General features: G+C 55.0%; 46 protein-coding genes, 2 tRNA genes and 3 pseudogenes (2 of these 51 running past the window's edge). 23 read left to right on the top strand and 28 right to left on the bottom strand.

Features of this window, described 5'->3' with window-relative positions:
* Nucleotides 1-1,301, top strand: partial view of a DUF5666 domain-containing protein gene (locus ABIA48_RS26755; protein WP_429492552.1) — the 3' portion only. The gene continues 253 nt to the left of window position 1, outside the view; only the last 1,301 of its 1,554 coding nucleotides appear in the window; its start codon lies beyond the left edge, outside the window; its stop codon occupies nt 1,299-1,301.
* 102 nt (nt 1,302-1,403) lie between these two features.
* Complete coding sequence (locus ABIA48_RS26760) at nt 1,404-2,153, top strand: hypothetical protein (RefSeq protein ID WP_429492554.1); 750 nt, start codon at nt 1,404-1,406, stop codon at nt 2,151-2,153.
* 320 nt (nt 2,154-2,473) lie between these two features.
* On the opposite strand, the gene ABIA48_RS26765 is transcribed toward ABIA48_RS26760, so the two are convergent.
* Entirely contained in the window at nt 2,474-2,761 is a 288-nt protein-coding gene (locus ABIA48_RS26765) for a hypothetical protein (RefSeq protein WP_429492555.1), read from the bottom strand.
* 92 nt (nt 2,762-2,853) lie between these two features.
* On the opposite strand from ABIA48_RS26765, the pseudogene ABIA48_RS26770 reads away from it, so the two are divergent.
* From ABIA48_RS26770 to ABIA48_RS26780, 3 genes and pseudogenes are all read left to right on the top strand, one after another.
* Nucleotides 2,854-2,940 (top strand): annotated as a pseudogene (locus ABIA48_RS26770) (tautomerase family protein); the annotation flags it as partial.
* A gap of 616 nt (nt 2,941-3,556) precedes the next feature.
* Nucleotides 3,557-4,201, top strand: a complete 645-nt coding sequence (locus tag ABIA48_RS26775) for a hypothetical protein (RefSeq protein ID WP_429492556.1) — start codon at nt 3,557-3,559, stop codon at nt 4,199-4,201.
* 507 nt (nt 4,202-4,708) lie between these two features.
* Nucleotides 4,709-4,782 (top strand) — tRNA-Cys (locus ABIA48_RS26780).
* Nucleotides 4,783-5,469: 687 nt separating this feature from the next.
* Here the strand turns inward: ABIA48_RS26780 and ABIA48_RS26785 are convergent.
* A complete protein-coding gene (locus ABIA48_RS26785) occupies nt 5,470-6,273 on the bottom strand; it encodes a 2OG-Fe(II) oxygenase (RefSeq protein ID WP_310063139.1) in 804 nt (267 codons plus the stop codon).
* 83 nt (nt 6,274-6,356) lie between these two features.
* A complete protein-coding gene (locus ABIA48_RS26790) occupies nt 6,357-7,166 on the bottom strand; it encodes a glycosyltransferase (protein WP_429492558.1) in 810 nt (269 codons plus the stop codon).
* Nucleotides 7,167-8,442: 1,276 nt separating this feature from the next.
* Between ABIA48_RS26790 and ABIA48_RS26795 the strand changes: the two genes are divergently transcribed.
* The 7 genes from ABIA48_RS26795 to ABIA48_RS26825 all read left to right on the top strand — a co-directional run bounded on the left by ABIA48_RS26795 (nt 8,443) and on the right by ABIA48_RS26825 (nt 14,454).
* Nucleotides 8,443-8,529: transfer RNA gene (locus tag ABIA48_RS26795), tRNA-Leu, on the top strand.
* A gap of 164 nt (nt 8,530-8,693) precedes the next feature.
* Nucleotides 8,694-10,013 (top strand): tyrosine-type recombinase/integrase, encoded by a 1,320-nt coding sequence (locus tag ABIA48_RS26800; protein WP_429492560.1) that lies wholly within the window; start codon nt 8,694-8,696, stop codon nt 10,011-10,013.
* Nucleotides 10,004-10,663, top strand: coding sequence for a hypothetical protein (locus ABIA48_RS26805; RefSeq protein WP_429492562.1), 660 nt, complete (start codon nt 10,004-10,006; stop codon nt 10,661-10,663). The genes ABIA48_RS26800 and ABIA48_RS26805 overlap by 10 nt, the downstream gene beginning before the upstream one ends.
* 76 nt (nt 10,664-10,739) lie before the next feature.
* Nucleotides 10,740-10,961 (top strand): helix-turn-helix transcriptional regulator, encoded by a 222-nt coding sequence (locus ABIA48_RS26810; protein WP_007899974.1) that lies wholly within the window; start codon nt 10,740-10,742, stop codon nt 10,959-10,961.
* 122 nt (nt 10,962-11,083) lie between these two features.
* Nucleotides 11,084-13,549: a toprim domain-containing protein gene (locus ABIA48_RS26815; RefSeq protein WP_429492565.1), complete on the top strand. Its 2,466-nt coding sequence runs from the start codon at nt 11,084-11,086 to the stop codon at nt 13,547-13,549.
* On the top strand, nt 13,549-13,839 hold the full coding sequence (locus ABIA48_RS26820) for a hypothetical protein (RefSeq protein ID WP_429492567.1): 291 nt from the start codon (nt 13,549-13,551) through the stop codon (nt 13,837-13,839). Before ABIA48_RS26815 ends, ABIA48_RS26820 begins: the two co-directional genes overlap by 1 nt.
* A 261-nt stretch (nt 13,840-14,100) precedes the next feature.
* On the top strand, nt 14,101-14,454 hold the full coding sequence (locus tag ABIA48_RS26825) for an HNH endonuclease (protein ID WP_429492568.1): 354 nt from the start codon (nt 14,101-14,103) through the stop codon (nt 14,452-14,454).
* A gap of 115 nt (nt 14,455-14,569) precedes the next feature.
* Here ABIA48_RS26825 and ABIA48_RS26830 read toward each other — a convergent pair whose 3' ends face one another.
* Entirely contained in the window at nt 14,570-14,977 is a 408-nt protein-coding gene (locus tag ABIA48_RS26830) for a hypothetical protein (RefSeq protein WP_429492570.1), read from the bottom strand.
* Nucleotides 14,978-15,073: 96 nt separating this feature from the next.
* Nucleotides 15,074-15,973, bottom strand: coding sequence for an SMEK domain-containing protein (locus tag ABIA48_RS26835; RefSeq protein WP_429492572.1), 900 nt, complete (start codon nt 15,971-15,973; stop codon nt 15,074-15,076).
* Nucleotides 15,974-17,105: 1,132 nt separating this feature from the next.
* On the opposite strand from ABIA48_RS26835, the gene ABIA48_RS26840 reads away from it, so the two are divergent.
* Together ABIA48_RS26840 and ABIA48_RS26845 are read left to right on the top strand one after the other, a co-directional pair.
* Nucleotides 17,106-19,253: a UvrD-helicase domain-containing protein gene (locus ABIA48_RS26840; RefSeq protein ID WP_429492574.1), complete on the top strand. Its 2,148-nt coding sequence runs from the start codon at nt 17,106-17,108 to the stop codon at nt 19,251-19,253.
* Between the two features lie 182 nt (nt 19,254-19,435).
* Nucleotides 19,436-20,164: a hypothetical protein gene (locus tag ABIA48_RS26845; RefSeq protein ID WP_429492576.1), complete on the top strand. Its 729-nt coding sequence runs from the start codon at nt 19,436-19,438 to the stop codon at nt 20,162-20,164.
* A gap of 362 nt (nt 20,165-20,526) precedes the next feature.
* Here the strand turns inward: ABIA48_RS26845 and ABIA48_RS26850 are convergent, their stop codons facing one another.
* Together ABIA48_RS26850 and ABIA48_RS26855 are read right to left on the bottom strand one after the other, a co-directional pair.
* The gene (locus ABIA48_RS26850; protein WP_429492578.1) at nt 20,527-21,693 is read right to left on the bottom strand and encodes an HNH endonuclease family protein; all 1,167 of its coding nucleotides are present in this window, start codon (nt 21,691-21,693) and stop codon (nt 20,527-20,529) included.
* Nucleotides 21,690-22,973, bottom strand: coding sequence for an adenine-specific methyltransferase EcoRI family protein (locus ABIA48_RS26855; protein WP_429492580.1), 1,284 nt, complete (start codon nt 22,971-22,973; stop codon nt 21,690-21,692). The genes ABIA48_RS26850 and ABIA48_RS26855 overlap by 4 nt, the downstream gene beginning before the upstream one ends.
* A 563-nt stretch (nt 22,974-23,536) precedes the next feature.
* Between ABIA48_RS26855 and ABIA48_RS26860 the strand changes: the two genes are divergently transcribed.
* Complete coding sequence (locus tag ABIA48_RS26860) at nt 23,537-25,975, top strand: AAA family ATPase (protein WP_429492582.1); 2,439 nt, start codon at nt 23,537-23,539, stop codon at nt 25,973-25,975.
* 934 nt (nt 25,976-26,909) lie between these two features.
* On the opposite strand, the pseudogene ABIA48_RS26865 reads toward ABIA48_RS26860, so the two are convergent.
* Together ABIA48_RS26865 and ABIA48_RS26870 are read right to left on the bottom strand one after the other, a co-directional pair.
* Nucleotides 26,910-27,053, bottom strand: a pseudogene (locus ABIA48_RS26865) (integrase); the annotation flags it as partial.
* 420 nt (nt 27,054-27,473) lie between these two features.
* The gene (locus tag ABIA48_RS26870; RefSeq protein ID WP_046043128.1) at nt 27,474-27,704 is read right to left on the bottom strand and encodes a hypothetical protein; all 231 of its coding nucleotides are present in this window, start codon (nt 27,702-27,704) and stop codon (nt 27,474-27,476) included.
* A 175-nt stretch (nt 27,705-27,879) separates the two neighbouring features.
* On the opposite strand from ABIA48_RS26870, the gene ABIA48_RS26875 reads away from it, so the two are divergent.
* Complete coding sequence (locus tag ABIA48_RS26875; RefSeq protein WP_429492584.1) at nt 27,880-29,541, top strand: SulP family inorganic anion transporter; 1,662 nt, start codon at nt 27,880-27,882, stop codon at nt 29,539-29,541.
* Nucleotides 29,542-29,562: 21 nt separating this feature from the next.
* On the opposite strand, the gene ABIA48_RS26880 is transcribed toward ABIA48_RS26875, so the two are convergent.
* From ABIA48_RS26880 to ABIA48_RS26915, 8 genes are all read right to left on the bottom strand, one after another.
* A complete protein-coding gene (locus ABIA48_RS26880) occupies nt 29,563-29,751 on the bottom strand; it encodes a CopG family transcriptional regulator (protein WP_429492585.1) in 189 nt (62 codons plus the stop codon).
* Nucleotides 29,752-30,133: 382 nt separating this feature from the next.
* Nucleotides 30,134-30,340: a co-regulatory protein PtrA N-terminal domain-containing protein gene (locus ABIA48_RS26885; RefSeq protein ID WP_429492587.1), complete on the bottom strand. Its 207-nt coding sequence runs from the start codon at nt 30,338-30,340 to the stop codon at nt 30,134-30,136.
* An 89-nt stretch (nt 30,341-30,429) separates the two neighbouring features.
* Nucleotides 30,430-31,077 (bottom strand): hypothetical protein, encoded by a 648-nt coding sequence (locus tag ABIA48_RS26890; RefSeq protein ID WP_429492589.1) that lies wholly within the window; start codon nt 31,075-31,077, stop codon nt 30,430-30,432.
* 276 nt (nt 31,078-31,353) lie between these two features.
* Nucleotides 31,354-31,632: a DUF2790 domain-containing protein gene (locus ABIA48_RS26895; RefSeq protein WP_008047217.1), complete on the bottom strand. Its 279-nt coding sequence runs from the start codon at nt 31,630-31,632 to the stop codon at nt 31,354-31,356.
* Nucleotides 31,633-32,296: 664 nt separating this feature from the next.
* Entirely contained in the window at nt 32,297-32,596 is a 300-nt protein-coding gene (locus ABIA48_RS26900) for a hypothetical protein (RefSeq protein WP_429492960.1), read from the bottom strand.
* 131 nt (nt 32,597-32,727) lie between these two features.
* The gene (locus tag ABIA48_RS26905; protein WP_429492591.1) at nt 32,728-33,648 is read right to left on the bottom strand and encodes a hypothetical protein; all 921 of its coding nucleotides are present in this window, start codon (nt 33,646-33,648) and stop codon (nt 32,728-32,730) included.
* The gene (locus ABIA48_RS26910; RefSeq protein ID WP_429492593.1) at nt 33,615-34,124 is read right to left on the bottom strand and encodes a response regulator; all 510 of its coding nucleotides are present in this window, start codon (nt 34,122-34,124) and stop codon (nt 33,615-33,617) included. Before ABIA48_RS26910 ends, ABIA48_RS26905 begins: the two co-directional genes overlap by 34 nt.
* 449 nt (nt 34,125-34,573) lie before the next feature.
* Nucleotides 34,574-37,627: an Ig-like domain-containing protein gene (locus tag ABIA48_RS26915; protein WP_429492595.1), complete on the bottom strand. Its 3,054-nt coding sequence runs from the start codon at nt 37,625-37,627 to the stop codon at nt 34,574-34,576.
* Between the two features lie 528 nt (nt 37,628-38,155).
* Between ABIA48_RS26915 and ABIA48_RS26920 the strand changes: the two genes are divergently transcribed.
* Nucleotides 38,156-38,410 carry a DUF1652 domain-containing protein gene (locus tag ABIA48_RS26920; RefSeq protein ID WP_429492597.1) on the top strand — a complete coding sequence of 85 codons (255 nt, stop codon included), beginning with the start codon at nt 38,156-38,158 and terminating at the stop codon, nt 38,408-38,410.
* Nucleotides 38,411-38,757: 347 nt separating this feature from the next.
* Here ABIA48_RS26920 and dapF read toward each other — a convergent pair whose 3' ends face one another.
* Nucleotides 38,758-39,582 (bottom strand): diaminopimelate epimerase, encoded by an 825-nt coding sequence (gene dapF, locus ABIA48_RS26925; RefSeq protein WP_429492599.1) that lies wholly within the window; start codon nt 39,580-39,582, stop codon nt 38,758-38,760.
* A 181-nt stretch (nt 39,583-39,763) separates the two neighbouring features.
* Nucleotides 39,764-39,973: a hypothetical protein gene (locus tag ABIA48_RS26930; RefSeq protein ID WP_429492601.1), complete on the bottom strand. Its 210-nt coding sequence runs from the start codon at nt 39,971-39,973 to the stop codon at nt 39,764-39,766.
* 487 nt (nt 39,974-40,460) lie between these two features.
* On the opposite strand from ABIA48_RS26930, the pseudogene ABIA48_RS26935 reads away from it, so the two are divergent.
* Nucleotides 40,461-40,649: pseudogene (locus tag ABIA48_RS26935) on the top strand (transposase); the annotation flags it as partial.
* A gap of 27 nt (nt 40,650-40,676) precedes the next feature.
* Here ABIA48_RS26935 and fabI read toward each other — a convergent pair.
* The 8 genes from fabI to gloB form a co-directional block, all read right to left on the bottom strand.
* On the bottom strand, nt 40,677-41,471 hold the full coding sequence (fabI, locus tag ABIA48_RS26940; protein WP_008016108.1) for an enoyl-ACP reductase FabI: 795 nt from the start codon (nt 41,469-41,471) through the stop codon (nt 40,677-40,679).
* A gap of 19 nt (nt 41,472-41,490) precedes the next feature.
* A complete protein-coding gene (locus ABIA48_RS26945) occupies nt 41,491-43,101 on the bottom strand; it encodes an ABC transporter ATP-binding protein (protein ID WP_429492603.1) in 1,611 nt (536 codons plus the stop codon).
* Between the two features lies 1 nt (nt 43,102).
* Entirely contained in the window at nt 43,103-44,122 is a 1,020-nt protein-coding gene (locus ABIA48_RS26950; RefSeq protein WP_429492604.1) for an ABC transporter permease, read from the bottom strand.
* Between the two features lies 1 nt (nt 44,123).
* Nucleotides 44,124-45,197, bottom strand: a complete 1,074-nt coding sequence (locus ABIA48_RS26955) for a microcin C ABC transporter permease YejB (RefSeq protein ID WP_204929060.1) — start codon at nt 45,195-45,197, stop codon at nt 44,124-44,126.
* 4 nt (nt 45,198-45,201) lie between these two features.
* A complete protein-coding gene (locus ABIA48_RS26960) occupies nt 45,202-47,043 on the bottom strand; it encodes an extracellular solute-binding protein (protein WP_429492607.1) in 1,842 nt (613 codons plus the stop codon).
* The gene (locus ABIA48_RS26965) at nt 47,040-48,860 is read right to left on the bottom strand and encodes an extracellular solute-binding protein (RefSeq protein WP_429492962.1); all 1,821 of its coding nucleotides are present in this window, start codon (nt 48,858-48,860) and stop codon (nt 47,040-47,042) included. Before ABIA48_RS26965 ends, ABIA48_RS26960 begins: the two co-directional genes overlap by 4 nt.
* Nucleotides 48,861-49,138: 278 nt before the next feature.
* Complete coding sequence (locus ABIA48_RS26970; RefSeq protein ID WP_429492609.1) at nt 49,139-50,569, bottom strand: transglycosylase SLT domain-containing protein; 1,431 nt, start codon at nt 50,567-50,569, stop codon at nt 49,139-49,141.
* A 99-nt stretch (nt 50,570-50,668) separates the two neighbouring features.
* The gene (gene gloB / locus ABIA48_RS26975; protein ID WP_429492963.1) at nt 50,669-51,436 is read right to left on the bottom strand and encodes a hydroxyacylglutathione hydrolase; all 768 of its coding nucleotides are present in this window, start codon (nt 51,434-51,436) and stop codon (nt 50,669-50,671) included.
* Between the two features lie 65 nt (nt 51,437-51,501).
* Between gloB and ABIA48_RS26980 the strand changes: the two genes are divergently transcribed.
* From ABIA48_RS26980 to ABIA48_RS27000, 5 genes are all read left to right on the top strand, one after another.
* Nucleotides 51,502-52,260 carry a class I SAM-dependent methyltransferase gene (locus tag ABIA48_RS26980; protein WP_007988453.1) on the top strand — a complete coding sequence of 253 codons (759 nt, stop codon included), beginning with the start codon at nt 51,502-51,504 and terminating at the stop codon, nt 52,258-52,260.
* Nucleotides 52,261-52,353: 93 nt separating this feature from the next.
* On the top strand, nt 52,354-52,806 hold the full coding sequence (rnhA, locus tag ABIA48_RS26985; protein WP_007988455.1) for a ribonuclease HI: 453 nt from the start codon (nt 52,354-52,356) through the stop codon (nt 52,804-52,806).
* Nucleotides 52,807-53,000: 194 nt separating this feature from the next.
* Complete coding sequence (gene dnaQ / locus ABIA48_RS26990) at nt 53,001-53,759, top strand: DNA polymerase III subunit epsilon (RefSeq protein ID WP_310063161.1); 759 nt, start codon at nt 53,001-53,003, stop codon at nt 53,757-53,759.
* 237 nt (nt 53,760-53,996) lie between these two features.
* Complete coding sequence (locus ABIA48_RS26995) at nt 53,997-56,252, top strand: Orn/Lys/Arg decarboxylase N-terminal domain-containing protein (RefSeq protein WP_429492611.1); 2,256 nt, start codon at nt 53,997-53,999, stop codon at nt 56,250-56,252.
* Between the two features lie 14 nt (nt 56,253-56,266).
* Nucleotides 56,267-56,869, top strand: a complete 603-nt coding sequence (locus tag ABIA48_RS27000; RefSeq protein ID WP_429492613.1) for a GNAT family N-acetyltransferase — start codon at nt 56,267-56,269, stop codon at nt 56,867-56,869.
* Here the strand turns inward: ABIA48_RS27000 and ABIA48_RS27005 are convergent.
* Nucleotides 56,835-57,671, bottom strand: the 3' portion of a protein-coding gene (locus ABIA48_RS27005) for a LysR substrate-binding domain-containing protein (RefSeq protein ID WP_429492615.1). The gene runs 57 nt beyond the window's last position; 837 of the gene's 894 nt are visible here — the last part of the coding sequence; its start codon lies beyond the right edge, outside the window; the stop codon is at nt 56,835-56,837. The two genes, ABIA48_RS27000 and ABIA48_RS27005, sit on opposite strands and share 35 nt — an antisense overlap.

Genomic DNA, 57,671 nt, shown 5'->3' on the forward strand with positions numbered 1-57,671 from the left:
GTGGCGGTATCGGCGGCACTGGTGCCGTTGCAGGCGGAGTGGGTGGTACAGGCATCAGCAACGACAACGGCGGGATCGGTGGCACCGGCATTGTCGGCACTATCACCGGGTTCGCCTCGATCTGCGTCAATGGCGTGGAAGTGCACTTCAGCAATAACGTTCCGGTCAGCGAGAACGGCATTGCTAGCACCAGTACCCAGCTGGCGGTAGGCCAGGTGGTTGCTGTGGAAGCGTTCAATTCCAAGCGGGGTCTGGAGGCCGGGCGTATTTCTATCCTGCATGTTTACGAAGGCCCTTTGACAGCCCTGCCTAGAGACGCCATGCCCATGCGTGTCATGGGGCAACCGGTACGCCTGGCCATCGGTGCTCAGGTCGCTACCGGTTTGCGCCCGGGTGATCCCGTACGGGTCAGCGGGCTGCGCGATGCCCGTGGTGAAGTGTTGGCCAGCCGCATCGACCGGGCACCCGGCCTCAAGGAGGCCAGTGCCATCGGTCCGGTGGATCGCAGCGGCTATCTCCATGGGCTCAAACTCAGCAATCATCCAGGGCCGGCCCAGGAAATGCTGGTGCGCGGTCAGTGGTCCGGCCGTGAGCTGGACGTAACCCAAAGCCGCCCCGACCCGAGCCTGCCCTTCATTGGCCGGGTACACAATGCGGTGATCGAGGGCCTGGTACAGAGCCGGCACGACCGCCATCTGGTGGTGGGCGGCTTTAATGTTACGTTGGCGCACGACACCGTGTTTGTCGGTGTGCAGCCATCGGAGCTGGCACTGGATCGACGTCTGCGGGTCAGTGGCGTGTTCAGCGGCGCACGGGACGTGCAGGCGACGCGTATCGAGTTGCCCCGCGAGCGTTCCGATGCGCCAGCCAGCAACCAGCATGGACGACTCCGAACCAGCGAGCAAAACACGGACGACTCAAGTGGGGCGAGCAACTCGAGCGGCTCGAATAGCTCCGGCAACTCTGGCAGTTCGGGGAACTCGGGCAGTGACAGGAGCGGCCGCTCCGAGAGCGACGGCAGTGTCATCGACGATACTCGCCAAGGGGGCAATGACAGTCATAGCGGTGGCGGCAAGCAGGAAAGCGTGGATAAGTCCGGCAAGTCAGAGCGTGTCGAGAGGGTTGAGCAACCCGACAAAGTCGAGAAAGTGGAGAGGGTAGAGAAAGTCGAACGTCTGGAGAAAGTTGAACGACCAGAAAAAGTCGAGAAAGTAGAACAAGTCGAGAAGGTAGAGAAAGTTGAAAAGGGCGAGAGGGTCGAGCAGGTTGAAAAAGTCGATCATTCTGGCAAGTCGGGTTAAACAGTGCAGTCATCATGCACTATCGTCATAAGTAACTAGGCTGGATAAGTCACGCAACAAAGCATGCGTGTGAACTTCGATGACGGAACACACGAGGTGATCATGGGCCCCAAGCGCATCCTGCTCGTCTGTTTGTTTGCCAGCCTGGCCTTGCCAGCCCCGGCCGATACCTTCACGACCTCGATCGGCACCGACTACTCTCGGGGCGACTATGGCACCGGTACGACTTCCGAAACCTGGTACGTCCCGCTGGTAGGCAAATACGAGACCGGTCCCATGACCTACAAGCTCACAGTGCCCTGGCTGCGCATTACCAATCCTTCGGTCGGCCCCGACGGCGAGCCGTTGCCCGGTGGTTGCGGCAAAGTGGAAAGCGGTTTGGGCGACACTGTCGCCGGTGCCGACTATGCCGTGCTTGACGGCAGCGTTGACGGGTTGTTCGTGGACCTGATTGGCAAGGTCAAGTTGCCCACTGCCGACGAAGACAAGTGCCTGGGCACCGGAAAAACCGACTATTCCGCCCAGGTCGATGTCGCCAAAGCCTTGGGCCCTGTGACCGGGTTCGCTACCTTGGGCTGGAAAAAGTTCGGCGACCCGTCAGGCTCCGATTTCAACAACCCGATATTCGCCGGTCTGGGCTTCGCCATACCCGTGTTCGCGCGCACCACGGCGGGCGCGTCCTACGACTGGCGGCAGAAGGTCGTTTCTACAGGCGACCAGATCAAGGAACTCACTCTCTTCCTCACGCACAAGCTCAACCAGAACTGGAAGTTTCAGTTGTATGCCGTCAAGGGGTTTTCCGACGCTAGTCCGGATGGCGAGGCTGGACTGCTGTTCAGTCACACCTTCTAATACCCACCCCTTGAAACAGCATGTCGAGGCTCAATGCGATTTCATGCAGCGAGCGGCTCCAAGTGTATTGCAAAATACTCTGTGGGCAGACGACCAAAAAGGGCCAGGGAGCGAAATAGCAGGTAAACAGCATTACGCAAAAACGTATTGGGTACGGTGGTGACCCCTACATTGGGGGGATTTACATAAAATCGGTCGGATTGACGGGGGGGAGAGCCGACTGAGAGACTGTTTTTGTACTGAGTAGAATGCCTTTTCAGGGTGAAACCTTGATTGAATCGAGCTCAAGACCCGATGCCCATCATCTCTCGACATATCTTCTATAACGTGGCAAAGATCAACATCAGGTTTATGTCCAACATAAACTCGGTTGTCGACGCCAGACTCCCTGCCTGCAAGATAATCACAATGATTACTGGCGTTGGTGTTGATGCCAAAACCGCTAGCAAAGGGGCATCCGGAGGCACGCCCTCTGCGATGCCTAAAGCACGGATTGTCACCAGGGCGACCAATGCTCCCGCGGCAAGCGCCGTCATAATCACTACTGTCGCTGCCAATGTAACCATAAACAGTGCCACCGCTGCTTCGACCACGTTGAATACCTCCAATACCGGCTCTGCCATCACGGCGTATTGCAAGTAGGGCTAAAGCAAGGCGTGGGCCAACAGTCAGCACGTTTGGGAGGAGGGATGAAAAGCCTCCCGACTACCTGGGCGGGCCGCGTAGCCATGACTTTGTGCTGATCGCGATCACGGCTGGCCGCCCTCGAAACGTCGAGACGAAACAGCTGCAATTGCGTTTGGTTGCCGTTGGTGTCGACGATCAAAATCAAAACTGAGATTGAGTGTTTTTTAATATAAATAGTATGATTATTTTAGTTTGGTTGATTCCAGATGAGAGTCGCTCTCTATTATGTATGTTGCGAGCTGGATAACGATTGGTGGATCCAATGATGACAACTAATGGATCCAATAATAAATACTGAAGTTTATCTAGTGAAGCAGCCCGGTTGTCATGGGCGTTAGCGGCGGAGTTGGCTCGTTAGTGTCGCTTCAGGCGTTCTCGCTCTATCCGCCGTTTGTCGGGCGCGTGTTCAAAAAATGAACATTTTCGCTACTTTGGCCTCTGATCCTTCAGCATGTCATCGATGACCTGTCCCAGCAGTCGCAGAAAAGAAGATGGAATTGAACTTCATGCGCATCTAATGCAAATGAGTTTTTTACCTGAGATCCGGGAGGCAACAACCAAACCGATCATTGATTTGCCAGGCAAATCAATTGGGTTAATAGTGCCAAGTCTATGATTTGGCTTATCTTGTATAAGTAGGGTTGGACAGGTTTTTTGATAGATAAACAACCTGTTAGTAGTCGGCCTGTACTGTCAAATAAGGTGGAGAGTATACCGTGGCAATAAATATAATTATGAGCCTGCTCGAAAATAAAGAAGTAATGGAATTTGTGCGCTTGGGCGTTATTTACGCTCATTTGGTGGCGTGCTGTGTAGCCATTGGTTTGGTGTTGACCAGTGATGTCGCGATGGTTAGAGACCTGTTAAAGCGAAAAGTGTTAACTGAGCATGATAATGCTCATATGGAAAGTCTTCAAAAATCAGTCGTCGTTGCACTGATAGCTCTGTGGATAACGGGTATCGCAGTCATAGGCATTGACTACATGGAGAAAGGTGTCGATTACTTTATGAATCCCAAGCTCCAGGCCAAAGTGATTATTGTCGCGCTACTGAGTTACAACGGCGTTCTATTGCATCGCCTGGTACTGCCAGCACTGCAGAAGGCAGGCTCCTTGCTCGATCTCGGATTCAGCGCGCGGATGCTGGCGTTGGCCTGCGGTTCGCTGTCGGCAGTGTCCTGGATGTATGCCGCCATGTTGGGTGTAGGGCGCCCTCTGGCTTGGAAATACTCCCTTTCAGAACTGTTGATGGCCTATCCGGTACTGATTGTGCTCGGTTTCCTGGCGATGCTGGCGTTGACTCAGCGAGCGAAGCAACAGGGTAACTCTGGTGCGCCTCAGCGGACACTAGCAAGCGCCTAAGTCAGTTCTGCGTGTAAACCTGCGGGCTCGTCAAGAGTCCGCCAGGCGGCGACCTATTTGTGCCGGTGACAACACACACCTGCACAGGGAGGTCGCCTTTGTTTTTAAGGCGTAATTTTCGGGAGGCGCCGCACAGAAGCACCTCCAATCGAGGAGGCGGTTGTGGCGTACATGATGCGTGCCGCGGAGAATCCCTGAGTCCAGGGTTCGGAGTGCGGCGTACTGTTTCAAACCCGCCTAAGCTTCATTCGAGCTTCGAATTGGGTTGAACACACAGATGCGGAGGGGATCGCACCCCCATGGAGTAATGAAACCTGGCGGCAGAATTTTTTTTGAAATCAAGGGGTTGCCAGTCTCAAGAAATGAGTACATAATTCACGCCATCGAAAGCACTGACAGCCTAAAAAGCTCAATGTTTTCAAGGAGATAGAGGGCGAGCAAGATCTCGTTTCTCACTTCAAGTTTGTACACATCTGGTGTTGACGCTACAAGACACCCGATGTTTGAGGCCGAGTAGCAAAATGGTTATGCAGCGGATTGCAAATCCGCCTACGCCGGTTCGATTCCGACCTCGGCCTCCACTATAAAAAGCCCTGCAGGTTTACGCTTGCAGGGCTTTTCTCGTTTTCGGCCGGAGGATCTCTCATGAGCACGATGACTCTTCCCGGTATCGACAATCTGCATGGGCGGAATGCCAAACGCCATCAGGTATAGCGTAAGAAAGCCAGCCGCAGCCAGTTGCTTGGCGCATTGATGCGCGGTGGTGATGGAGGCCGACGGTGTCCACTGGCTGGCTCGACGGGGCGGCGCGCTGGCCGCAAGGTGAGGCTGATCGCCCCGCAATACTCAACAGTCGGGAGCTGCTACTCATCGAGGACTGAGCGTTGTTGGGGCAGCGTTCAAAACGCGCCGGGATACATTAGCGCAAGCCAGCTTTACCGAAAACAGCCCGTGAGGTTGCAGAGGATGGGCTGACCATGCAGTTTATTTTCTTCGGAAAACTGAAGTGTCCCGCAATTTTTTGATCGCGTTCCGCAGCTCACTTGTGACGTAGTTCGATAGCCTCTTGGCAACAGGTTTCGCCGGCGCCTCTACCTTAAATTTGGCTCCGGCGAACTCTTCCATACTCACCTTTGAACTAGTCCCTCGATTCTGAGAGGGTGAAGAGTTCAAAAAACTATTTCATAGATGCGACTGAGTATGGGTGCACATCCAGCTTGGCAAGATAACGCTTGAAAAGTACGAACTCGATCGTCTGGCGATATAGTTTAGTTTTTCTTCTTGATTAGTTTATTGATGTAGTATTTGAGGCTTAAACGATCTTTTGGTCTAGGTTTGTAGTGGGTTTTGTTCCTTTGCGCGGGATCGATCGCCATGGTTCCGGCGGTGTAGTAATAAAGCGCTATAGACCTGCGTGTGATGTGCTCTGGCGTCGTTAATGGTTCGGGGTGCCCATGATTGCTGTCTTTGTCGGTGTTGAAAATGACACAGCGGTTGTAAATGGGCAGGACCTTTTTAAGGCAGGTCTTCATGTCGACATCCCAAAGCTCCAGGTTGCCGCCGTATTCCTCTTGCCAGTCTTCATTCAAATAAATTATGACGTTCAGTCTGCGCTCAATCTTAAGCTTTTTGTTGAGCCTGAAGTCTGAGTGCACCCCCAGGAAACCACCATTTTTCGTCTCATGCAGCCCGCCGCCGGTAAAGTAGGGGTCGGGTATCAAACCTTCGATGCCTGTAAGCTTTTCGAGAAATTGCAACATGGGGGCTGAGTTAAAGGCGTTGAAGATACTCTTCAAAAAGGGAGTGCATTCGTTGGGGCTGATTTGACGTTTGCGTTGACCTTTGTAGCCGCGCTCGTAGAGCATTTCGTTGTTGGTTGGCTCGACTGGAAAGTGCGAGCAGATACTCGAAATCAGGTCTTCGTGCAGGAAGTTATCGATGACTATGTGTGGAAAAGGCGTCGCTTGAACATAGCGACTGGCCAATGAGTGACCATAGGCGCTGGCGGCGTTCTGGTCGAAATCAAGCTCCGGGGAGAGAGTGATAGGTAACGCTTGAGTGATGGGTGTCATTATCGCTCCAATAACTTAACTTAAAAACCGAAAGGTGACTTCAAACAGACCAAGGTGCACTACTTGCTGCATGTCTTTGAAGCTTAATTTTTGCTGTCACTTTTGTTCAGGCGCTTAAGGATGTTGTTGTACATTTTGGTTCGTCTATGGGTGGTTTCATAGCCGCCAGCCGCTGCGACAGTCCCGGCCTGGATGTGATCTAAATAACTGAAAATTTTACGCGGTGATAGCATTTCAACGAAATAGCCAAGCTCGGTCATGCGGTCTTGGAGGGTATAGCCTGGAACACGGTCATCCATCGAAAAATGCAGGTTGTGTTGCTTGATGAGTTTGCAGTTCCACAAAGTGCAGAAACTTTTCAAGTAGACTTCTTTGTACGGTTTTGGTTCTCTGGAACGTAATCCCATGGAGATTTTCAGGCGTCTGAAATGGTGTTTGAAGAGTCGTGAGCTAAAGCGCCAAATAGTTCTGGTAGTGCCGCGATTTAATTGCTCTACACAACCGACGGCTACGATTTTAGGGTTGTTCAGGCATTTATTTAGCATCATCGGAAAAACATTTTTATCGAAAATAAATGTATCAGTGTGCATTAGGAATAAATAATCGGTTTCAACTCGCTCCAAAACCATGTCAAGTGCTTTGCCGTGCGCGATATGGCCCGCTTCTGGCTCAGAAACAGAGCGTTCGATTAAATTGATCCAGTCAAGCGTTCGTAAATACTCGGTGCTTTCATCGGCAGAATAGTTATCAACTACCCATATTGGGGTGCTCTTGGTGTCCAAATGCTGGTGTAATAGGTCCAGGCATATCTTGGTGATTTCTGGTGTCTTGTAATTTACAATAACTATGCTGAAATTTTTAGGGGTTTCAGCTGAAGTGCCAGTGTTATTCATCTTTCAGGTGCTCAAGATTTTTATATATAAGTGTAAGGAATTATTGGGACTATGTGCGGCTTTCGCTTGTTTGTTTTCGCGAAGTATTGCGTGACCATAGCCCACAGTTTTCTAAGTCGATTTGTCTTGCACAGGACAACCATAGTTTGCTCGGGTCTAGTGGAGGGCAGTAGATGTGGGCTTCATCGTATAAGGATCTGCTCTATAGGTAAACATCCGTGAATTAATTCGTTACATCAGGGGGCTGGTTAGGCAAGCTTCATGGGGGTTGAGGTTGGCATACGGGTGCTTTGGTTCGTCATGCGGTGTGTCAGCACCTACTGAGCTTTTCCAGGTGCCGCGCACATGTGCCTATTGAGCGAGTGTGGATGTATGCGATTCATTTTTAGTGTACGACCACATCAGTATGGAGCTTTGCTTATAGGCGCAAGCAGGGTCGGCTCTTGGCCGGTTTCTGTCCTTCACAAGTGACTGCTCATAGCCATTACTGCTGTCTGATGCAGATGCAGTTCGCCATAGCGAAATGGTGGGTTGAGACGGCTTGGCGGCACAGAATTGGTGCGAGCGGAATAGAAAGCTGGTGTGACCCTTTGCCTTAAAGGGTTTTAGGAATGGTTGTTCCAATCCATCGTCAATATTAATAACCAAAGCATTTGGGCATGCTCAACATGCATCAGATTGAAGATCTCCTCTCGGACTTTGCGCCGTTGCAGTGTCATTTCCTGGTCGTCGTACCTGTGATTGGATAAAAAGAAGTGGCAGGTTTCAAGTTTAGTCGGGGAGCCGAGGAATTCGCTGGCGTTTGAAATTTCGTATGGCTCATGAGCGCACTTTGGTGATGCTGTTTTTATGTACAGTGGTTGAGGTGTGTTCGTCTGGAGAGCTTGAGCTGACGAACCGTGGGCTTTGCTTTCCAAAATGCTTTCGCAACTCAAAGAGTGGCCCTTGGAAGCAGCGGGTTTGAGTCCCTTGCAAATCAGTAGCTTGCGGAACGCACATCGTGCTAAGCTACTGATCTGCTTAGCTTTGTTAGTGGATTGCAAATCAGTCTACGCCGGTTCGATTCCGACGTCGGCCGCCACTAATAAAAAAGCTCCGTAGATCTATGATTTACGGAGCTTTTTTATTTGCAGTAGCCTGCAAGATTTAGTCTTGAAAAGGGTATTTGCGAACTTGCTTCAGCGGGTGGGTATGTATATATTTCCACCTCTGCTGCACAAGCGTCAGATCTGCCAGATCGTTATTTGACAGAACCTGGACGGCTCACCGCGCTACCGCCCGAATGGCGAAACTGGTAGACGCATGGGACTTAAAATCCCCCGCTCGTAAGGGCGTGCCGGTTCGATTCCGGCTTCGGGCACCAATAGTATGATTTCAGATGTTCCCGTAAACACCTGAAACCTAGAGAAACCGGCCTTATAGCCGGTTTTTTTTTTTGTGTCTGAATATCCCCGTATGTTCCTGTACAGCCCCACGATTTAGGTATACGTTTAGGTATATATCGGTTCGATATCGAGGTGTATACCTATGGCGCGCACCGTAACTCCTCTGACAGACCCCAAATGTGAAGCTGCCAAGTCCCGCGAAAAGGATTACACCCTGTTCGACGGGCAGGGGCTTTTTTTGCTTGTAAAGGCTACCGGCACCAAGGTCTGGCGCTTCAAGTATAAAAAGCCAAGCGGTAAGCCCGGTCTGGCTACGTTCGGCAACTACCCGGCTCTCGGTCTGAAAGCCGCCCGCGCACGTCGAGCCGATGCACTCGAGTTGTTGGCGCATGGCCAAGACCCCATCGAGAGCGCTAAGCAAGCAAAGATCGAGGCGGCCAGTGAGGCGGGGAACACCTTTGAGGTGCTGGCCCTGGAATGGCACGCCAGCATGTCCGGAAAATGGTCGAAGGATCACGCGGTCAGGGTGTTGAAAGAGATCGAGGTCGATCTTTTCCCCATGCTGGGCAAACGCCCCGTATCCGACCTGAAAACCCGCGACCTGCTGGCCTGTCTGAAGGCGGTAGAGAAGCGCGGCGCGCTTGATGTGGTTGGGCGACTGCGCCAGCGCATCGCCGGAATCATGCGAATCGCCGTTCAGCGCGATTTCATCGAATACAACCCGGCGCTTGATCTGGTGGGGGGGACTGCCACCCGCAAGACCAAACACCGCCCGGCCTTGCCCCTTGAGCGGTTGCCGGAGTTGTTGCAACGCTGCGAGGCTGACACCGGACGACCGCTTACCTGTCTTGCTGTAAGCCTCGCTCTACTGGTGTTCATTCGTTCTAGTGAGCTGCGCTTTGCCCGCTGGTCTGAGTTCGACTTTACCCGGAGCATGTGGACGATTCCCGGCGAACGGGCACCAATCGAGGGCGTCAAGAGGTCGCACCGAGGAGCCAAGATGGGGACTGCGCACCTTGTCCCGTTGTCACGCCAGACGCTTGAAGTACTAGAGCAGATACGCCGGCTAAGCGGGCGTTTTGATCTGGTGTTGCCGGGCGATCACTACCACTGGCGGCCAATGTCGGAGAACACCGTAAACAAGTCACTGCGCCGTATGGGGTACGACACCAAGATAGAGGTTTGCGGGCACGGTTTCCGCACTATGGCCTGTTCCGCGTTGGTCGAGTCCGGCCTATGGTCGCGTGACGCGGTCGAACGGCAAATGAGCCACCAAGAGCGCAACGGCGTGCGCGCGGCCTATATCCACAAGGCTGAGCACCTGGAAGAGCGCCGACTGATGATGACGTGGTGGGCTGACTACCTTGATGCCAACCGGGAAAAGCACATCACGCCCTATGATTTTGCAAACCGGAACACTGATGTGGTGAGCGTGGAGAGGGGGCTACAAGCATGGCAGTAATAAGGGGCAAGCGATCAAAGGCACTTCCAGTATTCGACAATCAACCCGAGTGGGGTACAGGTGATTTGGTCGATGAAAGTCTGTCTGATGCTGCGCAGGCAATTATCGCTGACTTGGCCGGACATCACGACGGCGATCTTCAGGAATGGTTCAAGGAAAGGCTTGGGTCCTACAGAGCGGTTATCCGCGAAACGGAAAAAGGACCCGCGCGCCACGAAGAAATTCGCCATGTACAGCAGACGCAAATTTATCTTCAGGAAACGGTCCGGTGGCTAAACAATCTCCCTCCTTTCGCCGAGGGTTACATCAACGATGTCTGCTGGCGTAATCAGGGGTGTTTTTTCAGCGGTGGCTTGCTTTCTGACTTTATGACGAAGGCCGCCGCGATATCCGATGCTCTTTGCATTACCGAGCAAAAGCTGGAGGCGGTTCCAACTATTCGTGGCGTGAAGCCGAAGTATCCGCGAGATGATTTGTTGGCTGATACCGCGGACAAGTTGCGGCAGTCGTCCTTAGCGAAGATGACCAAGCGCAGAGCTGCAGCGCTCGCCCGAGAGCTTCTCGTTGCCGCAGGAGTCGATGTGCCAGAGGACAATGTCGAATATGAAAAATTGATCCGACATGCAAAAAGGGGGAAAAAAAGCCTCTAACTAATCTCTTTTGAGCACTGCGACAGCAATCGGGGGTTCAACAAAAATGGCTCCGTACCGATACGGAGGCGCTCAAATGCAACCAGTAACAATTCCCCCGAAAGCTCTCATCCGCCAGCCAGCGCTCTGTCAATGGCTGGACCTGTCCCGCTCCGGCCTAGACAAACTCCGCAAGAAAGACCCGACCTTCCCGAAGCCGATCAAAGACGGCGACACCCGCCAGGCTGCTGCGTATTACGTCGTGGCTGAGGTGGATGCATGGCTGCGCGCCAAGATCGAAGCGAGGGATGCAGTATGAGCCATTCATCACCGCTTACAGCGTCCTGGAAGTTTCGCGTAATGGCCGCCCTGCACGCTGATTCCTCCCAGTCTTCTTCTCTCTGGTCCTGGCGCAAAGCCAAGCAGCTCGGGGTGTAACCCATGAAAAGTCAAAACGGCGCCAATGCGCCGGCGGGATCGGCTTGGCTGAAATCCATGATTGGGCCCGTAGCGCTCTACCTTCTTGGTGAGCCAAATGCCGCAATGAGCAAGCCGACCGAGTTTCGATTCGGAGCGCATGGCTCTTTATCCGTCGATCTGGAAAAGGGGGTATGGCACTCGCACGAAGACGGGTGCGGTGGCGGCGTATTGGATTTGATTGCCTGGAAAACCGGCATCACAAGTCGGGCCGAGCAAATGGGCTGGCTTGAGCAGGAAGGCTTAAAAGAAAAGCAGCCGGCGCCATGCCCTGATGTCCTACCGGCCAGCCGTCGCATGGCGGCTTGTTATGACTACACCGACGAGGACGGCAACGTTCTGTTTCAAGTTGTCCGCTACGAGCCAAAGGACTTTCGCCAGCGCAGCCCGGACGGCAAAGGCGGCTGGGTGTGGTCGGTGAAAGGCGTGCGTCAGGTTCCCTACCGTCTGCCGCAGTTGCTGCACGCACCGTGGGATACGCCAGTGTTTGTCGTGGAGGGCGAGAAGGACGTACTGCGCTTGGAGTCGCTGGGGTTGGTCGCAACTTGCAACGCCGGCGGCGCTGGCAAGTGGCCTGATGCGCTCAACAAACCTTTCGCGCGCCGTCGGGTAGTGATTCTGGCGGATAACGACGAGCCGGGATATCAGCACGCCGACAAGGTTTATCGGGCACTGAGTTTGGCAGAGGCGGAAGTTCGCGTGCTCCGCCTTCCAGGGCTGCTGCCGAAGGACGACGTATCCGACTGGCTGGACGCGGGCGGTACCGTCGAGCAACTTCTGCAAATGGTGGACGCTCTGGGTAAACAGCAGTTCGAAGACGACGATCAGCAGTCAGTCGAGGAACACTTCGAGCCCGGTGATGATGCTGACGAAAAGCAGAGCCAAGCTTCGCTGCTGGTCAAGTTCGTGGAGCAACGCTTCGAGCTGTTCCACGATGAAAACAAGGACGTCTTCGCCCGGGATCGCACGACGGGCGAAGTGCGTGATCTAGCCGCGCGCCAGTTCCGAGATGCACTGGTCGCCAGCTTTTACTCCGACAGCGGCAAGGCGCCCCGAGATCAATCGGTCCGGGAGGCGCTGGGTACCTTGGCCGGCCTCGGTCGATTCCATGGAGACTGTCAGGAGGTAAACCGGCGCACTGCTGGTGCCGCTGGAGATTATTTTCTCGACCTGGCTGTATCAGGCAGTAGCCGAGCGGTTCGCATCCGGCCAGGTAAGTGGGAGATCGTCGAGTCACCCGAGGTCATGTTCGTGCGACCTGAATCCATGCAGCCGATTCCGGCTCCAGTTCCAGGTGGATCGATCGAGCAACTTTGGCACGTGGCGAACATCCCGCGCGGCTCCCGTCTGCTGGCCCTGGCTTGGCTGATCGAATGCCTGCGTCCTGATACGCCTTATCCAGTGCTGGAGCTGCTGGGCGAGCAGGGTAGTGCGAAGAGCACGACACAAACAGCACTGCGTCAGCTCATTGATCCGAATTCCTGCCCATTGCGCAGTGCACCGAAGTCGGCGGAGGACCTATTCGTTTCTGCTGGTGTGTGTGCGGTAGTGAGCCTGGAGAACGTCTCGCACTTGCCCGCAACAACTCAGGATGCCATGTGCGTATTGGCAACCGGAGGCGGCTTTGCCAAGCGCAAGCTGTACTCGGATGCCGACGAAAGTGTTATCAGCGTGAAGCGCCCCGTCGTACTGAATGGCATATCTGCGGCAGTCACGGCGCAAGATCTGGTGGACAGAACGATCACTATCGAGACGCCGGTTATCAGCGAGCGGCTGGAAGTGACAGACCTTTGGCGGGAGTACGAAGCCGAGCGTCCATGTTTGCTGGGGGCGCTGCTGGATATTTTCGCCAAAGCGTTGGAGTTAGCGCCGCAGATGCACATCCCCGCTGACGAGCGTCCGCGGCTGGTTGAATTCGCTCGCCTAGGTATGGCTGTCGCCGCCGCAGCGGGACATGCGCCCGAGGATTTCCTGCACGAGTTCAATTCCAGTCGGCAGGAAAGTCTGGCTCGCACCATTGACGCTAGCCCGGTAGCTGCCGCCGTAGTGGAACTTGTCGAGGCGCGCCCGCACGGAGTGACCGCATCAGTAAAAGAGATTCTGCTTATCCTGGAGCAGTACCGTCCAACTGGCTGCGATTCGTGGCCGCGTTCCGCGAAGGGGCTAGGGGACGCCCTGCGACGTGCCGCTCCCGCTCTTCGGCAGATAGGCATCGAGTGCAAGCCCCAGGGTAAAACAGGGGGGACGGTGAAGTGGGGCATCGGGAGAAAGTTATCGAAGCAATGTCCTGCAAGTCCTGATGTCCTGCCAGACGATCACCCCGAGCAGGACATTGGGACTTGCAGGACTTCGAGTCAGCAACTATCCCCCGACACCGCCAGTACCTCTGCAGACATGGTCTTCGATGAGTCCGACGCGGAGGCCTTCTGATGGGAGTTATCGACTATCTCCAGTATCGCGGGTTCAGTGCCAAGGTGGTGGGTACCCGCTTATTCGTTTCGCCATCCAGCAGGTTGACACAGGAGGAGCGTCGCTACATCAAGTTGCACCGTTTGGAGCTGATGGTCGAAGTGGCGGCCAGCGATGGTGAAGCCCGCCGCAGTCACTGGACAGTGTCCGTGACAGGATATGGTCCCTTCACAATGATCGGTGAGCCGATGACTCATGCCGAAGCCTTGGTTGAAGCCCGAATACTGTGGCCTGGCGCGCAGGTCATGTAGTGCTGAGCCCGGGGACAACTACCGGGCTTTATACTTTTACGCAGTTGATTGGTGTGATGATTTCGCCTGCGTGGGTGTCCGGGAATACTTGACCAGTTCAGGTTGCCTCCAGACTACTTGATCACTGCTTCTGTTTTGGCATAGATTTGCTCTTGTCGTTCCCTTAAGGGGGCGATGTTGGGCCGGTTCGAGTGACTCGACTGGTACCGTTTCTTGCCTTATTAGGCGCAGCGGACCTCCATTTTCATACAGGAGGCCGCCATGGCCCATAAATCTGTTATCAAACATCGTTTCGCTGCGTTCGATCGCCAAGGTGGCCGCTGCTATTATTGCGGCTTCCAGATGTGGCGCGATACTCCTGAGGCCTTCGCCCGCCGCCATGGCCTTTCCCTTCGGCAGGCTAGGCACTTCCAGTGCACAGCCGAGCATCTAGTCGCCAGGCAGGATGGCGGAAGAGATACTCAGTCCAATATTGCTGCCGCCTGCCAGCGATGCAATCAGCGCCGTCATAAGCGCAAGGACGCGCCTGAGCCGCATGAGTACAAGGCTCTAGTGGAGAAGCGGCTGAGCAAAGGTGGCTGGCACCCACTCCCAGCAGGTCCCCATTTGTTCTGATCACCATGGAACAGCTCTATCGGGAGGCGATCAGTACCGGCTGGAGCCGACCCAGAGCGGAGACTAGCGTTGGACTTAAGGCGGCGACTTAAAGACGTCCGCCTTGAATGCATTGTTATACACCGCTTGCAAAAAGTTTTTTAGTTTGTGCGTCGAGTTTGTATCGCTTTGCGGGTTGAATATCAAAGCAAAATACACCTTCTGTGCTCCATACAGTTACACCGCCTGGAATATCTGGAGTCAAGGAAAGGCTTGGTATAGGCTTTTTCCAGTGCATAGTGATTTTTACATTGTTTTTGGCTATGACTTGGCCAATGCCTTTTGCTATGCCAATCTCCGAGGTGCGATCAAAATTGGCGAGCAGAATGAAGTCACCGATCTTGATGTCTTCAAAAATCTTTTCGAAAGAGTTGTTTTTTGCGGTTGGCCATTTGCTCAAACCAGGGAAAGGTAGTTCGTCTGACCTAAGTATGGAGGTGAGTTCATTATCTTCGTAAGCGAATCGCCAGAATTTTGTCCGCATAATACCTCCGAAGGTGCATGGCGTAGAGTTAACCGGCGCTGCGAGAATTTATCGCGCAGCGTCCAGCAACCGACGGGAGCGAGGTTGAGCGCCATGTTAGAAATTTATTGGATTGATCTCGATTTTGATATTGTTTGATTTTGCCATTGCGGACGAATTATTGGCAATCATTGTTTTTAATTTGTCAATTTCTCCCATTCCGTCGTAATCTATTGCAACAAAGTCGCCTTGATCAACTTTCGATTTGTTTACTATGGCTTGAATAGTAGAGATGCTATCCATTATCCCGCGAAGAAATAGGACCATGCTTTGATCTCTGAAATCAGATATCGACTTTGCCCGATCTCTTCCGCGTATGGTTCCTTTTGTAATCAGCTCGGATATTTCATTGAGCCCTTTTGTCATTTCAGAGATGCTGCCTTCGCAGGACATCATGTGCTTGATTGCATTCCGGTTAATGGTATTTAGGATGATTTCAAGAGAGTCTTTGTCCTCCCATGGATGTAATGAAGAGTAATTTTGGTGTCGGCGAACGGCGTTAAGCACATTTTGTATTTGGTCTTCATCTGCTTTGTCGCACAATTCTCCGATGAAGTAACTCGGGTCAATAACTTTGCAGTAGGCTGGGGTAGGATGTTTTGATGATTTACAGAATCCGAAAATATATAGAATTGAGTATTTGTCTTTTAGACTAATTCCGGAACTATTTTTCTTCTCAAAGGCTGCGATCGTTTTATCGATCTTTGCGGGGCTAGCATTCGATGTGACTTGAACAGCTACCTTGTTCTTGTCGTCTGCCAAATCAATTGCAGGAAAGTTCACCGACAACTGATTCTTGTTTTCGAGTTTGCCGATGCTGAGCGCACGAAACATATGGATGGCTAATGCTTCGAGCATTCTCTCCATATCATGGAATCCAGCTTTTTGGCGTTGGGTAATGTAAGTTTGGAGCAGTGCAATATCTGCTTGTAGATTTCTGATGAGTGCGTCAATCACAGCAAATTTTTCCTAATTTATAACGATAAGTAGGCGGCATATGTGGGGGGATGTTTTATGCCACTTGTGTCGCATAACGTCCCTTGTTCACGCGTAACCCTTTGAACCAGTTGAGTATACTGGTAGAAACGCGGCAGAGGCAGAAGGAAAAGACAACAAGACTTGCCTTGAGGTTACGAAGTGGTTTGCAATGTGTCTACGGTCTGGTATCGGGGGAAGCGTCGTCGTCCATGAGTGTCTGCTTTTGGCTGTTTTCTGCCTGTCGTGACCGGCTGAAAACGACCCAGGCTGTGTGAAAACGCATGCACCGTTTTGAAGTCTGCGTTGCTACGTAAAATCTGCCAGCGTTTGGTTAATCAGCAGATCAATAATTTGCGTAGGAGCGCGATTTTTGGTCCGCCTCCGACCGTAAACCCCGCTCTAAAACGTTATCACACAGCCTGGACCCATTGCGGCCACTCGCAGAAGTTGGTTGACAAGAAAGCATTGTCCATATAAGGACTCTCAAGTTCATGTTGGGTGGAAAACCGCAGAGCGTTTTCCCCCAATGGTCATCCAGGCTACCTCGCTCTAGGAGCACCTTGGCCGCGACGCTCCACCCCTGCAAAGCGAACCCTCGATTACTGGCCAATAGACACAAGCCGACCTATGCTCCAAGCAGAAAGTGATCTACCGCACGCTTGCGCGCCGCATATCGGGACGAGGATCTATCCTCTAACGACGGCTCGCCAAGGATAGGTAAAAAATTGCTATGAGCCACCAGGATTGGGAACACAGCAGCAGAAACGACCAAATTATCGCCGGACAAAGCGAGGCCGCTTCCGGCGAAACACTAAACTCTTACCGTACTGTCCAACACTTCGAATCCATCGAATCTGACTATCCGCAGCCCGCCAGCCAGGAGCCGGCTGGTTGTATCAAACTCCAACTTCACAGACGGCCTATATTTCAGACACTTTGTCAGAAGCAGGGGGAGAGCCATAACTATACTAATTATTTCTCCAGTGATTGAGGGCGGCTCGCTGTCTCCAATAACCTTGTTTTTGAAAAGAATAGAGATTTTCTAGGATAAGTAAGTTTGGGCTTTTAAATTTTGCATATGCATCAAATTACTCTGGTGGAGAGTGCATAAATGGCTGGCAACGAGAAGAATGCATCGGTGACTGAGATCAGTGATATTAATATTTTCGGAGCAACCAATCTGGATATGACTCAGCGCGAATTCTGCTTAGAGCCTGCAAAAGCGGTACGGTTGCTGGCGCCGGCAGGAAGCGGGAAAACATACTCCATTCTGTGGCGCTGTTTGGTGGCTGCGCGGCGAGCGGCTGCTAGGGGAGAGTCGGCACGTTTCTTAATATTTACATTTACGCGCGTCGCACGTGACGAACTGTGCGATCGTATTAAGAACGATTCCTCTTTTTCTGAGCTTGATGGGTGTGTTGAAGTAAATACCCTGAACGCATGGAGCTATCGCCGGCTCAAGCTCAGAATTCATAGCCCACGACTCTTGACTTCCAGTAATGATCGCTCTTTTTTGGTAAGCAATGACTTGCAACCCATCTGGCAACAGCACCCGGCGTTGCGAGAAGTGTTGACAGACAGCAAGCTTAAAATTCGTGCTACAAAAAGCCTGATGGACAAGATCGATTTTCTCAAAGGGCTGGGATTCCGCCATGACAAACATACGGATGTCAAGTCATTCAAGAAGCATGTACGTTGGTTGGATCAGGCCGGACTTTATAATCATGTAACGGCATTCTTAGAGTGGTTGCAGGATCTTGAGATTATTGAGCGCGAGGTCAGTGAAAGTCTGCAAATTTCTCAAGCTTTCGAGCGGTTCATGCTGTTCTGGTGCGAGGCAGTTGCACATCTGTATAAAGTCGCAAAAATTTCTCTAGAAGATCAGAAGTACTGGGGGTTGGTGGAGATGGAATGCGCGCTGAAAGAACGCAAGTATACAACTGGAGCTGCGCGTTGCCATCATATAGTCGTTGATGAGTTTCAGGATGTTAATGCCCTTGATCTGAATTTGTTGAGTGTGATTGCCAAGCTGAATAAGTCTGAACTGTGCATAGTTGGTGATGACGATCAGGCTATTTATGAGTGGCGGGGTGCCTCGCCGGACTTTATATTGAGCCCAGACGAGTTCGTTGGAAAAGAGTATGCGCTGCATGTTCTTGAGACAAACTACCGTTGCCCGAATAATATAGTTGAGTATTCGCAAAGGCTTATCAAGCACAATCAACGTCGTGTGGATAAAAACGTTCGTGCTGCATCGAAGGTCGTTGCCAATATCGATGTGGTACCTGTGCGCTCTGTCGAGGCATCCGTTGAGTATGTTCTGACCCTTGTTAAGGACCTCCTCCGGAATGACAGCATAGGAAATATTGCTCTGATCAGTCGAAAGAGAAGCCAGATCATCCCTTATCAGATCGTTTTTGCTGGAGCAGACATACCTTTTTTTGCTGCAGAAGACCTGAATGTAATGCTAAGCAGTGCTTTCGAGGAACTTAAGCAACTGTTGGTTTTGAAGGCTCAATTCAAGGCACAGGCTCCATTTTGGCCAGATTCAGTCGAGAGTTTGCTCAAGTTGTGCGATAAGGTTAAACGCTATCCCTTGAAGAAGGAGGACCGTGCCAAGATAAAGGGACATCTTCTATCAAGTCGACCAAGATCCCTAGAGGATGCGCTCAACGTATTTTATTTATATCAGGGTTCGCTAAAAGGGGATAATGCAGGCGGAAAGATGACAGGTGAGTTTTACCATGCAATACATGATTTCCTGCTCGCCGAGTCTGTGGCTTCGACAATTCATGTTCTCAGTGAACAGTTTGATGGTTTGCAGAAGGATTATGGGAAGTCGCAAGATGATATTTTCTATGCCGATCCGCCTTTTTTGTATCTTAGTGCATATGCGGAGCGTTATGGCAATGACTATGCTTCTTTCTATGAGGATGTAGAAAAGGCGATTTCTACACTTGTCCGCGTGTCTCCTAATGATGATGACGTTGTTGATGGTAGGAAGCGTAAACTCCATCTGATGACTGCGTTGCGTGCAAAGGGTAAGGAGTTTGATGTGGTGGTTATCCTGGATTGCAATCAAGATATATGGCCAAGTAAATTGGCTGATACAGTCGCACAGTTGGAGGCTGAGCGCCGCGTTTTTTATGTGGCATTTACACGTGGAAAAAAACAGGTGGTTTTGATGGTGAATTATCAAATGTTTCAGGAACCTGCCTTTCCATCTCCATATATTCGGGAAATGGGGCTGGAAGCTTGATTTAGGTTTTTGTTATAGGGCTGGTTTAGTGCTTTTCGATGGTCTCAACGCTCTAGCGTGGAAAACTAGGTGGGACGCTCTGCGTCAAATCGAGAGCAGACGCGAAGTGTCTACGACTGCATTAAAACGCAGGAGCGTGGGACCGATAAAATAGCTACGTAGCCTGCGATTTGGAGAGAGTTATGCCAAATAAAGGAACTAAGGTTTATTGCCCTAATTGCAGAAAATTTACCATTTGCCGCGCCTTATCTCCAACAAAAGCTGGTAAGCCTAAAGCTCAGCGATGGTACAAGAGAGATCATGTGGATATATCTTGGTTCCGTCGCGCAAGAGCGTGCTCAAGTTGTGAGTCACTATTCCTTACAGCTGAAATAGATGAGCGAATACTTGAGGAGCTCATAGCTTTAAGAACCAAGCTAGCAAAAAAAAATCTAGCGATTGTAGGGCATGTGCGTTCGACAAGACCTTGGCTAGTGCGAGTGGAGGATGTGCCACGTGAATTAGCAGAAGAATTCATCCGCCGAACTGCTTGGTGGCATACTCACTCATCCGGCTCACCTGTTAGAGCCCCAAAACATTCTGATCGGATTTATAGAAGCCACCACGGCTGGACAATTGATTTTGGAGCAAATTCGTTTTTGGTGGGGAAGGCTATAAGCAGATGCAGCATAGAAATAAACAAATTCATTGACAGCTTCATTAGCGGTGATCTGCAAGAGATAGTCGATTTAAAGAAAAAGCTAATAATGCATATTCGAGGCGCAGTGGCCAATAATAACCAAGATGAATACGCGGGCTACTATTCGTTAACAGGCCCGGATATGATGTTTGGCGCGCAATCGATTGATGTTGAAGACGGTGCTAACTTTATCATCCAAAAATCTGGAATCAATGAATTAATAAATTCGTAAGATGGGCTGGTCTAAGCAAGCACGCACAAATTCTGCCTCGAACTGACGAGGGATTACACGCTTTAGCGTCTGCTTCTGGCCGATTTCTGCCTTCCACGACCGGCTACAATCGACCCAGGCTGCGTGAAAACGCATGCGCCGTTTTGAAGTCTGCGTTGCTACGTAAAATCTGTCGGCGTTTGTGCTTGGTCAGCAGACCTAAAATTTGCATAGGAACGCGATTTTTGTTCCGATTCTGAATGTCAAACTTGCTCTAAAACGTTTTCACACAGCCTGGACCCTTTGCGGACGGCTGGCTGCTTTCCAAAAGTTGCAACACTAAGGTTTCTTGCTTGGCGGTTTCTTGCGAGCATTGAGCGGCTTTATCGATTACCTTTGGCCCGATTGTGGGTAATGCAGAGCATTTGGCAGTTCTCGGCCGAGCTTCCGCCGCCTTTGCTCCATGCGTAAACATGGTCGGCATCCATTTCATCGAGTTTATAGATTTTGCTCTTATTCGCATTGGGCCCAATCGCGCAGAGCGGACAGTTGGACACGCCCTTGCCCTCAGCTGCCTGCTTCTGCTTAGCGTATATGGATCGCTTCACCGTTACGTCAAAGACCCGGACCTCTAACAACTTCGTATCTATCGATCCGCCTAATAGAAACTCAAAAATACCCTTGTGGTTTTTCACGAAGTCATCGGCGACGAGCTTTTTCACATCTTCCGACATCTTCTTCGGATCGTAGGACGTGCCGTGATGCTTTTCGTACAGCCTGCCCCACTCTAATCCGCACATTTCTGAGACAACGTCGACAAACACTGTTGAAACCCAGTCGATCACAGTGTTGAAGTAAGTCTTCAGCTCATCGATTTTGTTGTCGTTGCGATGAGCGCTCATGTAGTCACCGATATTGCCCTTGCTCACCCAGTCCAACGCCCGCTCCAAGTAACCCTGCCGGTTCGCACTAGCCTTGATATAGGCGCTCCACTTTTGGATGTTCGCGTTCTGGCTGTTGCTGAATTCGGACTTCGCCAACGTCACGAACGGCCCTGAGTAAATAGCATTCAAAAGCTCTTGGGTGTTCAGCGGCACTCCAGCGATGTTGATTGTCTCGAACCATTGCTTGATCGCAGTCTCAGTGCCTTCGCACTCGTATATCAGCAGTCTCGATTCGAGAATCTTTGCACGTTGGTCGGCAGGGAGGCTATCGAAGTTCTTCGGATTTCCATTATCCATGATCGCGAACCTGTTCGTAACGAATCGTCCGATGCTGGTAATCCGTTGCTGGCCGTCCAGCACCTCGAATTTATCCTCTCCAATTTTATTAAAATAAATTAGGCCGAGCGGATAAGTCTTTAGGAGCGACTCTACGACAGCCGCTTCCCGCTTGCCGCTGTTATCTGCATAGAGGTAGTTGCGCTGATACTCTGGCTGAATGGTGAGCCTTCCGCCTAGCCCAAATAGCCCCTTGCCCTCCAGTTGGTTGTACACAAACCCGTCGCAAATGTCGGCGACGGTGATGTCGGTTCTCAACTTGGTGATCACTTTTTCGTCCCTCTTTCGGGCTGGGCATGGCAGCGGTGGCGAATCAGGATGCGCTTGAAAATGACCCGTGCCTGAGGCTCAAGCAGACCAAGCATTCGCATACCCGGGCTGTAGTGTCCCGTCCCCCCACGGGCGCGATAAGCGCTAATGAACTCCCGACCGAGGGTGCGGACTCCAATCTTCTTCATCATCTCACCGTCGTCACTGTTTCCGATAATCTCGAACTGGTCGGGGTTGTACTTGTCAAGAAAAGAGACCGGGACGCCCATGACACCATCGCAGTCGCTGGGAATCGCGTCGCTGAACGGCACTTCTATGGCATCAAAGTTGTCGTATCTGTCGTAACCCGCCTTGCCCTTGATCTCCTTGTGCTTGCTGAACCGCAAGTGGTCCTCCATGGTCATGCACTCCAGCCGCTGATGTCGGCGTCCATGGTCAAGGTTTGTGTACCAGCGGACGCCCTTGACGCGTATGTACTTGACGCCATTTTCGTCGACGCGCCAACCTGCCGCCTTCAGCGGGTAATGGTCTGGAACTCGAAATTCTCGGTCGCCGCTTCGGATCGTTGGGCCAAGCCACAACTTGTTGTCCTTGATCAGCGGGAAGATCTCTAGGTAAGTGATCGCCTGCAGGTTACCGATAATCAAGAACCTCTTCTCGTGCTTCACGAGCTGGGCGACATACTCCTTGAATAGAGAGAAGGGCGGGTTGGTGACTACAATGTCCGCCTGCTTTAGCAGCTCGAAGCACTCGGCGCTGCGGAAGTCGCCACCTCCCGCGAGGGGTGTGCGGGAGTGGGGGTTCTGCGTCAAAAATAGCTTGACGTCTTCTATACCGGTCACGCCGTCTCCGTTGACATCATTCACCGCCTCAATCTCGACGGCAATTGCCTTGGGCCTTTGGTGCTTGCCAATGTCTTTGTCGTACTCACCTAAACTGAGTTGCTTGCCCGCGATGGGGGAGCCGTCGTAGCTGGTGGTGATGAGCTTTTTTAAGCCAAGCTTGTTGAAGTTGGTGACGAAGTACTTAAAGAAGTTGCTCTCGAATGGGTCGTCACAGTTGCAGTAAACAACCTTGCCGCGAAAGGTGTCTGGGTCGAACTCGAGGTAGGCCTCAACCTCTTTCTGGATGTCGACGTACTGGGTGTAGAACTCGTCCTGCTTACCCACCTTCGCCGCGCCGAGATTTTGATTCGAGGGTTTACTTTCCGTGGCTGACGTTATGTCGGCCGTGTCGTTGAGCTTGAACAGCAGGGAAGGGAGTAGGTCAGAATTTGGCATCGCGAATCCTCCGTGGAGATTTCAGCGTAGCAGTCGTCGTGAGGGAGGGAAGGTGGGGCGGTCGGCAGGAAGCCGGAAGAGAATTTCGGTATTGCGCGCAAGCTCGCGCAGCTTGAAGGCTCAGGGCGCGCCACTGCTTGACTCCGCTTTTTTCTTAATTTCCTAAATCTGCCAATGATTGATGTATCAGCGGACCTGGAATTTGTGTAGGAACGCGATTTTCGTTCTGGTTCTGACTTTCAAACCTGCTCTAAACCATTTTTACACAGCCTCGGTCGATTGCTTCGCAACAGGCAGCAACCGACCCAAGCGGTCGATCGGAGGTGCATTCTGACCCGGTTTAACGGCTAGCTCCGTTCACCGCCGCCCCCCTTATTCAGCTCACTTTTCTGAGCACTTTTTAGTCGTCAACTCAACAACCAAAACTATTTTGTCACGGCAATCAACAAGTTACTCAAAGCAGAAAATAACGTCATTGCGAAATTCAGCGCCGCTTTCTAAGCTGGCTCAATGCCACACGCTTTTCATTGACTCAGCAACGTTCGGCGAAAGGACCGCTAACCATGATTACGAAAATAAAAAAACTAAAGAATTTTGGGATATTCAGGGACTTCAATGGAGAGGCGACGCAGGAATTTGGAAAATTTAATTTGATATACGGCTGGAACGGTAGCGGAAAATCGACTCTCTCTAAAGTCTTCGAGTCCTTAGAGAAACGTCGCAACCTTCAAGCATACGCCGAACCAAATTGTGAATTTTCTGTAGTATTGGATGAGAACACAATAATTACAGAGAAGAACATTTTACAAGCGAGCGCCGTCGTACGCACATTCAATGCTGGCTTCATCAAAGAAAATATCGACTGGGACAACTCTGTCAAAAGCATACTGCTGGTCGCTAAAGAAAAAATCGATGATCGAAAACAGCTTGAAAAGCTCAAGGCGCAGCAAGAGATTGATTTAAAGGCTACCGAAAAGTCCAATTCTGAGGCAGCAAAAGCTACTGCGGACTTACAGAAATTTTTAACCGATAGCGCAAAACGAACCAAGTCCAGCCTCCAGATCATCGGCACAGAAGACAGTCATTACCTTAACTACAATCGTACCAAGTTAGAGAATTTTATCGTATCTAATACGAAAGCCGTTCGAGACCAATCCTCTATACTACAAAATGATGAATTAGTAGCACTGGTAGTCGCCGCTAAGCCTGTATCGAAACCGCAGATCTCTAGCATCACTAATAAATTGGACGCAACGAAGCTTAAAGATGCCCAATCACGCCTAGAATCTCTTCTGAAGCAAACCGCCACGAGCATTGTGCTGACGAGACTTAAAGAGAACCCTGACATACAATCCTGGGTACAGGCAGGTCTTGCCATCCATAACGGACACAAATCCGAAAGCTGTGAATTTTGCGGTGCGGCACTGACCCAAGCTCGAATTAACGAAATCAATGCCCATTTCAGCGACGAGTACCGTCAATTCCAAAGCCGCCTCGTCAGCGCTGAGCAATGGCTTAATCAGCAAGTTCTCGACATTGGCGACATTGGTCAAGAGGAGCAGTTGTACGAGGAGATGCGGGCGGAATTCACCACCGCTGGAGCCAAGCTTTCCTCGCATGTAGCATGCATAAACGGCGGGATAGCACGATGGCAGGAGTTGCTACAGCAGAAAATCTCGAATCAATTTAGGACCGACTTCACGGTCCCTGCTATTGATGCCGAGGCATGCGAAGGCTTCAACTCAGTTTTAGCCCAGATGAACAATACGATTACGCGCCATAATAGAAAGACCGAAGACTTCATTAACGAAACCGGCGCTGTTAAGAGAAAAATCGAGCTTCATTACGCGGCAATGGAAGTAAGAGATTTCGGTTATTTTGTAAAAATCCAAAAGCGCGACACTATCTCCAAACAAGTTAGTACCCTCCAGGATCATACCAGTGCCCGTCAAAAAGAGATTCAAGAGCTTGAGGCTGCCCTGTCAAATGAAGTGCTTGGCGCTGATGAGTTCAATAAGCACCTTCACAACTTCTTAGGTAGATCCGACCTGCGTCTTCGCTTCAACCCCAAAATGCTTGGCTATGAAATAATTCGAGGTGCCGAGCAGCGCCACGCAAGAGACTTAAGCGAAGGAGAAAAAACAGCTATCGCATTCGTCTACTTCATAACTAAGCTTTCAGAGGGCGATAATGACATTGCGAAACTTATCATAGCGGTAGACGACCCTATATCTAGCTTTGACTCCAATCACCTGTTCCACGCCTATTCATATTTGAGGCATCACTGCACCCCGGCTCTACAGCTCTTTGTACTAACTCACAATTTCAATTTTTTCAAGCTCATCAGAGACTGGCTCGATGGCACCAATACAAACCGCAGAAACAGAAGACCTCCAAGGCCAGCAAACTGCTTTTTCTACGTAATCGAGGCCAGCACTGAAAGCCCTAGAAAGTCTGCCTTGAAGAATGCGCCTAAGAGCCTGCACGACTACAGCTCAGAATACCATTACATTTTCAGTCGTCTTTATAGCTATCGAGAGCAAGCACAAGTTGACCGTGACGAAGCATTCTTGACTGCGAACCTCGCGCGCAAGATTCTGGAGTCTTTTTTCAGCTTCAAGTACCCGGTATATAAAGGCGACATGGCTGGCTTATTTCAACAGGGCCTTAATGGGTGCACGATCACCACACCTCAGACAAAGGAAAAAATCTACCGATTCATCAACAAATATTCTCATAACGCCGTTATTGAGATCGGTGAAGATTCGCTTGAAAATCTGGTCGGAGAGAGTCACAACGTCATTGCCGACATTTTCACTTGGATGAAGGAGGTTGATGACACGCACTACGAACAGATGGTCACAGCCTTAGGCAACGTATCTGCTCCATTAATGGGAGCTCTTGAAAGTGCTGCGGAAACTGCACCAGTGGCAGGAGCTGAGGCGGCCGAATTAGCCGGTCCACCTCAGAATGAAACCGTTTCGTCGCCTCTGCATGACTGAGAGAGCAGCAGTGTATTTGGTTTAGGGGGGCGCTATGATGCATAAAGCGCCCATGAGCCTGCATTCACCGCTGGTGGGCCACGTTCTAGTGGAGATCTTCAGTGGGTCGGCCTAAAGCCAAGTAACGCGATCGGGGCTGGTCGCAGGCCCACTCAACACCAATCATTGCGGACTACCTTGCTTCACAAAGAAAAGTCTACTCGGATAAGTAACCTATCGCCGTGAATCGCCACTAATTTCGTAGACTCATTTGGAGGTCTGCTTCTGGCCGTTCTCAGTCAATAATCAAAGCGGACTCCGACCACGGATCGTAATCGCCCCTAGCGGGTAATTCGAGACCCGGCTCAGGGTCGCATACGGAAGGGGTGTGCCTGATTGGTTGTTTATCCGTAACTCGCCATCGGGCAACACAACTGGGGCAGTTGGTGCTGCTCGATAAAGCTATTGGGTAGGGGGAGGTCAAAAGTCTGGAGCCTTCGTCCGAAGGACCGTTCTCTGCCCGTTTCAATCATTAATTCGTAGTTTTTTAGGGAATCGCCGTCTTGGGTGAATTTGGAGGAATGCTGGAGGTGCTGCGAAAAAAGAATTAGCGTTCGCAGTATCGGCGCCCCCACGCCCAACTATTTTTCCATCTCTTCCATCCCAAAACGGGGTGAGTAATGATGATCACAAGCGTCACCCGGCGACGGCAAAACGGGGGGGGCGGCACGATAGGCGACCGGCGGGAGGCGGAGAAGATAAGGGTACTTCCCGTTTTAGGTATACGTTTAGGTATACGTACTGAGATTAATAATAGATGAGGCCAGTAAAATAGCGGCCTGTAGATGGCATGTTCGACCCCGGCTTCGGCACCATATAAATCAAGGGTTTGCGGGCGAAAGCTGAGCAAGCCCTTGTTCGTTTCTGGTCCGCAATTATTGATTTGGTTCGCAATTCACTCAGTTGGCGAGACCTTTTTGCCCTTTCGGTTGCGGATGTACTGCTCGGTCATTACGACGGTCGTATGCCCAAGTTGATCCCTGGCCTGCAAAATGTCGCCGCTTGATTCTGCCTTATCAGTACCTGACTCGGCGCAAAGCCGCACCGGCGGATCGTCGAAAAATGACGTCAGGTTTTTAAGTTCCCTGACGTTGTCCTTCTATGTAGCTGGCTTTTTCGTTGGGACGATCTCGACCAGGTACTTCTCGGCCACGTAACGGAAGGTAGGCGATACGGAATACCTCCTGGAGCAATGGGGATAGTGGCGTATGGATGGAAGGGGAGTCCCCAACTATGCCTCGCCCAGGCTGTGTGAAAACGCAGGGATTGTTTTGAAGTCTGCGTTGCTACGTGAAGTTTGCAAACGTTTGGTTAGTCAGCAGACCTGTATTTTGCGTAGGAGCGCGATGTTCGTTCCGTTACTGAGCGTCAGGCCTGTTCTGAATCGTTTGCGCATAGCCTCGACCCATGGCTGCCTATCATTTGTGTATACAAAATTGGGGGCAGTTCAATCCAAGGGTTAAAAATGGATTTCAGCGGTCTTGAGGCCCAGGTCTCGAAGTTCGGCGATCAAGTCATCCAGATGTCCGAAAGACTCGACCTCCTCGTTGTCATCCACCAGGAAATAACTTCTCCCGGCGTCCTTCTTGAAGAACACAATCCACTCCTTGGGGTTGGTCGGGTTTGCGATCACATGGGTGTCAAAGGTCACGCCTTCGGCATGTTTGCTTTTCACAGTTTTACGATTCATGTCAGTCACCACGCTACGCGCGCTCTCAAAATTCTCTATTTGCAGTGCATGCCCGCTCAGCTCCATCTGAGCTTTCACTATCAACATCTCCAGCCGCACGAAGCAGTGGATCAAGGGCATTCCAATTATCACTGTATGTTAATATTATGCACATGCATCCACTGAGGAGCTAGCCATGATTGCGATAGGTGAGGCATGGAAGGCGGGGTTGTTGGGGCGCGGACACTGGCTTCGCAATATGGTGTCTGGCGTGATCGTCGGGGTCGTGGCGCTCCCCCTGGCAATGGCGTTTGCCATTGCGTCTGGCGTCAAACCTGAGCAAGGCATCTACACCGCAATCATCGGTGGTCTGCTGGTTTCACTCTTTGGGGGAAGCCGTTTGCAGATTGCCGGGCCGACAGGTGCGTTCATCGTGATTCTGGCGGGAGTCACGGCCAAGCATGGAGTTGACGGCCTGCAAATCGCCACGATGATGGCGGGGGCCATATTGTTATTGCTGGGAATTGCCCGGCTCGGTGCAATCATCAAGTTTATCCCCGACCCGGTGATTGTCGGATTCACCGCGGGCATCGGCGTGATCATCTGGGTCGGGCAGTGGCAAGACTTTTTCGGTTTACCGAAGTTCAGTGGAGAGCACTTCCATGAAAAGCTCTGGCATCTGCTCCAGGCGCTCCCGCATCTTCATATAGCCACAACCCTGCTGGCGGTACTTAGCCTTTTCCTGGTCATAACCGCTTCCAAAATTCCCGGACTCAAACGGGTACCTGGCCCGCTAATCGCAATGGCAGTAGCTACAGCGATACAGTCAACCTTTCATTTCGAGGGGGTAGCCACAATTGGCAGTGCATTTGGGGGCATACCTCAAGGCCTTCCAGCGTTGAGCCTGCCTGAAGTCACGCTGTCTCGCGTCATCGATTTGATTGGTCCGGCATTCACTATCGCCATGCTTGGAGCAATCGAATCGCTGCTGTCCGCCATGGTGGCCGATGGCATGGCGGGCACCAAGCACGATTCCAATCAGGAACTGATCGGTCAGGGAGTGGCTAACCTGGTCACGCCATTGTTTGGCGGCTTCGCAGCTACCGGAGCCATTGCCCGTACTGCAACCAATATCCGTAACGGCGGCACGAGCCCACTGGCCGGCGTTACGCATGCGGTCACCTTGGTGCTTATTATTCTGTTTCTGGCACCTCTAGCCTCAAACATCCCGCTGTGCGCCCTGGCCGCCATTCTGTTCGTGGTCGCGTACAACATGAGCGAGTTGAAGCACTTCAGACGCATGGTCCAGCGAGCCCCACGCGCAGACGTATCTATCCTGCTCATCACCTTCAGCCTCACAGTGTTCAGTGACTTGGTGATCGCCGTGAATATCGGCGTCATTCTTGCGATGCTGCAATTTATGCGCCGCATGGCCTCATCTGTGGAAGTGCAACAGGTAGTCGAGCACGAGCTTGAAGAAGAGCTGAGGGCCAATGGGCATACTCGCCTGCCGCCAGGGACATTGATTTATACAATTGAAGGGCCATTGTTCTTTGGCGCGGTTGAGACCTTCGAGCGCGTCTTGGCTCAGACCCATACCGACCCACGTCTGCTGATTATTCGCTTGAAGCGCGTACCGTTTATGGATATCACTGGCCTGCAGGTGCTGGAGGAGGTCATTCAGCAACTGCACAAGCGGAATATCGTGGTGAAACTCTGCGAAGCGAACACAAAGGTGTTCAACAAGCTCGATAGGGTAGGTATCTTGCAAGAAATCGGCACGGATCATTACCACGCCGACTTCAATACCGCGCTGGCTCAAGCTGTCAGTCTCGCAGAGGGGACGTCGACCCTCTAGAGGCTAACTGCCCGTGTTGGGTCATGACTTGGTGTTGGTGGCATGCTTACTCTTGGTCGAATAGCTGGCACCGTGGGTGCCCAGGTAGTCACGAATCAGTTGACGGACCACCTGCGAAGGCGTCAGGTCTTGTGCTGCACAGAGTTCCTCGAAAGCTTTTTTCTTGATGGGATCAATGAGCACAGTGAGGCGCGCAGTCTTGCTTTCCATGGGGTATACAATCGCTCAAGTCGCTAGATGTTAATCAAATTGTAATTGCCTTGTCCGGTGCTGTCACTGTGCTGCTCGCTACCTGGACTTTACTCATAAGAAAGGATTTGGCTCTCACGGTGGGCGATGAGTCGGATCCGCTTCGACTCAGAGTGGATAATCCCCACCTGCGAGCAAGGGAGCAAATTTAGTCTAAGCTAGCCGACTGCCTGCAACGGGCAAACGGTGGTCGGTCATTGGCTGTGGATTCAACAGGTCGATGCTACACACTGGATTTTGTGTAAGCGGGATCTCGGTTAAACCGGCGCTAGCAGCACCTTGGGTGCTGCAATTGAGGCTTGAGAGCGCACACTTCTGCCAGCTTGGAGACGCGCTACAGCGATCAGCCGTTGACGTGATCGGTCGCCTTGGCTTTGCTTACAGCTACAGCGGCTTCAGCCTTCTGTTTCTGTGCAACCTGATAGGTTTCCATCGAGACTTTCCGGGCCGACTCCATGCGTGCGAAGGTCCGGTCACCGCCACCGGTGGCCATCGCCAGAGAAGAAGCGGTCAGGGTGGCAACTACGAAGAGAGCTTTCATGGATTTCATTTGGATATCCTCAAGTGAGATTTTGTTAACGGCTAGCAGTGGGGGTTATTGGCTACAGCTGAACGTCCTTGTTCAACTTGGCCTCACCATCAAGCCAGGGCGGCGTTACTTGCGGCCCAGGAGCCTTGCTCCAAACGGCCTTCAGTGTCCCGGCTTTTTGCCCAAGCCGTGAGCAGTACCATCATCGCGAATCCACCGACGATGAGAACCGGATAGGCTGCCAGCAACTCCACCAGCGAGTACTTCCAGGCCAGCGGACGACCAACACCCAGCATGGCGGCGTAGAACCACGACACGCCAGAGAATGCACCGGAGAACAGCGCCAGCATGCGCAGGCTGAAGGAGAGTTTCAGTAGCGAACCGGCTTTTTTCAGCGCCGGCAATACAGCGCTGTGCAACAGGAAGCCGTTAAAGGTCAGCAGCACAACGATGCCGATTTTGGCTTGCAGTTTTGGATTGAGGAAATACTCCATCCCCTTGCCGGCATAATCGATCCCGATAATACCGATGCCCGTAATCCAAAGAGCCACAAGTGCAAGCGATACGGTTTTTTGAAGACTTTCCATATGCGCGTCATCATGGTGACCTGACGCATCACCCTTCAGAAGTTGCTTGACCATTGCAATGTCACTGGTCAAAACCAGCCCGATTGCCACGCAGCAGGCGATAAGATGAAAATATACAACGCCCAAACGCACATATTCCACGGTGGACGAAGAAAACATACTAAGTTCCATGGCGACCTCTTGGTTTTAATAGTGAATCAACTTGGCTCTCAGCACGGTTTGATTGGAGTTTACCGTTGCTGACTGCCATTTAGATCCAGCAATTACTATTAATTAATCTTGCGGCGTTACGCTGCCGGGATAATAACGACTTTCGCGAATGAACTTTTAGTCATTCGATCGTGTCCATTTTCAGGTGACAAAAACATCATCCGCACTGAGTGCATATGAGGTTTAACTTTCGCTTCTGGGGGGCAGGCGAGGCCCGGAACTCTATTGGCGAGTTGATCAGGCAATGCTGGTGGGGTCGGCGGGGCTTCCACCCCATTCGAGGAAACGGATCTTGTGAACCTCACCCTCGCTGTCTTCATAGACCAGGGTCACCGGTACCACGCCGGTCTTGTCGGACGTATCGGTGCGCTGCAGTACCCGTTTCACATCGATGTCCATCCCGTAGTGGTATTCGACGGCTGAAACATGCGCGCCGGGTTCTTGCAGGCTGTTCTGGTCGAACACACTAGGTGCGAGACTGGAAATCACGGCGCTGACAATTGTGGCCATACTCATAAGGCTGTACCTCTACTTAAGTTCGCTTGTCGGGGACCTAATGTGACACGTTGAGAAAGTGAAGTTCACTTCACCGCGACGAACGCGCCTGCTTGAATCGCCTGTAGTGGCTTTAGGCTCCCGGCAATTCCCCGCGCTTGACGCCTCTCGACCATTCGTCCTTTAATCCCCGTATTTGTTGGTCAAAGTCCGTTTTTGAAGGAGGTCATGACATGTCATGACGGATTTTTCGCGCGGTGGTTGTGACAGTACATGGACCGAAAACGCCTGCTATCGAGCCAGGGGGGAAATATCGGGTATTGGCCGATTTCTGCCGATACCGACCGGCAGCAAAGGGTCGTTATGAGCCTCCCAGCTTTGTCTAGTCGGTCAAATGCTCTGCAACCGGTGGTCGAGTCCGAGGCAAATGCCTGGCCAGGTCGAATGCAAATGGATGGTCAAGCGAATGCAATTACCTAGCTACGTAAAATCCGCCAGTGATTGATTAGCGGACCTGAAATGTTCGTATGCAGGTAACGCACCGTTTGGGTGAAGGATGCAGCCGCTGCCGGCGAGGCTGCGGCTGTTCAAGTGTTGAGGTGAGCGCCTGACCGGCGGGGGAGTTTCCCTGCCGGCCGACGACAGTGAAATATCAATTACCCGCAGTAGGCATGGAGACAGGCATCTATCGCTTGCCCTTCATACTGACTACGGAAAGATAAGCCCCCCAAAGAACACCACATACGGCAAGTATCAACTCCGGATTGAAAATGCTCTGTTTGACCGGCGCCACCAGGATTTCGCTATAAAGGCACATGGCGCCCGCGATCAGCGCAATAAAATAGCCGGTCCGGGTTCTAGTCCGGCGCAACAACAGAACCTTTTTCAGACCCTCGTCTTTCCATTCTTGAAGGGGCATGCTTTGGATCTCTTCCAGCAGCACCACACCCCACAGCAACGCACATAACCAATAACCTGTCATCATGATGTCCTTAGAACATTGACTCAATATGAATGCAGCGCGCACTCCGCGCTCAACTTGCGTATATCTATTCCGGAGTCTTTTCTGACCCGTGTCATTTGCTCTCACGCATATCCCGAAGCGGCCGAGAAGGTTCAGGTGGCTGCCAGGGGCGGCGATGCAGGACCATAGATGGGGAGTCCGAGTGGAGCACGCCCGGTCTCGTTGCCAGTGGTCGCATCCCGCTGGACCAGTTCGGCGACGTCGAAGTCATACTCCCAGTGGCCTGCCTCATTCCACTTGTGGAGAAAGTAGGTATAAAACGGCACAAACAGTCCCTGGCTCGGCTCAGCGTATTGCAGTCCGAACACGTACTCAGGCTGGTCCTTCATTTCACGACCGCTATGGCAATGCTGAACCCAGGCAAGGTCGTCGAGGACGACAACCTTCCAGAACGGGTCGTGGTCGTAGAACTTCAGCGAAACTTTCTTGCCGCTTCTGCGGCACTCGTTCAGGAACGCAATGCTGGCGGCAAGTTCCTCTTGAAAGGTCGAGGTCGTAATGCCCTCTGGAAGTGAGTCGACTCGCTTGCGTGCTGCTGCGCTGAGCGGATTAAGCAGCATGACGCGGATTTCATACGCCGTCGCGAAGACGTCCTTCAACAAGCTATGTGGGGCAATCAGGGTTTCGTATCCCGTGAGCGAAAGGATGGAGGCGTCACGCGCCGCCGGTAAAGAGCGGACCAGATTCCGTTCCTGAAGGGTCGAAAGCCATCCCTTGCGAGGATGCCTCGTGAAGAGCAGGGAGGCCATCTTCGCGCTTGTCAGGCGATGGCGGTTGTCCCATGCGCGTTTGCACAGATAGAAAAGAACCATCAAGGTTGAGGCCATCACGATTTCTGTCGCAAGCAGCAGATTCGCGTTCAACTCCACGCGTGGCCACCATACATAGAGGATGTACCGCGCAGCATCCGGCGTGGCAAACGCTATGGCCATTGCGAGCAAGGTGATGACGCTATGTGATATGACCTGCTGCAGCACGGCTAGAAAGTCGTGTTCTTTGCTGATTGATTCCATGGGGTACTGCTCCCATTTGGTGATGATTGCCAGCAGGAGAAATCCTCTGGTAACAAGGACTTGGCTAAGCGCTCCAGCATGCGGCGCATGATGGCCAGTTCTTGGATCTTGTCGTAGAAGGCGTAGGCCCCTGCTTTTGTGAAGTACTTCCAATGTGTCGAATCGGCACAATTGCTGACCACTATGACTTTTGTCAGCGGATACTCGGCTGCGACCACACGCAATACTTCCATGCCATGACCGTCGCTGAGGTTGACGTCCAGCAAGACGACATCGGGTGGTTCACGCCGGATGGCGGCGATGGCGGTCGATGCGCGGTGAAACGCCCCGGCAGGTGACAGGCCCGCGATCCGTGGCGACAGCGTGCGCCACAGCGCTGGCACGGCGTTCGAATCCTCTACGACAAACAGGCGCAAAGGGCCTGAGTCTCTGGTTGGTATCAGTGCAGTCAATGGTTCTGTGTTGGTGACCTGCATGATTTCACCTCACTTTTTGACATGGCTGTACAAGACGCTGATGAAGACAACTCCATTCAGCGGACGAAATCTTGCGCAGGGGGAAATATGCTCAAGTAGAAAGCAATCCACTATCGACGTTGGCAGGACTTCTTTGTGGCGATATCGGCCAAGAGTTTGTAGTGATTCCACTACAAGCAGGCTGGATCGGGCGACGCTTCGGCGAAGCCGGGCATGTGCTGCGTATCATTCCAGCACAGTTCGTTAAACCGCATCTGAAGTTCAATCAGGCCGTTTTCGAGTGCGTTGCGGTCATTTGTCCGCCAACGATGGAAGCTCTGGTTCCGAGCTACGGCTTGAAATGCTGGTCTTCTGGAGATTTGACAACCAGGTAAGTTGTCAATTTGCTTGTAGCAAGAGGGCCTCAATGAGGCCCTCATCGTTAAAGCTTGGTTGTACTCAGTGCGCCACTACTGGTTCGCGGCGACCGCTGCCGAGACCGCCACGGACACCGTCGCAGCTACCGACTCCGCACCCTTGGCATCGGCGGCCTTATAGGTAAAGGTCGCGGTGAACGGCGCGGGGACTGTGGCCGGTGGTGTGTAGGTCACGCGCACACCATCGGTGCTGACCACGCCCTTGCCGGAGTCCGGTTGCTCCAGCCCCACCACTTTCAGTGGCACGTTACCGTCCGGGTCGGTGTCGTTGGCCAGGACGTTGATGGTCACCGGTTGGCCGTTGTTGCTGATGGCGCTGTCGGGGTTGGCGATCGGCTTTTGATTATTGCCGTCGTTATTGGCACGGGTATCGCCGGTGCGGAAGGTCGGCAGCGCGGCGGAGTTGACGTAGGTGACGCCGTCCCAGCCGGGGATGGGTGTTGGCATCAACTGGAACTGGCCGGGGTGCTCGACATCCCAGCGCAGCAGCATGGACGTGTCCTCGTGCTGGGTGTTGTGGCAGTGCTCCATGTAGGTCCCGGCGAATTCACGGAAGCGGATCGCCATTTCCACGTCCACCGAGCTGTCGATGCCATCGCCGACGCGATAGACGTCCTTGCGCGCCCATTTTTCCCATTCCGGCGGCGGGTTGCCATCGCGGCTGAGGATGATCCCCTCTTCAAAATGCACGTGTACCGGGTGGTTCCAGCCGTTGCCGCCGCTCTTGATTCTCCACACTTCCAGGGTGCCGTCGCCGGAGAACCCGGCAGGGGTCGGGCCGTTGGCCAGTTGCGGAGCGGCGCTGATGACTCGAGGGTCCATGGGGAAGCCGAATTCACCACCGTCGGTCTTGATGGTCCAGGGGGTTTCGTCGGTGCCGTCGGAGCGGCCGAAGCTGAACTCGCGATGGCGCGCCACCTTGAGCCTGGCCTGCACCGCCGGATCGTCACGGTTGAGGGTCAGCGGGATCATGGTCTTGCCGGCCGGTTTGCCCGGTTTGGCAGGCTCGTAGTCGGCGGGGTTCATGCTCACGTCCTGGCCGGTATAAGGCTGGACCACCAGCTGCAGGAACTTGCCCACCGCCGGGTCGCCGCCGACCCATTCCGGCCCTTTGCTGCCCAGCCTGAGCACCGCCTTGTACTTCCCGGACAGGACGTCGGCCAGGCTCAGCAGTGTAGCTGTCGGCTTCTTGCCGTTCTGGTGCTCCATCAGGTTGACGAAGTACAGCTTGTCGCCGGTGTTGATTCCGTTTTTCGCGAAGTTGACGATGATGTCGTAACGCTCGGCGATGCCCTGGGTGGGCAGGATGGCGTTGTGGTCCTGGGGATCGCCGTTACCGTCCAGGTCCATGCTGCCGTCGAACGGCACGGCGTGCTCCATGAGGTTGCCGTCGTTGGCGATCAAGTGGAACGGCACGCGGCTATAAGACAGGCCGGAATCGGCCGGGCCGGGGAATTCGCCGCCAGTGCCGGCGACTTCACGCACCAGTGCAATCCTGAGGTAGCGCGACACCGAGCCGTTGAGGATACGGAAGCGATAGCTGCGCGCCCGCACGTCCAGGCGCGGCTGGTACTGCCAGTTGACCAGGACCTGATCGCCGAGAAAACCGTCGGTGTTGAACGGGTTGAACCACAGCTGGCCGTTCTGATCCCAGGCCTTGTCGGCCACCAGCAGGTTGACGTCATAGTCGCGGTTACCCCAGGGCAACGCCGAACCGCTGGGCAGGCGCAGGTTGACGCCGTCTTCGAAGGCTTCGTTACCGCGATCCAGGGCGCTGTAGTAATTCATCATCACCGCGTTGCCCTTGTAGACGTTCTGCGCGGTGAAATCGAGCATGTGGTCGTGGAACCAGTGGGTGCTCATGGTTTCGTGCCAGTCGCCACGGATCTTGATGCTGCCGTTGTTGCACGTCTTCAGGCCCGGGGTGGCATCATTGACAAACAGGGTTTCGCCCGGGGCGCAGGGGAACGCCGCGCGCGGATCCTGGGCGCTGGTGTTGATGGTGTCGTAACCGGCCAGCTGGATCGGCCAGCGATAGTCGTAGTACTGTCCCGGAAAGAAAAACGCATTGGCAAAGCCATCGCTTTCGGCCGGGGAGTGGCCGTTGTGTTCGTGGGTTGTAATGGTGTGCAGGCCAAACCCCATGTTGGCCGACGGATCGATCGGCAGGGCGTTGTAGTGGCGCATCAGCGCGGCTTGACCGTAACGCACCATCAACAGTTTTGGCGGAAAGGTGCCGTCGAAGGTCCAGAGCGCCTTGTGGTTCTGAATCGGCATGTTGGGGTGAAAACGCACATTTATACCTTTGGTGGTGCCCACAATGACCGGGGTGCTCGAAGTCTGGTTGTAGAGCCCGCCAGGCCCGAACTCACCGACGGCGTAGTTGTGCAATTGTCGGCGGTCGCGCATGCCGCTGTTGAGCTGGGCGCCCGCTTGCACGGTTTTGAAGGCGACTTGCGGGAAGAACTCGTTCCAGCGCTGGTGCGACCAGCCTTTTCCTGGCGGACGACCTTCGGCCGGCGAGCCGACCGGATGGCGGTTGAGGAAGGCTTCGATCTGCGCTTTCCACGGGTTGCGGTCCAGCACGTTGGAAAATTGCGACGGAAACGGGAACAGCCCCGGCTGGCGCATGAAGGCTTCCAGCGCCGCAGGCGAAGGGCCGCTGCGGGCGATGTTGTTCGGGTCCTGCGTGGGCGCCGGGCCGACGAGCGGAACCGGGAAGGTCAAGGGTGGTGCCGGCAGTGTCGGGTCGAGTTTTTCCGTACCGAATTCTTCGAACAGCAGCAGTTGCTGAGTGTACGGCTGGGCCCCGAATAATGGGCTGGGCTTGCCATTGGTGGGGATATTGAAGGGTGTCTGCAGGGCTGGTGGCAGCACGTTGTCGGCCCGTGGCGTGTTCCGGTCACCGAACACGCCATTAGGCAGGGCGATGGCGCCCTGGTTGGCGGGTGGCGTGGCCCGTATGGCAGCAGCCGCGGCGTTGAGGTCGGCCGGTGGATTGCTGAACGCCGAGGGGTCCGTCGGAGGTGGCGGACCGAAATCATCCAGCGGCACGGCGTTTGCAGTGGTGGTTAGGGTAAGGAGCATCGCACAGGGCAGGCTTGTCCTGCGCAGAAAGGTGATGGAGCTGCGAAGTGATGTCGTGCGTTTCATTTTTCACCCCTCGCGACATATCGAGTCTGGCGAAACCCGCCGTCGCCAGAATTTCTGGGACACAGCTATTGCGGGTACAAGAGGGGTGCAATTAATGTGCCATCACAATGAGGCGCAAAAAATCAAGGTTAATTAACAAATTATTTTTGAGTGTTTCAAGCGAGTGAAGGGTGAGTGGGGAATACGCCTCTAATAAGGTGGTTAACGCCCGTTAGTGGGTGTAGTACCCCATTTATGGAGATAGTCGCGGCCCTATTTCACCGACCGCTTTTGGTAGGGGCTGCTTGCCCACGGCGACACGGATTTAACTGGCCGATAACGGCCGCTTTGGCCGATTTCTACCTCTGACGTGGGGCAGCGTGCGACCCATAGCGGTCATTTGGGAGAGGTGCAACGAGATGTGATTTTCGCCCCCTAACCAGGGCTGGATCCCATTAGTCCGTGCCTCTTTGGACGTGAGCCATGATTTCTACGCTTGAGCTTCGCCATATCGTTGAATGTGAATTTCAACCTCTCTCTTGTACCTGCACTGTCAATCCAGATGGATCTTTGATGATCAAAGTGTTCGATTTAAGCTCTGGGCGGGTTGATCTACTGGTCACTGCAGTCTCGACCAGCGAATTGACGTCCAGCCGCGCTATTGAAAATTTGATTGGTGAGCTTCGCTCTGAAATGGCAGCGCACCATGCAATGGGCACTGTAGTGTTATCGATATAGCAAAGACTACATCGCCTTGGATGAGGGAGAGTCATGACCACCGGTGAGCGACCGGTTTTGGCCGCGGCTGTGTAAAAAGCTGTGTAAAAACGGTTTAGAGCAGTTTTGACAGTCAGAACCAGAACGAAAATCGTGTTCCTACGCAAATTTCAGGTCCAACTGATACACCAATCATTGGCAGGTTTTACGTAGCGGCGCTCACTTCAAAACAGTGTCTGTGTTTTTATACAGTCTGGGCCGCTAGCGGCCAATTCCACAAGTATCTCTGTCGCGAAAGGGCTCACCTCGAAACCAACACCCATCTCGGTTGTGAGTGATCAACTCATCCGCTTTCCACGATTTCCCCATTACAACGCGTGTAACAGGGCGTCTGTGATTATCCCCGAAAAAGTCGTCTCTACCGGTCCGATGAGGATGACAGGTCCCACGCCATCCCATTGAACCGTGACAGTTCCTCCATCACATTCAACCTCTACGGAATTGTCTAACAAGCCGCGATGAATTCCGTTTACGACGGCGCCACAAGAACAGAGGCCTGAACCAACCGGAATCGTTCCCCAGCGCACCCAAATGTGCAACCGAATGTGCTTTCGGTTAATGATCTGGACGAAATGCACGCTCGTTCTGTGCGGGAAAAGGGGATTGATTTCAATTGACCGTCCGATTGTCGCTATATCCAGGGTTGTCAGATCATCCACAAAATAGGTGCACTGCGGATTTCCCATGCTGCAAGCAACTGGGTTATCAATAAGAGGCAAAACATTTGTAGCCAAATCCAGAGGCGTAGGAACAGCTGACCACTCGAAAAGTGGTACGCCCATGTCGACAGAAATTGCGCCGGTTGAGGTCCGTTCGCAAGTGAGCAAGCCGCGGTTGGTTCGAAGCGTTATTGACGTAGTATTTGATTCGCACATCAACATCTGCGCCGCACCCCGCGTTGCGCTGCCACAATCGTCCAGCGGGGAGCCATCCGAATTCCAAAACATCAAGCGCGCATCCGCTTCCGCATCCGCCTCATCGAGCACTACCGCGAGTTGATTGAAACCGATACCCCGGTGCCGATCACCCATTCGTCGAGCCAGGTTGCTGGTCATTGGATTGGGCGAGTTACGCGAGTCCACGATAACGAAGTCATCACCATTGGCGTGCATTTTATGAAATCTCAGCGGCATAAATTGACCCTGGCGATGAGAAATGGAAGGAGTTGATGATTGATGATTAAAGTCGATTTATCCCCATTCACATGGTTTTTGAAATTTGTGTGGAAGTTCAAGATGGGGGAGGTGCCTGGCCAACAATTGCGGTGCGGAGTCAATATTCAGGTATCAACAGCCCGTATTTGGCCGATAGCCGTCACTCCGGCGCCATCATCACCGCGAGCGTCATCTTGATGAACTCTTCGTTCTTGTCGATAGCTTCCAGGGCGCCGCGCACGTTGTCGGCGACATCGGCCGATCCGCGCTGCTCGACCCCATTCGAAAGTTCCAAGATGGCGGCTTCGAGGGCGAACTGGTTTCCGTTGAGCTTGAACAGCAGGGAGGGGAGTAGATCTGAATTTGGCATCGCGAATCCACTGTGGATATTTAAGTATAGCAGTCGTCAATCGTGAGGGCGGGATGAAGGATACGGTTGGCAGAATGCCAAGAGAGTTGTGCGCAAAACCTCCGCTGCAGGCTGCGACCCGGAAAAACTATTGGAAGGTGCGGCCTGATTGATTTTCCCTTGGGATTTAAAATCCCCCCGCTCGTAAGGGCGTGCCGGTTCGATTCAGGCTTCTGGCACCATGAATATCAAGGGTTTGCGTGAGATACCTCATGCAGGCCCTTAATTTTTTGCTCTTCACGGAATTCCGGCAAACACAGAAACAAGAACGCCGATTTGATTGATGATGTTCCTGCGAGCAAATCCATCTGACAAACCGGCGTTTTGATGCGCGATATCAAAATTTTCCTTCCTGTTTGAGAGGGCTTTCTGTCGCTGACACGAAGGACCATCAAGCAGGTGCGGTGGCTGCTCCTGCGTAATCTGCAGAGCCTGAAAGCGCGGGAGCATCCAGTTCGCCAAACGGCTGCAGGCTTATTGGCGGGGCATCGTCAGTCGGGTTCGGCGGCCGATGCATACGGGGTAGTTGGCAGGAACAAACAACCGAAAAAAGGCCATCAAGCGGATGGCGTACGGTTACCGGGATAGCAAATTCTTTTTCGTGAAGATCAAGAGCGACTTTCCCGGTAATCCGTGATGAGCCTTTTTTATGGCGGACCGAAGATTATTCTTCGAGGCTGCCCATGGCCGTGGTGTTGAAGCCACCGTCCACGTACATGATTTCACCGCTGATGCCGGACGCCAGGTCCGAGCACAGGAAGGCGCCGGCGTTGCCGACTTCTTCGATGGTGACGTTGCGGCGCAGCGGAGTTTGCGCTTCGTTGGCGGCCAGCATCTTGCGGAAGTTCTTGATGCCGGAAGCGGCGAGGGTGCGGATCGGGCCAGCCGATACGCAGTTGACGCGAGTACCGTCCGGGCCCAGGGAGCCGGCCAGGTAACGTACGCCAGCTTCCAGGGACGCCTTGGCCATGCCCATTACGTTGTAGTTCGGCATGGTGCGCTCTGCACCCAGGTACGACAGGGTCAGCAGGCTGCCGTTGCGGCCTTTCATCATTTCGCGACCGGCCTTGGCCAGGGCCACGAAGCTGTAGGCGCTGATGTCGTGAGCGATGCGGAAGCCTTCACGGGTGGTGGCTTCGGTGAAGTCGCCGTCCAGTTGGTCGCCCGGGGCGTAGCCTACGGAATGCACGATGCAGTCCAGGCCGTCCCACTTCTTGCTCAGTTCTTCGAAGACCTTGGCGATTTCTTCATCGCTGGCCACGTCGCACGGGAAGCACAGCTCAGGGCTCGAACCCCAGCCTTGTGCGAACTCTTCGACACGACCCTTGAGTTTGTCGTTCTGATAAGTGAAGGCAAGCTCAGCGCCCTCGCGATGCATGGCGGCAGCGATGCCGGATGCGATGGACAGCTTGCTGGCGACACCGACGATCAGTACGCGCTTACCGGCGAGAAAACCCATGTGTTGCTCCTCTTTCAGGTTATTGCGCAGTGGCTGGAGCCAAAAAAGCGGCTTCCAGCAACTGCTGTGTATAAGGATGTTGGGGGGCGGCAAAAATGCTTTGCGCGTCTCCCTGTTCGACCACTTGGCCATGCTTGACCACCATCAACTGGTGGCTCAGCGCTTTCACCACAGCCAGGTCATGGCTGATAAACAGATACGTCAGGTTGTACTTGGTTTGCAGCGAACGCAAAAGCTCCACTACTTGGCGCTGCACGGTGCGGTCGAGGGCCGAAGTCGGCTCGTCCAGCAAAATCAGCGCCGGTTTTAACACCAATGCCCGGGCAATGGCGATTCTCTGCCGTTGCCCGCCGGAAAATTCGTGGGGGTAGCGGTGCCGTGTTTCCGGATCCAGACCTACCTCCCTGAGTGCTGCAATGATCGCTTGTTCCTGTTCCGCCGCCGTGCCCATCTTGTGGATCCGCAGGCCTTCGCCAACGATCTGGCTCACGCACATCCGTGGGCTCAGGCTGCCGAACGGGTCCTGAAACACCACTTGCATTTCCCGCCGCAGTGGCCTGACTTGTTGCTGCGTCAGGCAGTCTAGCTGCTGGCCTTCAAAGCGAATGGCGCCTTTGCTGGCGATCAACCGCAAAATCGCCAGGCCCAGCGTCGATTTGCCGGAACCGCTTTCACCCACAATCCCCAATGTCTGACCCTGGGGCAGGCTGAAGTTGATGCCGTCGACCGCTTTGACGTAATCCACCGTACGCTTGAGCAGGCCTTTCTTGATCGGAAACCAGACTTTCAAGTCTTCGACCGCCAGCAATGGCGGGCCGATCAGGTTGCTTGCAGGCTTGCCGTCGGGCTCCGCTGCCAGCAGCTCCCGAGTGTACGGATGCTGCGGCGCGCGGAACAACTCTTCGCACGATGCCTGTTCGACGATGCAACCTTGCTGCATGACACATACGCGGTGCGCAATTCTTCGCACAAGGTTCAAATCATGGCTGATCAGCAGCAGCGCCATGCCCAGTCGGGTTTGCAATTCCTTGAGCAATTCGAGGATTTTCAGCTGAACGGTCACGTCCAGCGCGGTGGTGGGTTCGTCGGCGATCAGCAGTTCCGGCTCGTTGGCCAGGGCCATGGCGATCATCACCCGTTGGCGCTGGCCACCGGACAATTCGTGAGGCAGGGCCTTGAGGCGCTTGTGTGGCTCGGGGATGCCGACCATCTCCAGCAGTTCCAGCGTACGTTTGGTCGCGACCTTGCCGGTCAGGCCCTTGTGGATGCCCAGCACTTCATTGATTTGCTTCTCGATCGAGTGCAGCGGGTTGAGCGAGGTCATCGGCTCCTGGAAGATCATCGCGATCCGGTTGCCGCGAATGTGGCGGATGGTTTTTTCTTTCAGGTCCAGCAGGTTTTGCCCGGAATACTCGATGGTGCCGGAAGGGTGACGGGCGAGCGGGTAGGGCAGCAGGCGCAGGATCGAGTGCGCCGTTACCGATTTGCCGGAACCGCTCTCGCCGACCAGGGCCAGGGTTTCTCCGCGCCTGATGTCGAAGCTGATGCCTTCGACCGCCCGTTGGCAGCGATTGCCGACGACAAAATCGACGGACAGGTCGCGCACTTCGATCAGATTGTTCTGATTCATCTCACTTCCTCGGGTCGAAGGCATCGCGAGCGGACTCGCCGATAAATACCAGCAAACTCAACATCAAGGCCAGCACGGCAAAGGCGCTGATGCCAAGCCAGGGCGCTTGCAGGTTGGATTTGCCCTGGGCCACCAGTTCACCCAGGGACGGGCTGCCCGCCGGCAAACCGAAACCGAGGAAGTCCAGGGCGGTCAGGGTGCCGATGGCGCCGGTGAGGATGAATGGCATGAAGGTCATGGTCGAGACCATCGCGTTGGGCAGGATATGGCGGAACATGATCGCGCCGTTTTGCATGCCCAGGGCACGGGCGGCGCGCACGTATTCCAGGTTGCGCCCGCGCAGGAATTCGGCGCGTACCACGTCCACCAGGGCCATCCATGAGAACAGCAGCATGATCCCCAGCAGCCACCAGAAGTTGGGCTGCACGAAACTGGCGAGGATGATCAGCAGGTACAGCACCGGTAATCCGGACCAGATCTCCAGAAACCGCTGCCCGGCCAAATCCACCCAGCCACCGTAGAAACCCTGCAAGGCCCCCGCGATCACGCCGATGATCGAGCTCAGCACGGTCAGGGTCAGGGCGAACAGCACCGAAATACGGAAGCCGTAGATTACCCGGGCCAACACATCGCGGCCCTGATCGTCGGTGCCCAGCAGGTTGTCCATCGAGGGAGGTGCCGGCGCCGGGACTTTCAGGTCGTAGTTGATGCTCTGGTAGCTGTAGGGAATCGGCGCCCACAGCACCCAGGCGTCCTTGGCCTTGAGCAGTTCGCGGATGTACGGACTCTTGTAATTGGCTTCCAGCGGAAATTCGCCGCCGAAGGTGGTTTCCGGGTAGCGCTTGAGCGCCGGGAAGTACCAGGTGTTGTCGTAATGCACCGCCAGCGGCCTGTCGTTGGCGATCAACTCGGCGCCGAGGCTGGCGCCGAACAGGATCAGGAACAGCCACAGCGACCACCAGCCACGCTTGTTGGACTTGAACAGTTCGAAGCGTCGACGATTGAGAGGGGACAGGTTCATCTCAATGCTCCCGGCTTTCGAAGTCGATGCGCGGATCGACAAAGGTGTAGGTCAGGTCGCCGATCAGTTTCACCACCAGCCCCAGCAAGGTGAAGATGAACAGCGTGCCGAACACCACCGGGTAATCGCGGTTGATTGCGGCCTCGAAACTCATCAGGCCGAGGCCGTCGAGGGAGAAAATCACCTCCACCAGCAACGAGCCGGTGAAGAAGATGCCGATAAGGGCTGAGGGGAAACCCGCGATCACCAGCAACATGGCGTTGCGGAACACATGGCCGTACAGCACGCGGTGGTTGGTCAGGCCTTTGGCCTTGGCGGTGATCACGTACTGTTTGTTGATTTCGTCGAGGAAGCTGTTTTTGGTCAGCAGGGTCATGGTCGCGAAGTTGCCGATCACCAGTGCAGTCACCGGCAGCGCCAGGTGCCAGAAGTAATCGAGGATCTTGCCGGTCATGCTCAGTTCATCGAAGTTGTTCGAAGTCAGCCCGCGCAAGGGGAACCAGTCCAGGTAACTGCCGCCGGCGAACACCACGATCAACAGGATGGCGAACAGGAACGCCGGGATCGCGTAGCCGACGATGATCGCCGAACTGGTCCAGACGTCGAAGTGGCTGCCATGCCGCGTGGCCTTGGCGATCCCCAGCGGGATCGACACCAGGTACATGATCAGCGTGCTCCAGAGCCCGAGGGAGATTGAGACGGGCATCTTTTCCTTGATCAGGTCGATGACCTTGGCGTCACGGAAGAAGCTGTCGCCGAAATCCAGGGACGCATAGTTTTTCACCATGATCCACAAGCGTTCCGGCGCCGACTTGTCGAAGCCGTACATGTGCTCGATTTCCTTGACCAACGCCGGGTCCAGGCCCTGGGCGCCACGATAGGCCGAACCTGCCACCGAGACTTCGGCGCCGCCGCCAGCGATGCGGCTGGTGGCGCCTTCGAAGCCTTCGAGCTTGGCGATCATCTGTTCCACCGGCCCGCCCGGGGCGGCCTGGATGATCACGAAGTTAATCAGCAAAATGCCGAACAAGGTCGGAATGATCAGCAGCAGTCGCCGAAAAATATACGCCAGCATCTGATTACTCCGTGCCCGCAGGACCAGCCTGCAGAGTGGTTTCGACTTCTATCGCCGGCTTGATGTCGGGCTTGACCCACCAGGTGGCGGTGCCGATGTCGTATTTAGGCGAGACCTTTGGATGGCCGATGTGGTTCCAGTACGCCACGCGCCAGGTCTTGATGTGCCAGTTGGGTATTACGTAATAGCCCCATTGCAGAACGCGGTCCAGCGCGCGGGCGTGGGCTACCAGGCTCTTGCGCGAATCGGCGTTGATCAGTTGCTCGACCAGTTGGTCGACCACCGGATCCTTCAGGCCCATGGAATTACGGCTGCCGGATTTGTCGGCAGCGGCCGACATCCAGAATTCCCGTTGTTCGTTACCCGGTGAGTTGGACTGCGGGAAGCTGCCGACGATCATGTCGAAGTCCCGGGAACGCACGCGGTTGATGTATTGCGAGACGTCGACCCGGCGGATCACCAGATCAATGCCCAGGTCACTCAGGTTGCGCTTGAACGGCAGCAGCACTCGTTCGAATTCGGTCTGGGCCAACAGAAACTCGATGACGACAGGTTTGCCGGTGGCATCGACCATTTTGTCATCGACGATACGCCAGCCGGCCTCCTGTAGCAGTTGATAGGCTTCCCGTTGCTGGGCGCGGATCATGCCGCTGCCGTCAGTGGTCGGGTTCTGGAACGCTTCGCTGAACACCTGCGGCGGCAGCTTGCTGCGTAACGGCTCAAGGATTGCCACCTGATCGGCATCGGGCAGGCCGGTGGCGGCCATTTCCGAGTTCTCGAAGTAACTGCGGGTGCGCACGTAGGCGCCGTTGAACAGTTGCTTGTTGGTCCATTCGAAGTCCAGCAACAGCGACAACGCCTGGCGCACGCGCACATCGTGGAACACCGGGCGACGCAAATTGAACACGAACCCTTGCATGCCAGTCGGATTGCCGTTGGGAATCTGTTCCTTGACCAGCCGTCCTTCGGTAACCGCCGGAACATTGTAGGCGTTGGCCCAGTTCTTCGCGGTCATTTCCAGCCAGTAGTCGAACTGCCCGGCCTTGAGCGCTTCCAGGGCCACGGTGTTGTCGCGGTAGTAATCGGTGGTCATCACATCGAAGTTATAGAAACCCCGATTGACCGGCAGGTCCTTGCCCCAGTAATCCTTGACCCGCTCGTAACGAACCGAGCGTCCGGCCTTCACTTCACTGACCTTGTACGGGCCACTGCCCAGCGGGATTTCCAGGTTGCCCTTGTTGAAATCGCGGTCGGCCCACCAATGCTTGGGCAGCACCGGCAACTGGCCGAGAATCAGCGGCAGCTCTCGATTGTTGGTGTGCTTGAACTTGAACAGTACGGTGAGCGGGTCTTCGGCAACCACTTCCGCCACGTCGTTGTAGTAGCCACGGTACATCGGCGCGCCGTCCTTGGTCAGCATCTGGAAGCTGAACACCACGTCCTCGGCGCGTACCGGATGGCCGTCATGGAAGCGTGCTTCCGGACGCAGGTAGAAACGCACCCAGGCGTTGTCCGGGGCTTTTTCGATCAGCCGGGCGATCAAGCCGTATTCAGTGAACGGCTCATCGAGGCCTTGTTTGGCCAAGGTGTCGTAAATGTTGCCGATATCATCCGCCGGCACGCCTTTGCTGATGAACGGGTTAAGGCTGTCGAAGCCGCCGAAACCGGCCTGGCGGAAGATCCCGCCCTTGGGCGCATCCGGATTGACGTAGTCGAAGTGCTTGAAGTCGGCCGGGTATTTCGGCGGCTCGTTGTACAGGGTCACGGCATGTTGCGGGGCGGCACAGGCCAGCCCGGCAAACAGCAGACCGCTGGCCTGCAGGAGCAGGGCACGGACGGGTTTCATTGATCTTTCTCCGAAGATTTCAGCCACCACGCATTCAGGCCCAGGGTGTAGGGCGGCGTGGTGACGAAGGCGAGCCGGTTGCGGTACGCCAGACGGTGATAATTAAGGTACCAGTTGGGAATGATGTAGTGCTGCCATAGCAGCACACGGTCGAGGGCCTTGCCGGCGGCGACTTGCTCATCGCGGGTCCGGGCGGCCAGCAACTGTTCGAGCAAATGGTCGACCACCGGGTTGGCAATGCCGGCGTAGTTCTTGCTGCCCTTGACTGCGGCCTGGCTGGAATGAAAGTACTGCCATTGTTCCAGGCCGGGGCTGAGCGTCTGGTTGAGGGTCATCAGAATCATGTCGAAATCGAACTGGTCGAGGCGCTGCTTGTATTGCGCGCGATCGACCGTGCGCAGCTGCGCATCGATGCCGATGCTGGCAAGGTTCTCGACGTAAGGCTGGAGGATGCGCTCCAGGTTCGGGTTGACCAGCAGCAGTTCCAGTCGCAACGGCTGCCCGGCGGCGTTTTGCAGACGCTGGCCATTGAGTTTCCAGCCGGCTTCGGCGAGCAGGTCGAGGGCCTTGCGCAGGGTCTCACGGGGGATGCCGCGCCCATCGGTCTGCGGCAGATTGAACGGCTCGGTAAAGAGCCTGACCGGTAGCTGCTCGCGATAGGACTTGAGCAAAAGCCATTCATGCCCGACCGGCAAACCGGTGGCCGAGAATTCACTGTTGGGGTAATAGCTCATGGCACGTTGGTAGGCGCCGCCGAACAGCGTGCGGTTGGTCCACTCGAAGTCGAACATCAGCCCCAGCGCTTCACGGACCTTGGCGTCCGAAAACGTCGGGCGACGGCTGTTCATGAACAAGCCCTGACTCTGGGTCGGGATTTGATGCGCAATTTGCGCCTTGATCACGTCACCGCGACGTATGGCCGGAAAGTTGTAACCGGTGTCCCAGTTTTTCGCCTGATGCTCGATATAGATGTCGAACTCACCGGCCTTGAACGCCTCGAACGCCACGTCGCTGTCGCGGTAGAACTCCACTTCCATGCGATCAAAGTTGTACTTGCCGCGATTGACCGGCAGGTCCTTGCCCCAGTAATCCTTGACCCGCTCGAAGACGATCTGCCGTCCTGGCGTGACCGACGTGATGCGATACGGCCCGCTGCCCAGCGGCGGCTCGAAGGTGGTGGCCTTGAAGTCGCGACCTTTCCAGTAGTGCTGTGGCAACACCGGCATTTCGCCCAGGCGCAGGATCAGCAGCGGATTGCCGGCGCGCTTGAACACGAAACGGATGCGCTGCGGGTTGAGGATGTCGACCCGCAGCACTTCCTGGAGGCTGGTGCGGTACAGCGGATGGCCTTCCTTGAGCAGCAGGCGGTAGGTGAACGCGACGTCGTAAGCGGTGATCGGCGTGCCGTCATGGAAGCGTGCTTCGGGACGCAGGTTGAACACCACCCAGCTGCGGTCCTCATTGTATTCCACCGACTGGGCGATCAGGCCGTAGCTGGACGCTGGCTCATCACCGGACGGTGCGTACTGCCCGGTGCCAACCATCAGCGGTTCGTTGAGCTCGTTGATGCCGTACTGCAGGAAATTCGGTGTGGTGACAGGGCTGGTGCCCTTGAAAGTGTAAGGGTTGAGCGTGTCGAAGGTGCCAAACGCCATGACCCGCAACGTACCGCCCTTGGGCGCTTGCGGGTTGACCCAGTCGAAGTGGGTAAATCGGGCCGGGTACTTGAGCGTGCCGAACTGCGCATAACCATGGCTTTCGCTGATCGTCGCGCTTGCGGTGGAGCTCAAGGCCAGGCTGATCAGGAGCAGGAGCAGGGGGCGCTTCAAATAGGGGATCCGATCCAGGCGGCTTGGGCTTTGTGGACGGTACAGTAACAGCTTGTATGGACAGGAAAAAGACGGGGGGTAAATGCGTAATATCGGCCGGGCCACAATCCCTGTGGGAGCGAGCTTGCTCGCGATGAGGGCTTATCAGTTTGCATTGATGTCGACTGACACGCCGTCATCGCGAGCAAGCTCGCTCCCACAGGTTTTTGCACTGCCCACAAAAACTGCGCAGGCATAAAAAAGCCCCTGAAATCAGGGGCTCTTTTTTAATGCGGATTGGCCACCGTCAACATCTGGCCGGGCTTCAGCGCCTGCCCGACACGCGGGTTCCAGCGCTTGAGGTGCTGCATTTCAACGTTAAAGCGCTTGGCCACGATGTACAGCGAGTCGCCCTGCTGGACCTTGTACGTGGTCTGCTGCTTCTTGGTGTTGGCTGCAATCACGGTGTTGACGCGCCCGGAGCTGCGTTTGCTGTTGTCCTGCATGACCAGGGTCTGGCCGGGCTTGAGGTTCTTGCCGGTCAGTTTGTTCCAGCGTTGCAGGTCCTTCACGTCAACGTCGTTGGCCTTGGCGATGGAGCCGAGGTTGTCACCCCGTTTGACCCGGTAGGAGCGTTTGACACTGGCGACCTGGGTATCGTCGGCGCCTTCGAAGACCGGCTTGAGCGACTTCTTGCTGATCAACTCTTCAGGACGCATGGTCTGCAGGCTGCTGGTCAGCAGTTGCGCCTTGGAGGTCGGGACCAGCAGATGCTGCGGGCCGTCGATGGTGGTGCGCTGCTTGAAGGCCGGGTTGAGCTGGAACAGTTCGTCTTCGTCGATGTTGGCGACTTCAGCGACCTTGGACAGGTCCATGCGCTGGTTGATTTCGACGACCTGGAAGTAGGGCTCGTTGGCGATCGGGTTGAGGTTCACGCCGTAGGCTTCCGGCGCCATCACCACTTGCGACAGCGCCAGCAGCTTCGGCACGTAGGCCTGGGTTTCGGAGGGCAGCGGCAGGTTCCAGTAGTCGGTCGGCAAGCCGAGACGCTCGTTGCGTTCGATGGCCCGGCTGACGGTGCCTTCGCCGGCATTGTAGGCCGCCAGGGCCAGCATCCAGTCGCCGTTGAACATGTCGTGCAGGCGGGTCAGGTAATCCAGCGCGGCGGTGGTCGACGCGGTGATGTCGCGACGGCCATCATAGAAACGGGTCTGGCGCAGGTTGAAGTAACGCCCGGTGGACGGGATGAATTGCCAAAGACCCACCGCGTCGGCCCGGGAATAGGCCATCGGGTTGTAGGCACTTTCAATCACTGGCAGCAGTGCCAGTTCCAGCGGCATGTTGCGTTCTTCAAGGCGCTCGACGATGTAGTGAATGTAGAGGCTGCCACGCTCGCCGGCGTTTTCGAGGAAGGAGGGGTTGCTGGCGAACCATAGGCGCTGTTGCTCGATGCGCGGGTTGACGCCCAGCCCGTCCTGCAACTGGAAGCCCTGGCGCATGCGCCCCCAGACGTCCTGTGGAATTTGCGGGCTGGGTTTTTCGCTGAGCCAGATCGGCTTCTGCTTGGCGCGCGCGGCGATGTTGGGCGTGTGCGCCGCATCGGTTTGCGGCGCATGACTGGAACAGCCCGCCAGGGTGGCGGACACAGCCACCGCAATGGCTTGAGCCAAGCGGGTCAATGCGTCTGAACTGATGGCTTTGCGAATAGGTGACGACATTGGCTGGAAGTAAGTTCCGGGCAAAAATGTCGGGCGATTCTAGAAAGCACACCCTGCGCGGTCAACCTTTCAGAATTGTTGCAACCTTGAGCGATCCCTTTAGAACTTGTCTTTCCAGGCTCGAAGCGCAGCAAAAACCATATCGGGCACCGAGTTATCGGTGCCGGTCCGTTCGTCCGCTTTTTCTTTAACGGATGTTTCACCGGCGCGCAAGAACGGGTTTGTGAGCTTTTCCAGCGCCAGTGTCGACGGCAGCGTCATGATTGCGGATTCGCGTTGTCGGGTGACTTTGGCCAGACGCTCGGCGGTGTGCGGGTTGTTCGGTTCGACGGCCGCCGCAAACTTCAGGTTGCCGAGGGTGTATTCGTGGGTGCAGTAGACCAGCGTGTCTTCTGGCAATGCAGCGAGGCGTGTCAGCGAGTTGTACATTTGCTGTGGCGTGCCTTCAAACAACCGTCCGCAGCCGGCGGCAAACAGTGTGTCACCGCAGAACAGCAACCCGTGATGGTAATAGGCGATATGCCCCAGGGTGTGGCCAGGGACCGCGATGACCTGGAAGTCGCAGCCGAGCACACTGACCTTGTCGTTGTCTTTGAGCGCGACGTCCCGCGCCGGGATTTTTTCGCTGGCCGGGCCATAGACTGTTGCGTCCGTCGCTTTCTTCAGCTGTTCGACGCCGCCGACATGGTCATGATGGTGATGAGTGATCAAAATATCACTCAGTACCCAGCCCGGATTGGCCGCAAGCCAGGCTTGTACGGGGGCGGCATCACCCGGGTCGACGACCGCGCAGCGCTTGCTGTCGTGGTCTTGTAACAACCAGATGTAGTTGTCGGTGAAGGCGGGCAGGGCAGTGATCTGTATCATCGTCGGATTCGCCAAACGGAAATCAATGGCGCATCTTAGAACTTCCTGGCGCGTTGGAGAATGCAATGACTGATAAAGCGTTCGCACAGGCTGATCCCGACTGGCTGGCGTTGATCAGCGCGGCCCGCGAGTGGCTCGCCGGTCCCCTCGGGCAATTTTTGCTGGACGAAGAGCGGCGCATGCTCGAAGACGAGCTCGGGCGGTTCTTTGGTGGCTATCTGGTGCATTACGGTCCGTCGGCGCAGACACCGCCGTCAGCACCGCAGGTGCAGCGCAACGTACGCCTTGGAGCACCGTTGCCAGGGGTCGAGATCGTTTGTGAGGAACAGGCCTGGCCGTTGAGCGAGCATGCTGCCGATGTGGTGGTGCTGCAACATGGCCTGGATTTCTGCCTGTCGCCCCACGGCTTGCTCCGTGAAGCGGCCAGCAGCGTTCGCCCCGGCGGGCATCTGCTGATCATTGGCATCAATCCCTGGAGCAGTTGGGGCCTGCGGCATGTGTTTGCCCAGGATGCGCTGCGCAAGGCGCGCTGCATTTCGCCGTCACGGGTCGCGGATTGGTTGAACCTGCTGGGCTTCGCGCTGGAGAAACGCCGCTTCGGGTGCTATCGTCCGCCGCTCGCGTCACCGGCGTGGCAGACCCGCCTGGCCGGTTGGGAGCGCAAGGCCGGTGACTGGCAGTTGTCGGGCGGCGGCTTCTATTTATTGGTGGCGCGCAAGATCGTGGTGGGTTTGCGGCCGGTCCGTCAGGAACGTCGCGAGCCGATGGGCAAGTTGATCCCTTTGCCGATGGCCAAGGTCAACCGTCGCAATATCGAACCGTAATACACACTTTTTATTTGCAGCCGGGCCTGTCCCGGCTTCGGGCGTCGTCGATCAGCGATCGGCGAGCCAGCGCATTTTTCTGGATAGATTGGCATGAGCGATAGCGTAGAACTGTTCACCGACGGCGCCTGCAAGGGCAACCCTGGCCCTGGCGGCTGGGGCGCATTGCTGGTGTGCAAGGGCGTCGAAAAGGAACTCTGGGGCGGCGAAGCCAATACCACCAACAACCGCATGGAACTGATGGGCGCGATCCGTGGCCTGGAAGAGCTCAAGCGTCCCTGCGACGTGCTGCTGGTGACCGACTCCCAGTACGTGATGAAAGGCATCAACGAGTGGATGGACAACTGGAAGAAGCGCGGCTGGAAAACCGCGGCGAAAGAGCCGGTGAAAAACGCTGATCTGTGGAAGTTGCTCGACGAGCAGGTCAACCGTCACAAGGTCACCTGGAAATGGGTGCGCGGGCACATTGGTCATCACGGCAACGAACGGGCCGACCAGTTGGCCAATCGCGGCGTCGATGAAGTGCGCGGGTACAAGCAGGACTGATTCGTGTTCAACCGATGGACCGAGTCATGGCCTTCACGAGCAAGCCCGCTCCCACATTGATCTCCATACGCCACAGATCCCTTGTGGGAGCGGGCTTGCTCGCGAAAGCGGCGACTCGGTGTATCTGAAAGACCCCGGCGGGCGTGTTAACATCGCCGCTTTTGCACGATTGACCGATTGAGAGCTGAGCACTGATGGCCACCAGATCCGTTGTACTCGACACCGAAACCACCGGCATGCCGGTGACCGACGGCCACCGGATTATCGAAATCGGTTGTGTCGAGTTGATCGGCCGACGCCTGACGGGCCGGCACTTTCACGTGTACCTGCAACCCGATCGCGAAAGTGACGAGGGCGCCATCGGCGTCCACGGCATCACCAACGAGTTCCTCGTGGGCAAGCCGCGTTTTGCCGAAGTGGCCGAAGAGTTCTTCGAGTTCATCAAGGGCGCGCAGCTGATCATCCATAACGCGGCGTTCGACGTTGGCTTCATCAACAACGAATTTGCCCTGATGGGGCAGCAGGACCGCGCGGACATTACGCAGCACTGCACGATTCTCGACACCCTGATCATGGCCCGGGAGCGTCACCCGGGACAGCGCAACAGCCTCGACGCCTTGTGCAAGCGCTATGGCGTCGACAACTCCGGCCGTGAACTGCACGGCGCCTTGCTCGACTCCGAGATTCTCGCCGACGTCTACCTGACCATGACCGGTGGCCAGACCAGCCTGTCCCTGGCCGGTAACGCTTCCGATGGCAATGGGTCCGGTGAAGGGGCGGACAATTCGGCCACCGAGATTCGCCGATTGCCGGCGGATCGCCAGCCGACGCGCATCATCCGCGCCAGTGAAGATGACCTGGCCCGCCACGCGGCGCGCCTGGAAATCATCAGTAAGTCCGCTGGCGCTCCGGCGTTGTGGGTGCAGTTGGCCGAGGCTGAAGCGCAGGCGTAACACCCTATTTGGCAAACACTGCTTTTGTGGCGAGGGGGCTTGCCCCCGTTGGAGCGCGAAGCGGTCCCGTGTTTATTCAGGCAAATGACGTTTGCAGTAATTACGACTGCTTCGCAGCCGGACGGGGGCAAGCCCCCTCGCCACAAAGTGGTGCATCCCGCTCGCCACATCCGCTGCAACCCTCTACCCTGAGGTGATTGGCAGGTTCCGGTCTGCCGCCTCAGGACACTGAGCCTCATGTATAAAGATTTGAAATTCCCGGTCCTGATTGTCCATCGGGACATCAAGGCCGATAGCGTCGCCGGCGACCGAGTGCGGGGGATTGCCCGAGAGCTGGAACAGGAAGGATTCAGCGTCGTTTCGGCGGTGGACTACACCGAAGGACGGCTGGTGGCGTCAACTTATCATGGCTTGTCTTGCATGTTGATTGCGTCTGAGGACGCCAGCACCCATTCCCATTTGTTGCAAAACATGGCCGAACTGATTGGTCTGGCGCGGGTGCGTGCACCGGATCTACCGATCTTTGCCCTGGGCGAAAAAGTGACCCTGGAAAACGCGCCCGCCGATGCCATGGCCGAGCTCAATCAGTTGCGCGGCATTCTTTACCTGTTTGAAGACACCGTGCCCTTTCTCGCCCGACAGGTGGCCCGCGCCGCACGCAAATACCTCGATGGCCTGCTGCCACCGTTTTTCAAGGCATTGGTGCAGCACACGGCGGATTCCAACTATTCCTGGCACACCCCCGGGCACGGCGGCGGCGTGGCTTATCACAAAAGTCCGGTCGGACAAGCGTTTCACCAGTTTTTCGGGGAAAACACCCTGCGCTCGGATCTTTCAGTGTCGGTGCCGGAGCTCGGCTCATTGCTTGATCACACTGGCCCCCTGGCCGAAGCCGAGGCCCGTGCAGCCCGCAACTTTGGTGCCGATCACACCTTTTTTGTGATTAATGGCACCTCCACGGCCAACAAGATTGTCTGGCACTCGGTGGTCGCACGCGATGACCTGGTGCTGGTGGATCGCAATTGCCACAAGTCGGTGTTGCATTCGATCATCATGACCGGCGCCATCCCGCTGTACTTGTGTCCGGAACGTAATGAACTGGGGATCATCGGCCCGATTCCCCTGAGTGAGTTCAGCCGCGAATCGATCCAGGCCAAGATCGACGCCAGTCCGCTGACCAAGGGCCGTTCACCGAAGGTCAAGCTCGCCGTAGTGACCAATTCAACGTATGACGGCCTCTGCTACAACGCCGAGCTGATCAGGCAGCAACTGGGCAATAGCGTTGAGGTACTGCACTTCGACGAGGCCTGGTACGCCTATGCGGCGTTTCACGAGTTTTTTGCCGGGCGCTATGGCATGGGCACGTCCCGTGACGACGACAGCCCACTGGTATTTACCACCCATTCGACCCACAAGTTACTGGCGGCATTCAGTCAGGCGTCGATGATTCATGTGCGCGATGGCGGCGCGCGGCAACTGGATCGGGATCGCTTCAACGAAGCATTCATGATGCACATCTCGACGTCACCGCAGTACGGCATTATCGCCTCGCTGGATGTGGCTTCGGCGATGATGGAAGGTCCGGCCGGGCGTTCGCTGTTGCAGGAAATGTTCGATGAGGCCCTGAGTTTTCGCCGGGCGCTGGCCAATTTGCGACAACACATTGCCGCTGATGACTGGTGGTTTTCAATCTGGCAACCGCCGTCGGCAGAAGGCATGGAACGGGTCGTCACCGAGGACTGGTTGCTGCAACCCGATGCCGACTGGCACGGCTTTGGCGGTGTGACCGACGATTATGTGTTGCTCGACCCGATCAAGGTCACGTTGGTGATGCCGGGGCTGACGGCTGGTGGCGCCCTCAGCGAGCGCGGGATTCCGGCGGCGGTGGTCAGCAAGTTCCTTTGGGAGCGCGGCCTGGTCGTCGAGAAGACCGGGCTGTATTCGTTCCTGGTGCTGTTCTCCATGGGCATCACCAAAGGCAAGTGGAGCACGCTGCTCACCGAATTGCTGGAGTTCAAGCGCAGTTATGACGCCAATGTCAGTCTGGCCAGTTGCCTGCCCTGCGTGGCGCAAGAGAATGTCGCGCGCTATCAGGGCATGGGGCTGCGTGATTTATGCGATCAGTTACATGCCTGCTATCGCAGCAATGCCACCGCCAGACACCTCAAGCGCATGTACACCGTGCTGCCGGAAGTCGCGATGAAGCCGGCGGACGCCTATGATCAATTGGTGCGGGGTGAAGTCGAAGCCGTGTCGATCGATGCGCTGGACGGGCGAATCGCCGCGGTGATGCTGGTGCCGTATCCGCCCGGTATTCCACTGATCATGCCTGGCGAGCGCTTTACCGAATCGACCCGCTCGATCATCGATTACCTGGCGTTTGCCCGCACGTTCGATAGCAGTTTTCCGGGGTTCGTTGCTGATGTGCACGGATTGCAACACGAAGTACAGGGCAGTGGACGGTGCTACACCGTCGATTGCATCAAGGAGTGAGGACCTTTCCCAGTATGCAACCGGTTATAAATCCGAATTACCCAGGGTTGTCGGTACGGGTTGCCGATGACGGTTTTGCTGCCTACATCTGGGGCAGTGATTTCAGTTTTGAGGTCGCGGCCTACGGTGCGGCCGAAATCGGCAAACCAGTGGCACAGTGGCCAGTCACCCCGATCACGCCTTATCGCAAGTGCTACGGCATCGACCCTGAGGAGTTCAGCAGTTTTCGCGATGCCGCCGACAGCGCGATTTTCATGGCTTATCTGGATGACCAGCCCGTGGGGCACCTGGTAGTCAGTACCAACTGGAACGGCTTTGCCCATATCGACGAGTTGGCGGTGCATGCACCGGCCCGACGGCATGGTGTGGCCAAGGCCTTGCTGGATGTGGCGCAATTCTGGAGCCGCAAGAAAAAGCTCCCGGGCATCATGCTCGAAACCCAGAACAACAACCTGGGGGCCTGCAGGCTTTATGAACGCTGCGGTTACGTGATTGGCGGGATCGACCACCTGCGCTATCGCGGCATTGATCCGAACACCGCTGAAGTGGCGCTGTTCTGGTATCGCATGTTTGAAAACCCGCTCAGTTCGCCAGCATCGCCGCGGCTTGTTCCGTGATGATGGCCAGCAAGGCCTGGATTGCCGGTGAAGGTTCGGTGTTTTTCAGGGACAGGGCGTAGAGACTGATCGGGACGGCTGGCGCCAGCGGGCAGGCGTCCAGTCCCGAGGTTTTGGCACCGAGGGCGGTGAAGGGGTCGACGATGGCCAGGCCTTCGCCGGCCTCGACCATGCTGCGCATCATCTGATGCGTCTGGACCCGGGTCTGAATCACCGGGGCAGGGCGCAAGCCATGCAGTTTGTTGTCCAGCGCCGGGCTCAGCGGGTCGTGCCCATCCAGGCCGATCATCGATTGGCCGGCCAGATCCTGCACTGAAATGTATTTCTGTTTCGGTTGCAGCCATCCGTGGGGGGCGAGCAACTGAAGTTTGCCCTGGGCAATCATCTGGCAATCGATATCGGCGTGATCGGGGTCATGCAGGCTCAGGCCCAGGTCGCTTTCACGCAGCAGCAGGCTTCTGACGATGTCGCGGGTGGGCTGGCTCAGGAGTGTGCAAGGCGCGTCGGGCAGGCGTCGGCGCAGGGTCGCGATGCTGTGTGGCAACAATTGGTTGGCCAGAGGCGGGGTGCAGATGATGCGCAGCGGCGGCGCCAGGTATTGCCTGAGGCTGTTGGCCAGGCGCTGCACGGGTTCGAGCGCATCGTAGACCCGGGCAATTTCCACCTGCAATTCCCGCGCTTCGCGGGTGGCCTGCAATCGTCCGCGTACGCTGGCGAACAGCATGAAACCCAACTGATCCTCGGCGTCGCGCAGCAAACGCTCGACTTCGGCCACCGGCAACTGCAGCCATTCGGCGGCGGT

The sequence above is a fragment of the Pseudomonas sp. S30_BP2TU TE3576 genome (assembly GCF_050436025.1).
GTDB lineage: Bacteria > Pseudomonadota > Gammaproteobacteria > Pseudomonadales > Pseudomonadaceae > Aquipseudomonas.

Excerpts from the sequence above, each read along its gene's own strand:
- ABIA48_RS26900 (WP_429492960.1), bottom strand. The coding sequence starts at position 32,596 with ATGATGACAGGTTATTGGTTATGTGCGTTGCTGTGGGGTGTGGTGCTG.
- ABIA48_RS26920 (WP_429492597.1), top strand. The coding sequence starts at position 38,156 with ATGATTTCTACGCTTGAGCTTCGCCATATCGTTGAATGTGAATTTCAA.
- ABIA48_RS26815 (WP_429492565.1), top strand. The coding sequence starts at position 11,084 with ATGAAAAGTCAAAACGGCGCCAATGCGCCGGCGGGATCGGCTTGGCTG.
- ABIA48_RS26915 (WP_429492595.1), bottom strand. The coding sequence starts at position 37,627 with ATGCTCCTTACCCTAACCACCACTGCAAACGCCGTGCCGCTGGATGAT.
- ABIA48_RS26875 (WP_429492584.1), top strand. The coding sequence starts at position 27,880 with ATGATTGCGATAGGTGAGGCATGGAAGGCGGGGTTGTTGGGGCGCGGA.
- ABIA48_RS26995 (WP_429492611.1), top strand. The coding sequence starts at position 53,997 with ATGTATAAAGATTTGAAATTCCCGGTCCTGATTGTCCATCGGGACATC.
- ABIA48_RS26785 (WP_310063139.1), bottom strand. The coding sequence starts at position 6,273 with ATGACACCCATCACTCAAGCGTTACCTATCACTCTCTCCCCGGAGCTT.
- ABIA48_RS26855 (WP_429492580.1), bottom strand. The coding sequence starts at position 22,973 with ATGCCAAATTCTGACCTACTCCCTTCCCTGCTGTTCAAGCTCAACGAC.
- ABIA48_RS26845 (WP_429492576.1), top strand. The coding sequence starts at position 19,436 with ATGCCAAATAAAGGAACTAAGGTTTATTGCCCTAATTGCAGAAAATTT.
- ABIA48_RS26955 (WP_204929060.1), bottom strand. The coding sequence starts at position 45,197 with ATGCTGGCGTATATTTTTCGGCGACTGCTGCTGATCATTCCGACCTTG.
- dnaQ (WP_310063161.1), top strand. The coding sequence starts at position 53,001 with ATGGCCACCAGATCCGTTGTACTCGACACCGAAACCACCGGCATGCCG.
- ABIA48_RS26830 (WP_429492570.1), bottom strand. The coding sequence starts at position 14,977 with ATGCGGACAAAATTCTGGCGATTCGCTTACGAAGATAATGAACTCACC.
- ABIA48_RS26945 (WP_429492603.1), bottom strand. The coding sequence starts at position 43,101 with ATGAATCAGAACAATCTGATCGAAGTGCGCGACCTGTCCGTCGATTTT.
- ABIA48_RS26950 (WP_429492604.1), bottom strand. The coding sequence starts at position 44,122 with ATGAACCTGTCCCCTCTCAATCGTCGACGCTTCGAACTGTTCAAGTCC.
- ABIA48_RS26895 (WP_008047217.1), bottom strand. The coding sequence starts at position 31,632 with ATGAGTATGGCCACAATTGTCAGCGCCGTGATTTCCAGTCTCGCACCT.
- dapF (WP_429492599.1), bottom strand. The coding sequence starts at position 39,582 with ATGCCGCTGAGATTTCATAAAATGCACGCCAATGGTGATGACTTCGTT.
- ABIA48_RS26825 (WP_429492568.1), top strand. The coding sequence starts at position 14,101 with ATGGCCCATAAATCTGTTATCAAACATCGTTTCGCTGCGTTCGATCGC.
- ABIA48_RS26885 (WP_429492587.1), bottom strand. The coding sequence starts at position 30,340 with ATGAAATCCATGAAAGCTCTCTTCGTAGTTGCCACCCTGACCGCTTCT.
- gloB (WP_429492963.1), bottom strand. The coding sequence starts at position 51,436 with ATGATACAGATCACTGCCCTGCCCGCCTTCACCGACAACTACATCTGG.
- ABIA48_RS26880 (WP_429492585.1), bottom strand. The coding sequence starts at position 29,751 with ATGGAAAGCAAGACTGCGCGCCTCACTGTGCTCATTGATCCCATCAAG.
- ABIA48_RS26860 (WP_429492582.1), top strand. The coding sequence starts at position 23,537 with ATGATTACGAAAATAAAAAAACTAAAGAATTTTGGGATATTCAGGGAC.
- ABIA48_RS26970 (WP_429492609.1), bottom strand. The coding sequence starts at position 50,569 with ATGTCGTCACCTATTCGCAAAGCCATCAGTTCAGACGCATTGACCCGC.
- ABIA48_RS26810 (WP_007899974.1), top strand. The coding sequence starts at position 10,740 with ATGCAACCAGTAACAATTCCCCCGAAAGCTCTCATCCGCCAGCCAGCG.
- ABIA48_RS26800 (WP_429492560.1), top strand. The coding sequence starts at position 8,694 with ATGGCGCGCACCGTAACTCCTCTGACAGACCCCAAATGTGAAGCTGCC.
- ABIA48_RS27000 (WP_429492613.1), top strand. The coding sequence starts at position 56,267 with ATGCAACCGGTTATAAATCCGAATTACCCAGGGTTGTCGGTACGGGTT.
- ABIA48_RS26790 (WP_429492558.1), bottom strand. The coding sequence starts at position 7,166 with ATGAATAACACTGGCACTTCAGCTGAAACCCCTAAAAATTTCAGCATA.
- ABIA48_RS26910 (WP_429492593.1), bottom strand. The coding sequence starts at position 34,124 with ATGCAGGTCACCAACACAGAACCATTGACTGCACTGATACCAACCAGA.
- ABIA48_RS26820 (WP_429492567.1), top strand. The coding sequence starts at position 13,549 with ATGGGAGTTATCGACTATCTCCAGTATCGCGGGTTCAGTGCCAAGGTG.
- ABIA48_RS26760 (WP_429492554.1), top strand. The coding sequence starts at position 1,404 with ATGGGCCCCAAGCGCATCCTGCTCGTCTGTTTGTTTGCCAGCCTGGCC.
- ABIA48_RS26905 (WP_429492591.1), bottom strand. The coding sequence starts at position 33,648 with ATGGAATCAATCAGCAAAGAACACGACTTTCTAGCCGTGCTGCAGCAG.
- rnhA (WP_007988455.1), top strand. The coding sequence starts at position 52,354 with ATGAGCGATAGCGTAGAACTGTTCACCGACGGCGCCTGCAAGGGCAAC.
- ABIA48_RS26930 (WP_429492601.1), bottom strand. The coding sequence starts at position 39,973 with ATGCCAAATTCAGATCTACTCCCCTCCCTGCTGTTCAAGCTCAACGGA.
- ABIA48_RS26870 (WP_046043128.1), bottom strand. The coding sequence starts at position 27,704 with ATGAATCGTAAAACTGTGAAAAGCAAACATGCCGAAGGCGTGACCTTT.
- ABIA48_RS26890 (WP_429492589.1), bottom strand. The coding sequence starts at position 31,077 with ATGGAACTTAGTATGTTTTCTTCGTCCACCGTGGAATATGTGCGTTTG.
- ABIA48_RS26980 (WP_007988453.1), top strand. The coding sequence starts at position 51,502 with ATGACTGATAAAGCGTTCGCACAGGCTGATCCCGACTGGCTGGCGTTG.
- ABIA48_RS26805 (WP_429492562.1), top strand. The coding sequence starts at position 10,004 with ATGGCAGTAATAAGGGGCAAGCGATCAAAGGCACTTCCAGTATTCGAC.
- fabI (WP_008016108.1), bottom strand. The coding sequence starts at position 41,471 with ATGGGTTTTCTCGCCGGTAAGCGCGTACTGATCGTCGGTGTCGCCAGC.
- ABIA48_RS26960 (WP_429492607.1), bottom strand. The coding sequence starts at position 47,043 with ATGAAACCCGTCCGTGCCCTGCTCCTGCAGGCCAGCGGTCTGCTGTTT.
- ABIA48_RS26840 (WP_429492574.1), top strand. The coding sequence starts at position 17,106 with ATGGCTGGCAACGAGAAGAATGCATCGGTGACTGAGATCAGTGATATT.